The following is a 57,671-nucleotide window of genomic DNA, read 5'->3' on the forward strand; positions in this document are numbered from 1 at the left end:
CACAGCGTTTCGCCATGGAACTGCCTGGTGCCCAGGAGGCGTGTTGACGGTTGTCCCCGAAGCTGCTGTGTGCCCGAGCTATCCGCTGTCGCAGGCGCAGTGGGCCTGGTGGCTCGCTCAGAAACTGCATCCGGGAGTTCCGGTCACGGTCGCGATGTACCTGGACCTGGCCGGGCCGATCGACGTCGAACTGATCGAGAACTGCGCTACCCGCGCCGGGCAGGAGCTCGGGGCCTCGCAGCTGCGGTTCCGGCTCGTCGACGGAACGCCGCGCCAATACATCGACAGCGCCGCGCGTTTGCGTTTCGATCGCGTGGATCTGACCACGGTGCGGGACCCGGTCGCGACGGCGCTGGATCGGATGGAACGCGACTACAGCACACCACTCGATCCCCTGGCCGACGAACTGACCGTGGCCATGGTCTTCGCGGTGGCTCCGCAACGGCATCTGCTGTATCTGCGCAGCCATCACATCGTCCTCGACGGCGTCGGCGCGGCCGCCGTGCTGCGCCGGACCGCCGAGCTGTACCGAGCTCAGGTCGGCGCCGACTCGGCGGGCGAGGGCGTCCCGGCGTGCGGAGCGCTGTCGGTGGCCGAGATTCTGGAAGATGAACGGGCATACCGGGAATCGGCGCGAGCCAGGGACGACCGGGACTATTGGCGAGACCAGCTCGCCGGGTGGGGCGACTCGATCAGCCTGGCCGGGCGCGCGGCACCGCCGACGGTGCGACCGCACCAGGTGACCGCCACCTTGGACACCGCGACGGCGCGACTGCTCGCCGCGGCCAAGGCGCGGCACGGCGCGACCTTTCCGGAATTGGCGATCGCCGCCTTCGCCTGCTATCTGGCGCGCCTGACGGGCAGCCCGGAAGCAATGCTCACCCTGCCGGTTCCGGCCCGCTCCACCGCGGCGCTGCGGCGCTCCGGCGGCTCGATGTCAAATGTGGTGCCGCTGCGGATGACCGGTCTCGACGCGAGCACCGTCGGCGCTGTCATCGCGCAGGTGCGTTCGACGGTGATCGGCGCGCTACGACATCAGCGCTACCGGCACGAGGACATGCGGCGTATGCACGAGGCGGCCCTCAGCGGATTCGGGCCCGTGGTGAATCTGCTGGGTCTGGTGGAGCCGTTGCGCCTCGGTCCGATCATCGGGCACGCCCGGCTGCTCGCGCTCGGGCCGGTCGCCGATCTCCAGGTGAACGGCTACCAGGCGGGACCGGACGAGACGTCGGTCAACATCGACTTCCAGGCGAATCCGGCACGCTATCGCTACGAGACGGTGGTGTGGCGGCACCGCATGTTCCTGGACTATTTCGCCCGCTTCCTGGCTGCCGAACCGGACAGTCCGGTCATGGCGGTGGATCGCACACCGGCGGCGCCCACGATGCGGCCGCCGCTGGGACCGGTGCGGACGATGCCGGAGCTGCTGTGCGCGAGCATGATGCCCGACGCGGTCGCCGTGCGATGCGATACCCGCACCCTGACCTACCGCGAACTGGACGAGGCGTCCTCGCGCTGGGCCCGGGTTCTGCTGGCAGGCGGCGCCGGGCCCGGGAATTTCGTGGTTGTGGCGATCGCGAGGTCGTTGGAGTCCGTGCTGGCGCTGTGGGCGGTCGCGAAGACCGGCGCGTGCTTCGTTCCGCTCGACCCCGCCGATCCGCCCGCGCGGCTCACCGCTGTGTTGACCTCTTCCCCTGCGCGACAAGGGCTTACCGTCCGCTCGGTGTATGCGGAGCTGCCGGATGTCGGACGCACCGGCATCGACTGGCTGGTGCTCGACGACCCCGAAACCGACGTGGAACACTATTCCGCCGCCCCCGTCGACGACGCGGAACGACCACGGCCGCTGCGCCCGGGACACCCCGCCTATGTGATCTACACCTCCGGCACCACCGGTGTTCCGAAGGGTGTGGTGGTCAGCCATCGCGGTCTGGGATCCCTGACCGGCTACCTGATCGAACACTATGGCATCGAACGAGATTCGGTGCTGCTGCACTCCCACACCTCGACCTTCGACGCCCATCTGCTCGAACTGCTGCCCACCTTCGCGGCGGGCGCGCAGGTGGTGGTGGCGCCACCGTCGGTGATCGCCGGTGACAAGCTGGCCCGGCTCATCCTGGACAGCGGCTGCACGATTCTGCAGACCGCCCCCGCCGTGCTGTCCACGCTGTCACCCGCACAGGTTCCGGCATTGACGGTGGTGGCGATCGGTGGGGAGGCATGCCCGGCGAAACTGGTGGCGGAGTGGGCCCCGCACGTGCGGCTGTTCAACGGTTACGGCCCGACCGAGGCGACGGTGATGACCACGGAGACCGCGGCGATGTCCGCCGAGGATCCGGTGACCATCGGCGTCGCGCTGCCGGGAGCCCTTGCGGTCGTGTTGGATTCGCGATTGCGGCGCGTGCCCGACGGAGCCAGGGGCGAGCTTTATCTCGGCGGGCTCGGCCTCGCCGACTACTACCTGGGCAGTCCGGCCGCCACGGCGACTCGTTTCCTCGCCGACCCTTTCGGTTCCGGCGGGCGGCTCTACCGCACCGGCGACCAGGTGGGCGTCGGGCCCGGCGGCGCGTTCGAGTTCTACGGCCGGCTCGACGGCCAGGTCCAGTTGCACGGTCGCCGTATCGAGCCCGCCGAGATCGAGGCCGCGTTGCTGGCCGAACCCGAGATCACCTATGCCGTGGTGACGGTCGCCGACCCGGGACGGCCCGAAGCACGCCTGGTGGGTTACGTGGTCGCCGCCGCACGGATAGACACGGCGGCGACGTTGCGGCGGCTGCGCGCCGAATTGCCTTCGGCCCTGGTGCCTTCGGCGTTGGTCCAGCTCGATCGATTACCGGTGGCGGGCAATGGAAAGGTCGATCGGGCCGCCCTGACGCCGCCGGTCGTGACGCCGCGCCCCTACCGGGCTCCACAAACCGAACTGGAGCGCCTGGTCGCCGACCGCTTCGCCGCCACCTTGGCGCTGACCGCCGTCGGCCTGGACGACGACTTCTTCGAACTCGGCGGCAATTCCCTACTGGGCGTGGGTGTTTCGGCCGACCTGGAGCTTTCCGCCGGTGTGCCCGTGACGGTGCGCTGGCTCTATACCAGTCCGACGGTGCGGCTGCTGGCCGACGCGATCGCGAACTACGACGCCACCGATACCGCCGACGACGCGCTCGGCGCACTACTCGCCCTGCGCCGCGGCGGCACCCGGCCGCCGCTGTTCTGCGTGCACTCGGCCGTACCGCTGGCGTGGTGCTACGCCGGGCTGGCCCGCTACGTCACCGACCGCCCGATCTACGGGCTGCAAGCGCCGGTCCTCGCCGCCGGCGGGGACATACCCGCCACGATCGACGGACTCGTGGACAGCTACATCGAAACGATGCTCGGCGTGCAGCCGCAGGGCCCCTACCATCTACTCGGCTGGTCGCTCGGCGGCCAGATCGCGCACGCCATCGCCGTACGCCTGCGCGCTCGCGGCGCCGTGGTGGCCGTGCTGGCGATGCTGGACAGCGTCGTCATTCCCGCCGAAGCCGAGCCCCCGCCGGCCCCGCGCATGCGAGATCTGTTGACGCACCTGCTCGGTGACGAACCCGAGGACGCCGACGACGCCCCGGACATCACCGCCGCCGAAGCCGCCGCCGAACTGGCGATCGCGGGCGCGTCCTTCGGCACCGGACTGTCGGCGGGCCAGCTGGAGCGGCTGCATCGCGGGTATGTCGCGGGCGTCATGCTCGCGCACAACTACCGGCCGGACGTCTATGACGGTGACCTGCTCTACTTTTCGGCGACGCGTGGCATCACCGAGATGTTCGACGCGCGGATGTGGCGGCCGTATGTCACCGGAGAGCTGATCGAGCACCCGGTCCTCGCGACCCACGCCCAGATGACCAACTCGGAGGTGGTCGCCGTCATCGGGCCGATTCTCGACCGCCATCTGGCGCGGGTCGAAGGGCCGATGGTGGCACCCGACGGGCCGTGAGATCGACTCGTGGTTCCGCGGGTGGTGGTCGGCTAGACCCCGAGGGCGGCGGCGAACACCGGCCACGAGTCGTGCAGATCGTCCTCCCAGTACGGCCAGGCGTGGGTGCCGTGGCGGAAGGCCACCGTGGCCGGAATACCGAGTTCGGCGAGTCGATCGGTCAGCGCCGTGGCGCAATTGCGTACGAACGACTCCATACCGCCGCCCACCAGCATGCGATCGGCCAGTCGACCGGCGTCACCAGCGATGGACGGGGCGGCGAGGGTGTCGTGTTTACCCGCGGTCCCGTCGCCGGCCGAGATGTACAGCGCCACACCACGCAACTTGTCGGCGTTGAGCACCGGATCGTGCGCGGCCCAGGCCGGATGGTCCATGCCGCCCCACATATTGGCGGGATTCGCCCCCCACAGGCTCAGCTGGGAATACACATACGCGCGGCCCATCGAATCATGGGTGCGCGGGCAGCCGCTGTAGGCGCCCACCGCCTGGTATCGGCCGGGCGCCTCGATCGCGAGATTCAGTGCCGAGGTCGCCGACATCGATGTCCCGGCAACGGCATTGCGGCCCGTCATGCCGAAATGGCTCTCCAACAGCGGCGGCAACTCGTCGATCAGGAAGGTGGACCAGCGGACCCGACCCAGCGCCGGATCGTCGGCCAGCCAGTCGGTGTAGTAGGAGGCGTGACCGCCGATGGGCTGGATGACGTTGACGGGTTTGTCGGCGAAGAAGTGCGCGGCATCGGTGCGATTGGTCCACGGCCCACCGGACTCACCGCCGTCCACCGCGTTGAGCAGATACAGCGCGGGCGCCGGGCCGCCCGGGTGCGAGACCCACACGGGAATCGTCCGGCCCATCGCCGCCGAATAGACGACGACCGCGAATTGGCGGCCGCCCAACGGACGGACCTCGAGTATCCCGGACCCTGGATCAGCCGTCGCCGGCAGCGGAAACAGCACAGCGGTCGCGGCGATCAGTACAACCAGGCAACGCAGTAGCCGGCGCATCGTTGGAGTATCCCCCGGCGACCGCCGATTCCCGGTGATCAACGGACGCGCGTTTCGTCGTTCCGTGCATACTGATGTTAGGTGTACGGCATACGCCTACGGTTGAAGGGAATTCCGATAGATGTCACGCTCCGCAGGCTCGAATCATCCGGTGGCCGCGCCGGACGTGCGCATCAGAATTCTCGGGCCGCTCGCCGTCCACCGCGGCTCACAGAGCGAACCCTTGGGCGGAGCGCGATTGCGAACGCTGCTGATTCGGCTCGCACTCGACGTCGGCCGTCCAGTGTCGTCCACCTCGCTCGCCGAGACGTTGTGGCCCGGCGACGGACCGTTCGACCGCACCAACGCCCTGCACTCCGCGGTCTCTCGCCTGCGTCGATTCCTGCCGGACGCCTGCCTGCGTTCGCTACCCGGCGGCTATGTCCTCGATCTGCGACCCGAGACTGTGGACGCGTACCGGTTCGAACAAGCGGCGGCGGCGGGTCGAGCGGCCCTGAAGCACGGTGAGCATGAGCGCGCGGGCCGGGTACTGACCGAGGCGCTCGCCTGCTGGAGCGGTGAATTATCCAGTGAGGTACCCGATTTCGCACGTGACCGGCTGGAAGAGCTGCGCTTGTCCGTGCTGGAGGATCGCGCCGAAGCTGTCCTGTCCCTCGGCGTGCGCGACGGCCTCGCGGAGCAGCTCGCGTCACTCGCGAAGACGCATGTGTACCGAGAACGGTTGCAAGCCTTATACCTGCGTGCATTACATGCCGAGGGCCGACAGGCCGAAGCGCTCGGCGCCTACGAACGCATCCGTGCCCGACTCGCCGAAGAACTCGGCGCTGATCCAGGTCCGGAAATGCAGTCCGCGCACTTGACCATCCTCCGGGCTGAAACCGGCCGACGTCCACGCGGCAATCTCCCCGCACCGCACACCAGTTTCCTCGGCCGCGAGTGGGAATGCGCCCGCGTGCGCGACCTCCTTCAAGTCAACCGGCTCGTCACTGTGACCGGACCCGGCGGGGTCGGCAAGACTCGCTTGGCACTGGAGGTGGCGAGCGCGATGACCGACCGAGCGTGGATCGTCGACCTGGCCCCGGTGGCAGACCCGAATGCTGTCGTGCACGTTGCGGCCGCGATGCTCGGCAGCGGATCGGCCGGGCTGCTGGAACCACCTCGGGATGCCCTTGTGCGGATAGCCGAATCTCTTCCCTCCGCGGCGACGGTGCTGGTCCTGGACAGCTGCGAGCACGTCCTCGACGAGGTCGCCCGGCTGGCCGAAAAGTTGCTCGGTCGCTGCCCCGAACTGCGCATCATCGCCACCAGCCGTGAACCGCTGGGGCTCGCGGGTGAGCACGTGTTCGCGGTGCCTCCGCTGTCGATCGATGCGGCGGTCCGGCTGTTCATGGACCGGATGAGTGACATGCCTCCGGTGCCCCGATTCGACAGTACGTCAGCGTTTCTCGTGAAAACTGTGTGCCTGCGCCTGGATCGGTTGCCGCTGGCCATCGAGCTGGCCGCTGCCCGTGCGAGATCGATCCCCTTGGCGGAGCTGGGTATTCGTCTCGATACCGGTACGGAACCTTTGGCAGTGGCCCGGCGGGCCGCCCAGCCGCGGCACCGCACACTGCGTGCCGTCGTCGCATGGAGCTGGGATCTACTGGACCCGGACGAGCAGGCGCTGGCCCGCCGCCTGGCGGTCTTCCCGGGCCCGATCGGGATCGACAGCGCCGTGACCGTAGCCGGCGCCTCGCTGGATGGCCTCGCCGCTCTCACCGACAAGTCGCTATTGCAGTTCGACGGACACCACTACCGCATGTTGGCCACCATTCGCGACTACGCGCTCAAAAAGCTCTGGGAGACCGAGGAACTCGATACAGTCCGGGCCGAACACGCCCAGTTCTTTCGTACCTTGGCCGAACAAGCGGAACCGCGGCTGCGCGCAGCCGAGCAGGTGCGGTGGCTGACCCGGTTGGATCTCGAACGCGACAATCTGCTGGCCGCACTGCGCTACGCCCACGAGGCGGGAGACGCGAACACGGCCGTACGCCTGTGCGCCGCGCTGGGCATGTACTGGTTGCTGCGAGGCGATCGGCAGGCCATGGTCGACGGGACGCGATTGGCGCTGGCGACACCCGGGTCGGCACCGGCGGATGCCGCGGCAGCCACCTCGGCGTTGCACGTGCTTGCCACCGAGCTCTGGTCCGATCGCGAGGTCGACGCGGCCGTACTCGCCGAACTGAGTACCGCGGAACACCCGCTCGTCGTTCTGATCGAGCCGTTCGTTGCGACCGCCTGTCATGGCCCTGCGCGAGGTCTAACGGTATTGCACCGCCGGACACCACATCCGGACCCCTGGACCGCTGCGGTGCTGCAACTACTGCATGGGGTTTTGCCGGGTGCGGGCGGTGATCCCCGAACAGCCATGAGCGCGGTGGAGACCGCGATTGCCAAATTTCGGACGATAGGTGACCGCATCGGACTTTCGTGGGCGCTGACCGTACGGGCCGATTCGCACGCGACGATCGGCGAATACGCCTCTGCGATAGCGGATCTCACCGATGTCATCGGATTGGCGCGCGAACTCGATCCCAGCGACAACTGCCTGCTGCAACGCGCGCGGATAGCGGAACTGCGCGGGCAGCTAGGTGACATAGCAAAGGCCAGACAAGAAATGGAGCACGCACTCACCAGCGTGGGTGCCACCGCGGGTTATGCCGCCATCGCACAGTTGACGCTCGCTGACCTGGCGCGACGCGACGCAGATCCCGGCGAGGCCGAGCTGCGGCTGCGCCTCGCGGATGCGCACACTATCGAGTTCCCTTGCGTAGAACCGCTTTTCCGCGTGCGGCTGGCTTGCGTCCGAGCGGACCTCATGATGGATTCGGGTGACTTCACGACGGCCTTGCCCCATCTGGCTTCGGCCTGCGCTGCCGCCGCGACAGCGTCCGACCCGGCGCTGAGCGCCAGAGTCACCACTCGTCTCGCCCGCTGGCACCTGCTCGACGGCCACCCCGTCCGTGCTGTCGAACTGGTTGCCATCACCCACGCCCTGCTCGGCACACCGGAGCCCGGCGATCCCGATCTGGCCGCTGTCACAGGCGATCTGCGCACCACGCTCGGCGAACGCCGCTATCTCGAGGCCTATGCCCGGGGCTCGCGCCGCGATACCGCACTCGACAGTATCGCGGCCCGATTCGGTCTGTCGCCCGCGGGTCGGGGCGCTACCGAACGAACACCAGCATCAAACCGGCGCTCCCGGCCAGCGCTGCCAGCGTCACTGTGATTTTCGCGCCAGTCGACCACCCGGCGACCCAGTGCCGCGTCCTCGCATAGTGCCGCTCGAGCCACGCCTGCGCCGAGGTGGCCCACTCGAATTCGAGTGCGAGCAGCCGCAAACCGAGGAGCACGGCGGGGATCCCCAATTCCGGAATCAGCAGCAGTGGAATCCCGGTCGCACCCAGAACGATGCCCGCGGTGGCGACGGGCACCCGGACGAACAACGACCGCCTGCGATGGCGCTCGCGCCGTGCGATCACCCGCGGCATGGCATGGAAAGCCTTCTGCCGCTTGGTTATCGGGGCACCCGCCGTGCTCGCCGAGGGCTCCGGGGCCGTCACACTCCGGGCCAGGTTGCCGCGAACTGCCAAGCCGGGCCCCGCAGGCGAACCGCGCCATCGATTTCATACGGCAGCAATGCTTCTACCACTGCCCGCCGCGCGGCGTCGACCGCCGCAGGTTCGGTATCGCGCAGCCAGAAGCGGATCGGCCCGAAGCCGAAAATGAAGGCGGCCGCGTCCTCAGCGTCGCGTCCCATGACCGATATCGAATACACCGAACCGGGTCTGGCGGCGGCATGCGCGGGTTACGGCAGCCGGTTCAGCATCGTGCTCCGCGACGTGGAGGTATCCGCCCCGGGCGATCCGGGCTACGTCCGCAAGACTTGCTGAAACCACCGTTTCGTCACCGAGCCGCACGAGCGGTTGACCTAACGCTGGCCAGTTCGAGCAGACGCAGGAGTTCGCTACCGAAACTCTGGGCGGTCAGAAAAGTGCGCGGCCCAGTCCGACTCGTTCGATCAGGTGCGCCGCCACCAGCGTCGTGGCGAGCACGGCGGCGAAGGTCCGTCCTCGAAAACGGACGCGGCAGGTGATCAGAGTGCGGCGGGCAGGGCGGCCGGGCCAGTTGGGCGCTACCGCGATGAGCGGACCAGTGACAGTGCGCGCGCTGGGCACCATTGCCGGGTTTCGACTCGGCCACGACCGTTCCCGGTGGGAATCGCGAATCCGGCCAGTCCGATCCAGGCTCCGTCTGTGCAGCGGGCCCAGGCGTACAGCAGACCGGGAACCTTTCCTGCGGCCAAGTGCAGGCCACCGGCTTTGACCCGCATGGACACCGCGTCGCGGCGGAAGGCTCCGGCGGACGGGAGCGCGATCGTCAGGTCGACGAGTACTGGTTGCGGCGGGTCCACTACTCGCCGCAGTGGACGCGTGAAGTCGTCGCTCCAGTACTCGAACATAGGTTCGATAGTCTCATACCGCGCGGTCCGTTTGACGGAGAGACCGTTGCCCATCAGGGGACGGTGGGCTGCTTCGGTGCGGCTTTCCATCGTGTCCGTAATGGCGTGTTACCGAGTTCGCTTCTGGCCGTGAGGGTCTCGGCATAGAAGACGAGGTCAGCGGTAGCACTCGGCGATCGACATAAAGCGCAGGATTGCCAGACAAGCCACCCCGGGGAGTGGCGGCTGCGTGCAACCACCGTCGCGGTGGTTACGCAGCGTGTGACGAAGAGCGCGCCCATCGACCGGACGCGCTTCGAGCGCGCAGGGAACGCAGTCGAATAGTCAGTGTTGCCAGGCGGTTTCGCGGGCCGAGGCGGTGGCCTGGTCGATCAGGCGCGCGATGGCCGTGCGGAGGTGCTCGGCGGTGCTGGGGACAGCTTCGATGCGTTCGTTCTCGCGGATCAGGTAGCGGCCGTCGTCGCGATAATCGATGACGTAGAGCTGGGTGCCGCCCTCCTGCCAGCCGTTGAGGGAGGGACCGGCGGCTACCCGGAATTCGGCGTAGGTGCCGAAGGGGCGTTTGAGTTGGCGGACCGCGTGTTCCGAGGGCGAAAGACGGTAGGAGTTGATGCGGGTCGGGCGATGGAGTTCATCCCGATGGATGTTGATACTCGGACCCTTACCCGGGGCGGTGTCGGGGAGAACGGTGAGCAGGCGCGATACCACCGCCTGCGGGGGACGCAGATCGATGCGGATATTGCCGCCGGTGCCGAACGTCGCACCCGGTAGTTGCGCGGCGACCGCGCCGTTGCCGGATTCGATCGCGGCACAGGCGCGGACCATCCGATCGCGACCGTCGTGGCGGTAACCGAACAGCTCGACCCGGACATCGGCGTGCGCGAGAGCGTGCAGGGCGTGATAGAGCGAATCGTCGTTGCCGATAACGCGCATCAACGATTCCGCCGCCGCCTTACGCTGGATGTCGAACTCGACCTGGGTCTCCACCTCCGCGGCGAAAGTGAGCGGAAAAGGCATGCGGTCACGGCCGAGCGCTTCCCACGCAACCCAGAATTCGATCGGAGCCAACTCCCAGGTGCCGGTCACGCTTCTCCGCCGATCACCGGCGGGACGGCCTTCCGATCGGGGCCGAGGAGTTCCTCGTGCACGCCGTAGAGGTAGTCGGGGGCCTTGTGCTCGGACTCGTCATCCTGGCCGTTCTGGCCGCCGCGGCCCGGCATACCCATGCCGGGCATTCCGGAGCGAGCGGCCGAGTTCGCCTTGCCGGAGTTGGCGGCGGCGGCAGCGGCGGCCGGGTTTCCGGCACCGGTGCCGGGAACGCTGGTGCCTTTGCCCGGTGTGCCCGAGGATGGGGTGCCGGTTCCGGTGCGGGGAGTGCCCGTGCCGAGTCGGCTCGGGTTGGTGCCGACCGGGGCGGTGCCCGCGGGGTTGGTGCTCGCCGGATTGGTGCTGGCCGGGTTGGTACTCGCCGGATTCGTGCTTGCCGGGTTGGTACTCGCCGGGTTCGTGCTCGCGGGATCGGTACTCGTCGGGTTGGTGGTCGCCGGTTCTGTGCTGGCCGGATCGGTCTCCGTCGGATTCTGCGAACCCGGCGTCGACGGGTTGCCATTCCCGTTTCCGTTCCCATTGCCATTTCCATCGCCCTTTTGGGGGATGTCGGCGCCGGGCTGCGCGGCCGGAGTGGTCGGCGTCGGAATCTTCGGGACCTGCGCGTCGGCCTGCAGCGCGACCGGCTTGTACACGGTGCGCATCACCTCGTTCGCCAAGTCCTCGGCGTTCTTCTTGCGGCCCGCGTCGTTGCCGGTGATCATCCCGGAGACCTGGCCGTCGCCCAGCAAGGCGTCACCGATCGAGCCGACCACGCTGGCGAGTTTTCCGCCCTCGCGTCCTTCGGATGGTTGCGGCACCTGGTATTTCACCTGACTGAACCCAGTGAAGGCCTCCTCCATTTTATTCGCGATCAAGTTGGCTGCCTGCTCCACCTTTTGCACGTCACCCAAATAGGCCTTTACGCTGGCCAGGGCGCTCGTAGCAGCTGAACCTGACCAGCCGCTGTCCATTTTCACCTTGGTAGCGTTGTAAAAGGTGTCACCATTGGTCTTCGTCGCTGTCGCGAGGTCCTTCCAAGCTTCCACACTCTGCCACATCCGACCTAAGTCGACCCCATCAACGAATTCCATAATTCGGGAATGCGACATACCGACGAAGACTTCCATCTTCGGCGGGACTACCGTATCGGCGTACTCGCCGTTGAACCCTGTAGAAAGAGCCCGATTCTCAGCATAGATGCGATCGCGGTCGGAATTTCCCGCGGACTGCGCGTCCTCTTCCGCCTTTACCGGTGAAACGCCGTCGTTAAAGAGATCGGTGACGCGGCCAGCCACATTCGCCACAGCACCCTGGAACATATTGAAAGTCATACTCTTCCCCCCGGTGTGTTACCAGTCCAGCTTGTGGGTCTGCGCTTTGATTTTAGCCTGAGTCTCCGCATCGGCAGCCTCGAATGCGGCACCGGCCTTGGTGTACATATCCGCCAACGCCTCAAGGATCTTGATATGTTCAGTGATCGCAGCTGTATAGGAACCGGTACCACTACCGCCCGTGGCAAGCTCGCTGAACTTCTCGCCGAGAGCCCGGGATGACTCGAAGTTGCTAAAAGAATCCACGACTACGATATTTTCCGCCCGCCCCGCCAAGGTACGCAATTCAGTTATGTAATTTTTGCAATAATTGACCAGGTCCCTGGCCGCGCCTACTTCGATGTAGAAATTTCCGGCCTGCGCCTCGCCTGCCAACCGTTGAAATTCCTTGATCTGCGCCTCGGGAGTTGCCATCGCCCACCCCGCCTTTCCATATATCGTCGTCAGCGGGGGATGGAGCCAACTACCTGCTCAACCGCCGGGACCGCCAACGCACAAGGATCAGTCGATGTCTCGCTATCGACAAATTTCGCGATCTTGACCATAACGACCCCCTTGCTGGTTTCCGACGCAAGCGCACATTCTGTGGGCGGCTTACGAGTTCCGATATAGAACTGCATGGCGTCTCGATCCCCGACCTTCACGTCACTGAAATCGTGGAAGTATGTATTCTTACGGAATTCGTCCAGCGTTCTGGTGGTGGACGCAACCAGCATGAAATGGCCCCAACGTCCGTCCGTTCCGTCCGCGCGCCAGCTGCACAGTTTCCAATCGCCGCGCTCGCCGAAGGCCGGATCGGTGTCCTTGGTCGACGGGTCCGCCCCGGTAGCGGTGATCACCGAATCCGGCAGACTGCACGGATCCCACAACTGCTCTTTGCTCAACTTCGCACTACTCGGCGCCTGACTCGTCCCCGTTCCCCCCGTCCCCCCATCCGTACCCGAGCACCCCGCCCCGACAAGCACTGCGCACATCCCCGCCACAGCCGCCATTACTCGCATGCAACCCCCGGCCCTCGTATGGAATCTTCCCCGCGACCCTAGCAGGTGACCACGGCCCTGCTTCGGGAGAGATCATCTGGGTATTGACCTCGCATGGCTGTCGTGTTGAAGCGAGCGGTGACCACCCCGTTGCTGTATTTCTTCATCCTCGGGGACGTGCTCGGGGCGGGTGTGTATGTGTTGGTGGGGGCGGTGGCGGGGAAGTCGGGCGGGGCGGTTTGGCTGCCGCTGGCGCTTGCTTTGGGGTTGGCCACGCTGACGGCCGGGTCGTATGCCGAGCTGGCGACGAAGTATCCGCGGGCGGGTGGTTCGGCCCATTACGTGAACACCGCGTTCGGTCCGGCGGCCGGTTCGTTCATCGGTTTCTGCATGCTCGCCGCGGGTGTGGTGTCGGTGGGTGCGCTGGCCAGGGGTTTCGCGGGGGACTATCTGCAGGCGCTGGTTTCGTTGCCGACGTTGGCGGTCATCGTGGTCTTTCTGGTGTTGCTTGCCGCGCTCAATATTCGGGGGATCAAGGAGTCGCTCGGCGCGAATGTGGCGGCGACGCTGGTCGAACTGAGTGGGCTGCTCCTGATCATCGGTCTGGGCGCCTGGGTGATTTTGCGGGGCGACGCGGATCTGAGCCGGCTCACCCAGGTCGGCACCGCGGACCACGGGCCGTTCGGCGCGGTCCTGGCCGGTACGGTGCTGGCGTTCTATTCCTTCGTCGGGTTCGAGACGTCGGTGAATTTGGCCGAGGAGGTCAAGGATCCACGGCGGTCCTATCCCACGGCACTGTTCGGGGCGTTGCTCACCGCCGGGGTGGTGTACGTGTTGATCGGTGTGGTCGCCAGCGCTGCCGTCGCCACCGATCAGTTGACCCAGTCCAGCGGGCCGCTGCTGGAAGTGGTTCGTATCGCCGGCGGTGTGCCCGATTGGCTGTTCAGCGTGATCGCCTTGGTCGCCGTGGCGAATGGCGCGCTGCTCACCGGCATCATGTCTTCGCGGCTGGCGTACGGGATGGCCAAGGACGGCCTGCTGCCGCCGGTGCTCAGCCGTGTCCTGCCGAACCGGCGCACACCGTGGGTGGCGATTCTGGCGACCTCGGCGGTGTCGCTGATTCTCGCGCTGACCGGCGAAGTCGATTCGCTGGCAGCCACATTGGTGCTGCTGCTGTTGTTCGTTTTCAGCAGCGTCAACGCGGCGGTGCTGGTGCTGCGCCGCGAGGAGGGCGAGCCCGATCACTTCCGGATCCCGACCATCGTGCCCTGGCTGGGTTTGGCGTCTTGCCTGTTCTTGTTCACGCGGATCGAAGGTGAGGTCTGGGTGCGCGGCCTCATCCTGGTCGCCTTGGGCCTGGTGCTCGCGGTGATCAACGCGGTCCGATCGAAACGGTCCGAAATGGGTACAGCGGAGCGACAAAGGAGGATTCCCATGGCAGAGAAGAAGGACATCGACGACGAGGAGACCCGCGAGCCGAAGGGCGGTCGGCCCGGTCCCAGTGATGAGGGCCGCGACGGCGGCATGGCGACTCGCGAACTCGCCCCGGAACTGACCGAAACGGAAGGGGCGCAAGAACCGCCCGATTGATTGCTGAGATGCCCTACCCACCGGGCGGCCGGATTGTGATGTGTCCCGTATCTGCGGGCTGACTACCCGTTCTGCCACCCGCACCGCTTACCGTCGCCAAGGCACGATTGTTTGCAGGGAAGGTGGCGGCGAAAGTGGTTGGGACCCGGGCGAAGCTGGACGAGCTGGAAAAGATCCTGGCGATCGCCTCGGAACCGGCAGGTGAAGCCGGTGTCGCCAAGCGGGCGAAGAAGGGCATCCCGAGTGTCCGCGAGCGGGTGAATATGCTGCTCGATCGCGGGACTTTCCTGGAGACGGGCGCGCTGGCGCGGCAGCCCGGTCTGCCGGACGCACTCTACGGTGACGGGCTGGTCACCGGTCGCGGGTTGATCGGTGGCCGTCCGGTGGTGGTGATCGCCCATGATCAGACCGTGTACGGCGGTTCGGTCGGCATCACGTCCGCGCGCAAGTTCATGCGGGCACTACAGCTCGCGTTCGACAATGCCTGCCCGGTGGTGACGATCAACGATTCCGGCGGTGCGCGGATCCAGGACGCGGTGGGTTCGATCGCGTCGTTCGGCGATATCTCGCGGGTGCTGGAGAAGCTGTCCGGGTATGTGCCGCAGGTCTCGATCATTCTCGGAAAGTGCGCGGCCGGTTCGGTTTACGGGCCGATCAACACCGATGTGCTCATCGGCACGCCGGATTCGTACATGTTCGTCACCGGGCCGGAGGTGATCAAGGCGGTCAACGGTGAGGACATTTCGGCGGAGGCGCTCGGTGGGGCCGAGGTCCAGGCGAAGCGGGGCACGCTGCACCATGTGGCCGAGTCCGAGCAGGCGGCTTACGACTGGGCGCGGCAATATCTGAGCTACATGCCGACGAGCTGTCTCGAGCAGCCGCCGGTGGTGAATCCGGGGCTGGAGCCGGAGATCACCGCCTACGACCGCGAACTGGAAAAGATCATCCCGGATTCCGATCGCACCGGGTACGACATGCACGAGATCCTGCTGCGGATTTTCGACGACGGTGAATTCCACGAGGTCCGTGCGGCTTTCGCGCCGAACCTGATCACCGGATTCGCCCGGGTGGACGGATATCCGGTCGGCGTGATCGCGAATCAGCCGCTGGTGCTGGGCGGTTCGACCGACGCCGCCTGCTCGGACAAGTCGACCTACTTCATCCGGCTCTGCGATGCGTTCAATATTCCCCTGGTCTTCGTCGTCGACACTCCGGGCGTGCTGCCGGGTCTGGAGCAGGAGGCCAACGGCGTCATCATTCGCGGCGGCCGGGTGCCGCGCGCGATCATCGAGGCCACGGTGCCGATCATCAACCTGGTGGTGCGCAAGTCCTATGGCGGCGCCTACGGCATGATGGCGGCCCGGCAGGTCGGCGCGGATATCAGTTTCGCGTGGCCGACGGCCCGGATCGCGGTGATCGGCGCGGAAAGCGCGGTCGACCTCATCGGCAAACGACAGTTGGCGGCGGTGCCGGAGGAGCATCGGGCGGCGGCGCGCGAGTTCATGGTCAACCAGTACAACGAGACCATCGCGACACCGTGGATCGCCGCCGAACGCGGCTACATCGACGCGGTCATCGAACCGGCGCGCACCCGGCTGGAGATCCGGCACGCCTTGCGCCTGTTGCGGGACAAGCAGCCGACCAAACCGGAGTTCAACCCGCGCAAGCATCCGGTGTATCCCATGTAGGCATGGCTGCATCGTTTATGCATCAATAGGCGGGTAGGCTGGAGGCATGCCGGCCTCCATCGCGCTGTTCACCCGTGACCTGCGCCTGCGGGACAATCCCGTGCTCACCGCCGCCGCCCGCGAAGCAACCGAGGTGGTGCCCCTGTTCGTCCTCGACGAGGAAATCGTGCGACGGACACGGCACGCGCCGAATCGACTGCGGTTTCTCCTGGCGGCGCTGTCCGAACTCGACGACGAACTACGCGCCCGGGGCGGTCGGCTGGTGCTGCGCCGCGGGCGGACGGTGGATGTCGTCGCGCAGGTCGCGGCCGAGGTCGGCGCGTCCGCCGTGCACGTCGCCGAGGATGTCAGCCGGTACAGCCAGGGCCGGGAAAACGCACTGTGGGAACGTCTTTCGCCTACCGGCTGCCGGGTGCGGACGCACGCGGCGTCGATCACGGCCGTCGATCCGGCCGAGGTGAAGCCGGATACCGGCCGCGGCCACTACGCGATCTTCACCCCATACTTCCGCCGCTGGATCGAGACGCCCATGCGGCGGCCGCTGCCCGCCCCGGACCGGCTCGTCGTGCCTGCGATCGCGAGTGATCCGATCCCCGAACTCGGCGATCTCTGCGCGGACCCCGCGTCGCCGGGCCTGTCTGTCGGCGGTGAGGTCACCGGGCGAAAACTGCTGGCGCACTGGCTTTCCGGGCCCGTCTACTACTACGCCGAGCGGAAGGACGCACTCGCGTTCGAGGGCACTTCGCGGCTGTCCCCCTATCTGCATTTCGGCTGTCTGTCACCTGCCGAGGTGGTGCACCGCACCGACGCCGCGACCAGCGGCGGGCACGCCTTCGTGCGGCAGGTGGCCTGGCGGGACTTCCACCATCAGGTGCTCGCCGACCGGCCGGAGGTCGCCACGCGGGATTACCGCTCGGAGAGCCGGTCCTGGGTGCACGAACCGGACGGCTTGGCGGCCTGGCAGGCCGGGCGGACCGGATATCCGGTGGTCGACGCGGCGATGCGGCAGTTGCTGGCGCAGGGCTGGATGCCCGGCCGGGCGCGCTTGATCGCGGCCAGCTTCCTGAGCAAGACGCTGAAGGTGGACTGGCGGCTGGGCGCCGAACATTTCGAACGCTGGCTCGTCGACGCCGACCTGGCGAACAACCGGATGAACTGGCAGTGGGTCGCCGGGACCGGCACCGACACCCGATCCAGTCGCGTGCTGAACCCGCTGCGCCAGGCCGATCGTTATGACCCCGACGGCGTGTACGCGCGACGCTGGCTGCCCGAGCTCGCACACTTGCCCGGCGCGGATGTGCACCGCCCGTGGCGCGCCGGGGTGCCCGCCTCGACGTATCCGCCGCCGATCGTCGAATTCCGTGGCATGTGACGCCGTTTGCATCAAAATCGCATCGTTTGTCGGGCAGTACTCCGGGTATGTCGTCCGTCGATCGCATACAGACGTCAGGTGGAGGAACGCATGAACAGCAATCGCGCCCTGCGGGCGGCATCGGTCATGGCCGGTTTGGGCATCGCGCTCGCGACCGCCCCCGCGTCCGCCCAGGCCGAGCCGGTGACACCGATACCACGGTTGGAGGTCGAGCGGTACCTCGGCGACTGGCGGCAGCTGGCGGCGATCCCGCAGCCGTTCAACCTCGTCTGCGCGCGCGACACCCGGGCGAACTACAGCTTGACGCCGAACGGCGACATCGCCGTCCGGAACTCCTGTACCACCTGGTGGGGCGGCGGCAACGAGATCGCCGGAGTGGCGAGGGTGACCGATCCGGCGACTCAGGCGCAGTTGGCGGTCAGCTTCCGCGACGAGAGCGATCCGCGCACGAATTACGTTGTCACCGCGATTGATCCGGATTACTCGTGGGCCCTCGTGGTCAATCCGGAACGCACGGCCGGTTTCGTGCTCGCGCGCGCGGCCGCGCTCAGCGCCGGCCAGTGGACCGATGTCCGAGCGGCGATCGCGGCGGCCGGCGTGGACTCCTGCCTGTTCCTCACTTCACCCACCACCGGCGGCGCCGCGGAGATCGCGCCGTTGTGCACGCGCTGACCCGTTCAGCGCAGCCGTTCCACCGCCTCGGTGAGACTCGCGATCGGGGTGACCTCGCCGGGGAGAATCAACGTGTCCCACCCGGGACCACCCACATAGACGGTCGCGCCCACCTCGAGACAGGCGCGCAAGGCCGAGGTGAGCGCGGTTGCCTCCTGCTGCGACCACAGCAGCACCGTGGCCGGGCCCGGAAGCCGGGCCAGGGTGTCGCTCAACGCGGCGGTCGGCACATCCGGGCCGAGCATGTGCGCGCCGACCCCGCGCTCGGCGAGCGCGGCGCGCAGGACTTCCATTGGCAGCGAATGGTTTTCGCCGCTGGTGCAGGCCAGCACCAGGGGTCTGGGTGGCGTCCCGGGCGGCGGCGCGGCGCGGTGCAGTGTGGCGATGATGCACCAGGACAACAGATGTTCCACGTCGACGCAGCCCTCGCCATCGAGTTGCCGGTCCACGATGTCCGCGAATGCCGGGCGGCACAATCGATCCCAGGTCTCGATCACGCCGTAGTCACGCAGATGCGTCTCCAGCAGCGCGCAGACCGACCAGCTCTCCAGAGCGAACGCGGCAGTCAGCAGCGCGGCCTTGTCGCCGAGCGGCAGCGCGGGGCCGCGGACCGTCGCGGCGGCTCCCGCGGCGGTCGCGCCGGCCTTGATGAGATCCACCATGCGGGTCAGCACCGCGATATCGGCCTCGGTGTAGAGGCGGTGCTGCCCGGGTCGGTCCTGCTGCGGACCGATCCGGTAACGCCGGTTCCAGCTCCGCAGCGTGGCGGTCGGAATCCCGAGCCGTTCGGCCACCGCGCGTACCGAATAGCCGGCGTGCTCGGATGTGAGTTTCGGACCGTCTGGCATGTCCTGATTGTGCCTGGCGTGCCGCAGCGGCCGCCGGTATGGCTATGGTCGAGTCGCGTGCTGCTCGACCGCGCCGACGGCAACCTGCCCGCCGGCACCGAACGGGAGAGGTGATCCGCGTGCATTGTGTCGTCTTCGGCGCTACCGGGTACATCGGTGGCCGCCTGGTTCCGGAGTTGCTGAGCGCGGGCCATTCGGTCCGGGTGCTGGCTCGCGATCCGCGCAAGTTGCAAGAGGTCCCCTGGCGCGAGCAGGTCGAGGTCGTGCGCGGGGACGTCACTCGCGAAGCGGACGTTCGCGCGGCCCTGGCGGGGCAAGACGTCTTGTACTACCTGGTGCATTCGCTGACCCGGGCCGACTTCGACAGCGTGGATCGCGACGCGGCCCGGATCGTCGCCGCCGAAGCGGATCGGGCGGGACTGGCCCGACTGGTGTATCTGGGCGGAATCACGCCGGAGGGCCAGACGCTGTCCCGGCACCTGGCCTCGCGAGCGGAGGTCGGCGAGATCCTGCTCGAGGCGCGGACACCGGCCGCGGTGCTGCGGGCGGCGGTGATCATCGGATCCGGCTCGGCCAGCTTCGAAATGCTGCGCTATCTCACCGAACGACTGCCGGTCATGGTGACACCGCGCTGGGTGCGCAATCGCATCCAGCCGATCGCGGTGCGGGACGTGCTGTATTACCTGGTACGGGCGGCCGAACTCCCGGCCGAGGTCGACGGCGCGTTCGATATCGGTGGCCCCGACGTGCTGACCTACCTGAGCATGATGCGCGACTACGCCTCCGTGGCCGGACTACCGCGCCGGGTGATCGTGCCCGTTCCGGTGCTGACCCCGTGGTTGTCGGCCCAGTGGGTGAACCTGGTGACCCCGGTACCGCGGGCCATCGCGGTGCCGCTCATGGAATCGCTCGTCAACGACGTCGTCTGCGCCGACCACCGCATCGCGGACCACATTCCGGACCCGGCCGGTGGGCTCACCACCTACCGGCGGGCAGTCGAGTTGGCGCTCAACAAGATTCGCGATCTCGACATTCCCACCCGATGGTCGGACGCCGATCTCGTCGGCGCTCCGTCCGACCCGCTGCCCACCGACCCGGACTGGGCCGGCGGTTCCCTGTATTCCGATGTGCGCGAAGGCGTAACCAGCGCCGATCCCGCCACACTGTGGGCTGTTCTGGAAGCCATCGGCGGCGAGAACGGCTGGTATTCCTTCCCGCTGGCGTGGTCGCTGCGCGGATGGATCGACCGGCTGGCGGGCGGAGCCGGGCTGCGGCGCGGACGCCGCGACCCGCATCGCCTGCGCGAAGGCGAGGCGCTGGACTGGTGGCGAGTGGAACACCTCGACCGCCCGAACCTGCTGCGGCTGCGCGCCGAGATGAAGGTTCCCGGGCGGGCTTGGCTGGAGCTCTCTGTCACCACCGGCCCGGACGGCCGCACCCGCTACCACCAGCGCGCGCTCTTCGAACCCCACGGACTCGCGGGTCACCTGTACTGGAAAGCCATTTCACCGTTCCACGCCGTCATCTTCGGCGGCATGGTGCGCAACATCACCGGCGCCGCCGAGCGGGCGGTGAGCTGAGGCGTGCTCACTTCGCCGTGATGGCGGTGATCAGGGTGCGGTCGCCGACGCGGGCGGTGGTGATGGTCTGCCCATACTTCTGCGGTTCCCGGTCGCCAGGCCACTTCTCGTGCAGCTCGACGTTCCAGACATTGCCGTCTTTGTCCGCTTGCGTCAGATACACGCAGTATTGGGTTCCGTTGGGCTGCTTGTCGATGCCCTTCTGAATCGTCTCGGCGGAGGGCAGTTTGGCGTCGGGAGTGGTGTAGGAGCGGGCTTTGGCGGCGCTGCGGTCGACGTAGTACGCCCACTCGAAGCCGAAGATGACGTCGACCGGGTCCGTGGTGGAGCCGGGCTCGGCCCCGACCGCCGCGCCCGGCGTGCGGGTTTTGGTGCAGCCGGTGGTGGCGTGACCCCACGGTGACGACGGGACGGACGAGACGGGCGCTCCGGTGGTGGTGCTGACCGGGCCGGTCGCTACGGGTGGCTGCTCGGTGCGCGTGTTGGCCGTGATCACCAGCACCACCACGCCGATCACCGCCACCCACACCAGCACTCCGATCAGAATGCTGACCGCCTTCGAGGCGCCGCTGCGCGCCGACCATGCGCTGCGGTTGCGGTCGGCTGCCGCGCGCAGGATGCCGCCGCCACCGGAGCGGTCCCGAAAAGCCGCGCGGGCGGCGCTGCCGTTGTCGGAGTAGTCGGTGGTGTCGTCGTAGTCGTCGGGGATGTCCCAGTCCGGCTCGTCGGCGTCGAAATCATCGGCGGGAAGATCGATTTCGGCTGCTTCGGATTCCGGGGCCTTATGAGCGGGATCGCTCATCCAGTCTTCCCATTCACCGGCCCAGCTGGCGTCACCGTTTTCCGGCGGCAGTGGGGGCGGCGGGGTGGAGTGGTTCCATTGCTCGGCGAATTTCTCCGGGTCGAACGGCTCCTCGAATTCGCGCTCCGAGCGGCGGCGGCGCTTCGCCGCGCGCTTCAACGTTCCGGAGCCGGGCCTTTTCAGGCCCGGGAACGCGGGCAGGCCCGGCAGGACGAACGGATTGTCCGACGCCGGTGGCGTGACCGCGGGTGGAGGCTGGCGGCGGATCTTCCGGCGCCGGGAGGTTGGACGGGCCATCCTCACCTCACGACGGTTGCGGGGTGACGCCGAGCTGACCGGTGCGCGGCCTCGGCTGTTCCTGGTCCTGGCCTTGCGCGGGCGGCTTCGCGAGGGGCGGCACCACAACACCCTGTCCCGGCGCGGGATTGGCCGGGGCGGGAGCCGCCGGGGCCGGAGCCGGCTTGTCCTGGTCGGGCGCGATGACCGGGGCGTGTGTGGTCGGTCTGGGTTGCGTCGACGGGGTGGTGTCGGCGGGCTTCTGGGAGCCGTTGCTGTTGAGCGCGAACGGGCCTTGGCCGCCGTTGCCGTTGGTGCTCGGACTGGTGCTGGTAGACGGATTGGTGGTGGCCGGGTTGGCGTTGTTCGGGTTGGCGGTGTCGGGGAACATCGCTTGCTGCGCGGTGGTCGCGGCGTGGTCCATCGCCCTCTCCCCCAGGCCCGCCGCCTTGTCGATGGCCTCGGTGCCCAGTGACACCAGCGCGTCGATGATCTCGGTGCCCAGGGTGACCCCGGCGCTGATCACCTCTTTGCCCAGCGTCACGCCGGCGCTGATCAGCGCCTTCTGCAGCGCGGTCTGCGCGTCGGAGACGTCGTCCTCGTTCTGGCCGTCGTCGAAATCGTCACCGCCGATACCGCTGCGCGACAGGTAGTTCCGCAGGGTCGAGGTGTCCTGGGTGTTGTTGTTGGTGAGCGCGTTGGCCTGGCGCTGCAGCGCGGACATCTCCGCACGAGCGGTGTCGACGACGCTGATGCCGTCGGCGATGTAGTCGCGGGCCAGCCGGATGATCTTGTCGACATCGGCTTGCGACTGCGCCGATTTCGCCATCGGATTGGCCTTGGCGCGGAACGCGGCGATCAGCTCGTCCAGCTTGCTCGCCGCCGTCGCGCGGGTGTCGTAGGCCTTGGTGAGCAGCGTTCGCAGCTGCGTGGTGCTGGCGCCCAGCGTGGACACCTGCGACCCGGTCTTCTTCACCGTCGGCAGCACCACTTCGGCGCTCTCGGTCGACTCCAGCTGGTAAATGCCTGTGCGCACCGGGGATTCGGTGGACTCGGCCGCTTCGGCGGCGGCGACCAGGGCCGCGGTGGTTTCCGCGCTCGGTTCGCTACCGTCGCCCACCGCGTCCCGTAGTTGTAACAGCGGCGCGATCAAGGCCTGCACCGTGGCATGGTCGTTGCTCTTGGCCATCGCTCAGCTCTCCTGGTCGGTGAGCCGCGCCACCGCCGCGGCCGTGGCGGCATCGATACCCTGCACCCGGTCGGCGAAGGCACTGATCAGCGTGGCGTGCGCGTCGATGAGCGCCGCGGCCGTGCGCACCGTATCGGCGTGCGACTGGGCCGCACCCGTCCACGCCTGCGCGAAATCGGCGCCGAGCAGGCCGAGCCCGGACAGATCCGCACCCGCGGCGGTATCGGTATTACTGGCCGTAGTCCCCAGCAGCCCCGAAACCTCGGCGGCCGCGGCGGCATAGGTGGCAACGGCCTCAGGGTCGACATTCAACTCAGACATGAACCCCCCTGAAAGCATCAATCAACAGGACGTGAGCTACCACCTTACTGCTCCCTCCGCCGGGCGGAATCTCGGAAACCTGGCGAGCGAGATCCGGTGAGGCCCAGAATATCCTGCCCCGCCGACAACCGAGCACCGACTGCACCATGTTCCAGTGGATCAGTCCGCACTTTCCGGCGAAGCATGCCACCCTCGATCTTCGTGAACGGGGATCATGTTGCCGAGATTCGAAAGTTGGCCGGGTTGGCCACGCCGATGGCGTTGCGGGTTGCGGTGACCTTGGGACTGCCGGATCGACTGCGTGGAGAGGGCGCCGCTGTCGAGGAAGTCGCGGGGGAATTGAACGTTTCCGTGGTGGGGCTCAGGGTGCTTGTGGGACACCTCGAGACGCTGGGGATCGTTCGGCGGGAAGCCGCAAGGTATTCGACTACCGAGTTCGGCGCGGAGCTGTGTAGCGATGCCGGCAACGGGCTGGTCAACTTGTTGCACCTGGGTATGGCCGGTGGGCGTGCCGAGTTGGCGTTCGTAGAGCTACCGCACAGCGTCGGCACGGGCGAAGCGGGCTACGCACGCCGGTATGGGCAGGACTTCTGGGCGGATCTCGCTGCATTTCCCCAGCTGCGAACGTCTTTCGATCAGCAGATGCGGGATCGGCTTCGTGAGCAGGTGCCGCAGATCGTCGCGGGCTTCGATTGGGATCGCTTCGCCGGCATTGTCGATGTCGGTGGTGGTCGCGGTGATCTGCTGGCCGCGATTCTCGCCGGTCATTCGCGCGTCCGCGGGCACCTTGTCGATCTCGATCCCACGGCGACCGAGGCCCGGGCCACCCTTGCCGAGTACCGGGTCGCCGATCGAGCCGAGGTAACCGCACAGAGCTTCTTCGATCCGCTGCCGCGCGGCGCACAAGCCTATTTGCTGTGCGACATCCTGCACGACTGGGACGATGAACACGCGCATCGGATCCTCGAGCGCTGTGTGGAAGCCGCGGATCCGAGCAGCCGCATCCTGGTGATCGAACCTGTGGGTGGCCGCCGCGCCGGTACCGAATTCGATCTCGCGATGCTGGTCATCTTCGGGGGCGCGAGCGTCGGATCGACGAATTCCGCGCGCTCGCCGCAGCGCACGGCTTGGGTCTCGAATCCGTCGTCGACTTGACCGATCAGCGCTGCCTGCTGGAGTTTCGCCTGCTCGAATCGCCAGGCCGCCATCAGAGTCCAGGCTGAACCGCCGGCGACGCGCGAATACGCGGGTCGCCGGCGCACGGGGTCAGTAGTCGATGCGGTCGGTCTTGGCCAGCCAGGCGTCGAAGGGGGCGTTGCGGTTCGGGAGGTCCAGTTGCTCGACGCGGGTCGGCCAGTTCGACTTCGGCTTCAACTCGAACAGGTCGTAGAACTTGAGGTCGTCGAACCCGGCGACGGCGGCGTCGTGCCGGTCGGCGGCGTAGACGATGCGGTCGACGCGCGCCCACAGCGCCGAGGACAGGCACATCGGGCACGGCTCGCAGGAGGTGATCAGCACGCAGCCTTCGAGAGAGAAGGTGTTCAGCTCCTTGCAGGCGGCGCGCATCGCGCTGACCTCGCCGTGCGCGGTCGGGTCCAGGGTGGAGGTGACCTGATTGTGGCCGATCGCGACAACCTCGGCGCCCTTGGCGACCAGCGCGCCGAACGGGCCGCCGCCGTTGGCCACGCTGGTGGTGGCCAACCTGATCGCCTCATCCATCCAGGCGCGTTCGAGCTCCTGGATGTTCATTTCCTGCGTCGCGGTCACGGTCACTCCATTCGGATCGGTGGGGCCGTCGCGTCCAACGCTTCCGCCCGCATCCCTTGCTTGTTGCAACTGGTGTGAAGGAGTACACAGTCAAGCGAGTGAAGTCAGCTAGGGGTGGAAGACATGAAGACGTCCACGGGCGGACACCGCCTTTTCGTAGTCTTTGACAAGAGCCTATCCGCGTAGCCCGCCAGAAACATTCCCGTCATATCCATTCGTAGGAAAATCCAAGCCATTCAACCGCCGATGATCACCGCGTCGGAGTTTCCGCCAAACCTTGCGGGCATACGCACGTCGGCTTGACCTATGGCCTGCGTCACCCGTAGTTTCGAGCTGACCGACCCGTGAGCTGCCGGAAGGAGGCGTAGCCGGATGTCCACCATATCTGACCTGCGTCGCCACGCTCACCGAACCGTTTGGGTTCCGGGTCGGGTAGCACACGGCTGCTGAGCGGCCCACTTCCCGGCGTGCCCGATCGCGGCCCCGGCACTTTCCGATCTCTGTCACCGCCCCGCGGCACGTTCGCGCGCCGATTTGCGCTCCGGATTCTCGGGTTGCGTCACCGAAACAGAAAGCTCTGAAATGGCGACTAGGATTATCGTATCGACCGCGCACCGAAATGAGGTTGTGCCATGGTAGCGGCGCGGATCACGGTCAATGGGAAGGCCGAACCGATTTCCCCGGCGGCCCCCCACACAACGGTCTTGGATTTCCTGCGGGAGCGTGGCTTCACCGGGAGCAAGGAAGGCTGCGCCGAGGGCGAATGCGGCGCCTGTTCGATCATGGTGGCCCGCCCGGGTGTGGATCAGCCCACCGACTGGGTCGCGGTCAACGCTTGCCTGGTTCCGGTCGCTGCCCTCGACGGCCAGGAGATCGTCACCGCCGAAGGCCTGGGCACCATGGACGCCACCGGCACGCCGACCGAGCTGCATCCGGTGCAGCAGGAGATGGCGGTGCGCGGCGGCTCGCAATGTGGTTACTGCACACCGGGTTTCGTATGCAGTATGGCCTCCGAGTACTACCGTCCGGGCCGTTGCCCGGCCGAGCAGGCGACCGAAGCCGACGCCCATGACCACGAGCACGGCCCCAACGGTTTCGACCTGCACTCGCTGAGCGGAAACCTCTGCCGCTGCACGGGTTACCGGCCGATCCGGGACGCCGCGTACGCCCTCGGCGCGCCGAGCGCCGATGATCCGCTCGCGCTGCGACGGGAGCAGCCCGCACCCGCGCCGGTCGCCACCGAATACACCCGCGACGATCGCACGTTCCGTCGTCCGGAAACCCTGGCCGAAGCGGTCCGGCTGTTGCGTGAACGCCCGGACGCGGTGCTCGTTGCCGGCTCCACCGACTGGGGCGTGGAGGTGAACATTCGCGCCCGCCGCGCGGACTACGTGATCGGCATCGACCGTCTCCCCGAATTGCGGGAGCTGCGCGTCGAATCCGATCACATCGAAATCGGTGCGGCCGTGCCGCTCACCGAGATCGAACGTCGCCTCGACGGCAGCGTGCCGCTGCTCGCCCAGTTGTTCCCGCAGTTCGCCTCCCGGCTGATCCGCAATACCGCCACCTTCGGCGGCAACCTCGGTACCGGTTCGCCCATCGGTGACAGCCCGCCCGCGCTGCTCGCGCTGGGTGCGTCGGTGGTGCTGGCCTCCGCCGACGGTGAGCGGGTGGTCGATCTGGCCGATTACTTCACCGGTTACCGGCAGAGCGTGCGGCTACCGGATGAACTGATCCGCGCGGTGCGCATCCCGCTGCCGCTGGCGCCGGTGACCGCGTTCCACAAGATTGCCAAGCGCCGCTTCGACGACATCTCCAGCGTGGCAGTGGCTTTCGCGCTCGACATCGAGGACGGCATCGTGCGCTCGGCGCGGATCGGCCTGGGCGGCGTCGCCGCCACGCCGATTCGGGCGCGGGATACCGAGGCTGCCCTGGTGGGCAAGCCGTGGTCGCCCGAGGTCGTGGCGGAGGCCGCCCGGGTGCTGCGGTCCGAGGGCACCCCGATGAGCGATCACCGCGCCAGTTCCGAATACCGCTCGGCGATGCTGGGCCGGAGTCTCGAGAAGTTGTTCGCCGAAACCACCGAGGCGGTGCTGTCATGAGCGAGCGTGCGAGCGAATCGAATATCCAGCGTTCTCGGCTCGTGACGGAGCCGAGCGTCAGCGAGGCGGAGTCATGAGTCAACTGTCCGAACGGCCGGAGAAGCCGATAGTCGGCGTGCCGATGCCGCATGAGAGCGCGTCGCTGCACGTCACGGGGACCGCGCTCTACACCGACGACCTGGTGTATCGCACCAAGGACGTGTTGCACGCCTACCCGGTGCAGGTCATGAAGGCGCACGGCCGGATCACCGCGCTGCGCACCGAGCCCGCGCTCGCCGTGCCCGGCGTGGTGCGCGTGCTCACCATTGCCGACGTGCCCGGCGTCAATGACGCGGGCATGAAGCACGACGAGCCGCTGTTTCCGGAGGAGGTCATGTTCCATGGCCACGCGGTGGCCTGGGTGCTGGGCGAGACCTTGGAAGCGGCCCGGCAGGGCGCGGCGGCCGTCGAGGTCGACCTCGAGGAGTTGCCCTCGGTCGTGACCGTGCGGGAGGCGATCGAGAAAGAGAGCTTCCACGGCGCGCGGCCCACCATGATTCGCGGCGATGTCGCGGAGGGTTTCGCCAACTCGGCGCACGTCTTCACCGGCGAGTTCGAGTTCAAGGGCCAAGAGCACTTCTATCTGGAGACGCACTGCGCCCTGGCCATGGTCGACGAGGCCGGGCAGATGTTCATCCAGAGCAGCACCCAGCATCCGTCCGAAACCCAGGAAATCGTGGCGCACGTACTCGGGCTGCACAGCCACGAGGTGACCGTGCAGTGCCTGCGCATGGGCGGCGGTTTCGGTGGCAAGGAAATGCAGCCGCACGGATTCGCGGCCATTGCCGCGCTCGGCGCCAAGCTGACCGGTCGACCGGTTCGATTGCGGCTCAACCGGACTCAAGATCTCACCATGTCCGGCAAGCGGCACGGCTTCCACGCCGAGTGGAAGATCGGCTTCGACGCCGAAGGCCGCATCCAAGCCTTGGACGCGACGCTGACCGCGGACGGCGGCTGGAGCCTGGACCTGTCCGAGCCGGTGCTGGCCCGCGCGCTGTGCCATATCGACAACACGTACTGGATTCCCAACGCGCACGTCGCCGGCCGCATCGCGCAGTCGAACACGGTGTCCAACACCGCCTTCCGTGGTTTCGGCGGGCCGCAGGGCATGCTGGTCATCGAGGACATCCTGGGCCGGTGCGCGCCGCTGCTGGGCCTGGACCCGGCCGAGTTGCGCGAGCGCAACTTCTACCAGCCGGGTCAGTCCACGCCGTACGGCCAGCCGGTCGGCCAGACCGATCGGATCGGCCGGATCTGGCACGAGGTGCAGAACAGCGCCGATTGGGCCGAGCGGCAGCGGGAGATCGCGATGTTCAACGCCGCGCACCCGAACACCAAGCGCGCCTTGGCGATCACGGGCATCAAGTTCGGCATCTCGTTCAACCTCACCGCCTTCAACCAGGGCGGCTCGCTGGTGCTGATCTACAAGGACGGCTCGGTCCTGATCAACCACGGCGGCACCGAGATGGGCCAGGGTCTGCACACCAAGATGATGCAGGTCGCCGCGACCACGCTCGGTATCCCGCTGCACAAGGTGCGGTTGGCGCCGACGCGGACCGACAAGGTGCCCAACACCTCCGCCACCGCGGCCAGCGCCGGCGCGGATCTCAACGGCGGCGCGATCAAGAACGCCTGTGAGCAGTTGCGCGCGCGGCTGGTGGAGGTCGCCGGGTCTCAGTTGGGCGCGAACGCCTCGGATGTTCGCATCGTCGACGGGGTCGCCCGCGTCCTCGGCAGCGATAAGGAGCTGGACTGGGACTCGCTGGTACGCACCGCGTACATGCAGCGCGTTCAGCTGTCGGCCTCCGGCTTCTATCGGACCGAGGGCCTGCACTGGGACGCGAAGATCTTCCAGGGCTCGCCGTTCAAGTACTTCGCCTACGGCGCCGCCGCGACCGAGGTGGAGGTGGACGGCTTCACCGGCGCCTACCGGATCCGGCGGGTCGACATCGTGCACGATGTCGGTGACAGTCTCTCGCCGCTGATCGATATCGGTCAGGTCGAGGGTGGCTTCGTGCAGGGCGCGGGCTGGCTGACGCTGGAAGACCTGCGGTGGGATACCAGCGACGGACCCCACCGCGGCCGGTTCCTCACCCAGGCGGCCAGCACCTACAAGCTGCCGAGCTTCTCGGAAATGCCCGAGGAATTCAATGTCACGCTGCTGGAGAACGCCACCGAAGAGGGCGCGGTCTACGGGTCCAAGGCGGTCGGCGAACCGCCGTTGATGCTGGCCTTCTCGGTGCGCGAGGCGCTGCGGCAGGCCGCCGCGGCGTTCGGGCCCGCCGGAACCAGTGTGGATCTCGGGTCCCCCGCGACGCCGGAAGCGGTGTACTGGGCGATCGAAGCCGCCCGCGGCAATGCGGGCACCGGCCACGGCCTCACCGTCGGCCACGTCCTGGCGAACGGCAACGGCCACGGCGGCAACGGTCAGGCCGGCAACGGTCAGGGCAAGAGCGCCGCGATCACCGCCGACGCTTTGAGCCGTGCCTGACATGATGAGCTGGGTCGCCGCGGTCGCGCGGTTGCGAGCACGCCGGGAACCCGGCGTACTGGTGACCGTCGCGACCGTGCGCGGCCACGCGCCGCGCAAGCCGGGCGCGAAACTCGTTGTGGGACAGACCGAAGCGTGGGGTTCGGTCGGCGGCGGCAATATCGAGGCCGTCGCGATCGATCGGGCTCGCGAATTGATCGATACCCCGGTCGCGGAGCCGGAACTGATGGAGTTCGCGCTCAACGACAAGGTCACCAATCAGCACGGGGTGCAGTGCTGCGGCGGGGTGGTGACCGTGCTGCTCGAACCGCTGCCGGTGTTCCCCGCGGTGGCGATTTTCGGGGTCGGGCACGTCGGACTGGAGCTGGCTCGGATCCTGGCCCGGCACAACCTCGATCTGCACCTGATCGACACCCGTCCCGAGCAGCTCACCGACGAACGACTCGCCGTACTCGCGGATTCCGAGGCGCAGATCACCGTACACCGCACCCTGCTGTTGCCGGAGGAGGTGCTCGCGGACCTGCCGCGCGGCACGCACGTACTGATCATGACCCACGACCACGCGGAGGACGCGGCCCTGTGCGACACCGCGCTGCGGACCGACGGTCTCGGCTCGATCGGGCTGATCGGTTCCGCCGCCAAGTGGGCCCGCTTCAAGCAGCGCCTGGCCGCCGAGGGCGGTCACGACGAAGCCGCCATCAGCCGGATCAAGACTCCGATCGGCCTGGCCGACATCACCGGCAAGGAGCCCGCCACCATCGCGGTGAGCGTCGCGGCCGAGCTGCTGCTGGCCTTCCAGAAGGACGTCGACAACTGACTGGTCGATGAGTTTCGCCGGCGCCCCTCGTCTATACGGGTAGACCCGATCACCGCACGCGAGGAGCACACCATGGCCGCTCTCTACACGTTCGACGTCTTTTCCAGCCTCGACGGCTTCGGCGCCGCCGGGGGCGACTGGTCCGGCTACTGGGGCAAACAAGGTCCCGAATTGCTCGGCCATCGGCTCGAGCTGTATCGCCAGGACCAGCGAATGGTGCTCGGAGCCAACACCTATCGAGCGTTCGCGCAAATGCTGGCCGACAGCAACGAGGACTCCGACGTGCGTGACCCGTGGGTCACGCGGATGCGGAACCTGCCGACGACGGTGGTGTCGACGACGCTGGCGGAACCGCTCGACTGGCCCGACGGGACCGTCGAGCGCGGCGATGCCGTCGATGTGGTCGCCCGGCTCAAAGCCGAGTCGCCCGTACCCTTGCGCTCGCACGGCAGTTTGTCGATGAACCGGGCGCTGATGGCGACCGGACTGGTAGACCGCGTTCAAGTGACGCTGTTTCCGGTGATCACCGGCAGGAGCGGCTTGGAGCCCATCTTCGAGGGTGCGGCCGACTTCGATCTCGAGCTGATCGAGCACCGGACACTCGACGGCGACATCCAAGAATTGGTCTATCGGCCCACCCTGCACGGCTGAAGCACGTCGAATTGCGCACTGCGCGAGCCCGACCGGGGTCCGCGCCCGATCCTGCGGCGTGTTCTCGGCTGCCCTAGAGTTGGCGACGATGCAACCGGACCATGCCGCCGCGCACGCGGCAGTTCAGATCGCCGCGGTCCAACAAGAGCCGAATCGCCGGCTGACCGTGGCCGCGGATTTCTATCCGGCGCACATGCGGGACTACCGGCGCGCCGAGCTGTATTTCCTGCGGTGGGAACTGGCGCGCGGGGTGTTGCATCCGGAGTCCGGCAGCGGCTGGTGGCGCGCGATCAATGATCGGCTACTGCGGGACAAGCTGGCCGCGCGCGTGCTGTGGGATGCGGGCAGCGCGGACGCGGAGTCGCCGGGTGTGCGGCTGTGGCTGGAGTTCCTCGCCGGCCCCTCCCCCGCATCCTGGTATCGGGCACACAATCGGAGCATCGTCAGCGGATATCTGGACCATGTGCCGCTGGCGGAAACCGAGCTTGCGCCAGAGCGATTCATGATGAACGTGACGCTTTCGCGCGTGCTGTTCACCCACGCCCTCATCGAACGTCCCACGCTGGCGCTGGGCCGATGGGGCGCGCTCGGGCGGCGGATCGGAGATCCACGCGGGCACGCGGTGCGCGTCTTCCTGGACCTGCGCAACGTCTTCCCGGAGCTGTATCCCCTGCACGGGGTGACGGTCGAGCAGATTCTGGCCGAGGAGGGCCGTGCCGCCCGGATCATCGACTACGGATTGATTCTGCCCAGATTGCCTGAGCTCTACGCCTTCGCCGCGGACAGCCTGGACGAACCTCGACTACCCGCGCTGCTCGATGACGGCATGTTCAGCTACGGCGACCACAGCGTCGGGCGGGACGCGTTGCGACCGGATGTGCTGAGCCGGATCGCGACCGCCATCACCCGGACGCGCTGAGACCCCGGCGCCGTCGATCAGCTGTGCGCGCCGTCGAAGCCCACCAGGAACCGTTTGAGCACCTTCCCGGTCTCCCCGCGCGGCAGGTGACTGAGGAACGCCACGTCCCGCGGCACCGATACCCGGCCGAGCCGGTTGCGGATGTAGTTACGCACCATCTCCGGATCCAGGCCCACCCCTTCGCGTTTCACCACAAACGCGGCGAGCCGCTGCCCGAAGTCGCGATCCGGGACACCGACCACCGCGACTTCACTGACCTGCGGTAGCAGGGCCAGCGCCTCCTCGACCGGGCGCGGGAAGACGTTCTCGCCACCGGAGATGATCATTTCGTCGTCGCGCCCCGCGATGTAGAGCCGGCCCGCGGCGTCCAGGTAGCCGACGTCGCCGGTGTCGAGCAGCCCCTTGACCTCCTCCGGCGGCGCGGCGCTGACGTAGCCGTCGAACAGCATGTGGTTGCCGACGAAGATCCGGCCCACCGCGCCGATCGGCACCGGCCGTCGATCCTCGCCCAGCACAGCGACTTTCGTGCCCAGCGGCGGGCGGCCCGCCGTCATCGGCGACAGGCGCATATCCGCGGGCGTGGCGATGGTCGCCCACGACACCTCGGTGGAACCGTAGACGTTGTACAGCAGGTCGCCGAAGGTATCGAAGAAGCGCAGCACGGTCGCGGCCGCCAGCGGCGCACCACAGCTCGCGACTACCCGCAGGCTCGACACGTCGTAGCGGGCGCGCACCGCGGGCGGTAGGTCGAGGATGCGTTCCACCATGGTCGGCACCACCAGCAGGCTGGTGACCTGGTGCTCGGCGATCAGGCGCAGCGTGTCCTCGGCGTCGAACTGTTCCGGCAGCACCGTGGTGGCCCGCAACGCCGTACTGATCTGCAAACCGGCCAGCCCCCAGGTGTGGAACAGCGGGGCCGGGATCAGCATGATCTCGTGCATGCGCAACGGGATTCGCGACAGCAGTGCGGCGATGGTGCCGAAACCGCGCGGGTGCGGACGGCGCGCACCCTTCGGGGTGCCGCTGGTTCCGGAGGTCAGCACCACCAGCCGGCCCGGCTGGGACGGCATCCGGAACTTCTTTTCCCCCTGCGCGATCAGGTCGTCCACCGTGGTGCGCCCGGTGTCCGGCGGCGGCTCGTCGGTATTGATCCGGGGAATGTCCACCCGTAGGTACTTGACGAGTTCCTCGAGCTCGCTGTCGACGAACAGCGCCATCAGCCGGTCGCGCTGCACGATCTCCTCGAGCGTCCGCCCGGACAGCCCCGCGTTCATCAGCACCACGTCGACGCCGAGTTTGCCTGCGGCGACCATGGTTTCGACCATGCCGCGGTGGTTGCGGGCCAGCAGTCCGATCGCGTCGCCGGAGCCGAGCCCGAGGGTGGCCATGGCGCCCGCCAACGCGGTGGTGCGCGCGTCCATCTCGGCGAAGGTCCGGCTGCCCCGCTCATCGATCACCGCGACGCGATCCGGTGAATGCGCGGCGCCCGCCGCGTAACCGCCGGCGAGGTTGAATCCCCAGCGCGCCAGTCCGCGCATCTGCTTGACGCCGATATCGGGACGGCTGGTCACCACTCCGCTGGCCACCATCTGCCGGGCCACGCCCGCGCGGCGCCGCACCGGGGAATCCTCGGCATTCACCACGACGGAGGTGGGCTTGCCCCGCACCATGTCTACGGCGCGATCCAGGCCGTCCTGAACCCACTGCGAGAGCTGGGCTTTCGTCACTTCGGCGAGCGCCGGATGCACCCGCCCCACGGCGAAGAAGGTGATGATCACCCGGGTCCGCTCATCCTCACCACGCAGCCGGATCGACGCGAAACTGCCCTCGGCCGCGCAGTGCAGCTCCAGCCGCTCGTACCAGCGCACCACACTCGGCCGCACGTCGATGGTCCGGATTCCGGCCTCGACGGACCCGATCCGGAACCGCACCCGCGGCTGACCGTCTATCGGCTCGAGTGGTTCACAGGCACCGACTCCCAACAGGATCCGCGGGTAATTGTGCGGATCTACCAACAGTTCATAGAGCGCGCGCCGGGAGACCGGGACCTCCGCGACCACTTCGACAACATCGGTAATCAAGCTACGTTCATCTTCTCTGACGACCGGCGCCCACAGCGGACCCGGCTGTCAGGATAACCCTCAGCAAACTCCAGCTAGAGCGCATTGGCCGCACTACGGGACAGTTCACAATGACCTCGGGAGTAGACCTGTGATGAGAGCGAAAATCCGCTGGCTGGTCCCGGCCCGCTGTTAGCGTCTGGAGGTGGCTATGTCCCAGGAGTGCGATTTCGACGTCATCGTCGTGGGTTCCGGCTTCGGCGGTAGCGTGACAGCGCTGCGGCTCACCGAAAAGGGTTATCGAGTAGGAGTTCTCGAAGCGGGCCGGCACTTCGCCGACAGCGATTTCGCGAAAACCAACTGGGATCTGCGCCGGTATCTGTGGGCGCCGCGGCTGGGTTGCTATGGCATACAGCGGATTCACCGGCTGCGCGACTGCTTCATCCTGGCCGGGGCCGGTGTCGGCGGCGGTTCGCTGAACTACGCCAACACGCTGTACAAGCCAGGGCCCGCCTTCTTCGGCGATCCGCAGTGGGCGGGCATCACCGACTGGGACGCCGAGCTCAGTCCGTATTACGAGCAGGCGCGAAAGATGCTGGGCGTGGTCCAGAATCCGCATATGACACCCGCCGACGAGATCATCGCGGCGGTAGCCGAGGACATGGGCGTCGGTGACACCTTCGTGCCGACCCCGGTCGGGGTGTACTTCGGTACACCCGGAAAGACCGTGGCCGACCCCTATTTCGGCGGGGTCGGACCGGAGCGGACCGGGTGTATCGAGTGCGGCGAATGCATGACCGGGTGCCGCCACGGCGCCAAGAACACGCTCGTGAAGAACTACCTCGGGCTGGCACAGGCCGGCGGCGCGCAGGTGCGGGCGATGACCACGGTGACGGCCGTCCGGCCCCGCCCGGACGGCGACTGGGATGTCGAGACCCGGCGCACCGATGCTCGAATCCGGCGGCGGCGCACCACTTTGCGGGCCGGGCACGTCGTGCTGGCCGCGGGCACCTGGGGCACCCAGCACCTGCTGTTCGACATGCGCGACAAAGGCGTCCTGCCCGACCTCTCGCCCCGGCTCGGCGTCCTGACCCGCACCAACTCCGAAGCGATCCTCGGTGTGGGCCGCACCGCCATCGACCCGGCCCTGGACATCACCAAGGGCGTCGCCATCACCTCGTCGTTCCATCCCGCACCCGACACCCATGTCGAGCCGGTCCGCTACGGCAAGGGCTCCAATGCCATGGGCCTGCTGCAAACCTATCTGATCGACGGCGGCCACCGGATCCCGCAGTGGCTCAGGGTTTTTCCGCTGGCCCTGGCGCATCCGATCCGCACCGTCCGGCTGTTGCGTACCAAGCAGTGGAGCGAACGCACGCTGATCCTGCTGGTCATGCAGAGCCTGGACAACTCGATCACCACCTACACCCGCCGCGGCCTGTTCGGGCGGCGCTTCACCAGCAAACAGGGCTACGGCCAACCCAATCCGACCTGGATACCCACCGGGCACGAAGCCACCCGCCGCGTCGCCGAGAAGATCGACGCGACACCGGGCAGCACCTGGCCCGATTTGTTCAATGTCCCAATGACCGCCCATTTCATCGGCGGGTGTGTTATCGCCGATGATCCGTCCCAGGGCGTCATCGACCCGTACCACCGCGTGCACGGCTATCCGTCGTTGAGTGTCGTCGACGGTTCCGCGATCTCGGCCAACCTCGGGGTCAACCCCTCGCTGACCATCACCGCCCAGGCCGAGCGCGCCGCCGCGCTGTGGCCGAACAAAGGCAGCGCCGACCCGCGACCCGCTATGGGCAGTCCCTACCGGCCGGTCGCGCCGGTCCCGCCGGAGCATCCGGTGGTCCCGGCCCACGCCCCGATCGCGCTGGGACTGCCGATTGTCCTGGGGGACAACGCCGAACGGACCGCGGACGTGGAGGCGGTGTAACCGGTCCCAGGGCCGGTGCGCACGGTCGCGCACCGGCCCGGCACCGCTCAGGACAGGGTGACGACTGTCAGTTCACCCTCGGCGTGCTGCGCCCGCAGCCGCTTCTTGTCGTATTTGCCCACGCTGGTCTTGGGCACCTCGGACACAAAGGTCCAGTACTCCGGCAGCTGCCATTTGGCGAACTTGCCTGCGAGGAAGTCGCGCAATTCCTCGGGTTCGGCCTTCTGCCCTTCCGCGAGCACCACCGCTACCAGCGGCCGCTCGTCCCACTTGGCGTCGGGGATGCCGATGACGGCCGCCTCGGCGACGGCCGGGTGACCGATCACCGCGTTCTCCAGGTCGACCGAGGAGATCCATTCACCGCCGGACTTGATGACGTCCTTGGAGCGGTCGACCAGCGTCAGGAAGCCGTTGGGGCTGATCTTGCCGACATCGCCGGTGCGCAGCCAGCCGTCGTCGAACTTGTCGGGTTCGATCTCGGCGCCGTTCGGCGAATAGTAGGAGCCGGTGATCCACGCGCCGCGAACCTGCAACTCCCCCAGTGACTTTCCATCATTGGCGACGACATTGCCCGCGTCGTCGACCAGGCGGGCGCGCACCCCGGCCGGGAATCGGCCCTGGGTGTAGCGGTAGGCCCATTGCTCGTCCCCCTCGACGCCGACCGGCGCGTGCGCCACCGAACCGAGCGGCGAGGTTTCGGTCATGCCCCAGGCATGCAGCAGCTTGACGCCGAACTTCTCCTCGAACGCGTGCATCATCGCCGGCGGCAGCGCGGAGCCGCCCACCAGGCAGGTGCGCAGGTGCGAGATGTCCTGCGGCGCGGCCTGTAGCCCGGCCAGGACGCCGCCCCAGATGGTCGGGACCGCGGCGGCGAAGGTCGGCTTCTCGGCCGCCATCATCTCCAGCAACGGCTGGGGCTGGAGGAATCGGTCCGGCATCAGGACATTCGCGCCCGACATGAGCGCCGCGTACGGCAGGCCCCAGGCGTTGGCGTGGAAGAGCGGCACGATGGCGAGCACCGTGTCGGCGGCGGAGAAGCCCATACCGTTGGGCGCGCACACCTGGGTAGCGTGCAGCCAGTTCGAGCGGTGCGAGTAGACGACGCCCTTCGGGTCGCCGGTGGTGCCGGAGGTGTAGCACATACCGGCCGCCGAGCGTTCGTCGATGATCGGGAAGTCGAGCTGACCGATTGCGCGGCAAGCAGTTCGGTGTAGGAGTGCACCTGAACGCCTTCGGGCGCGGACAGGGCGGAGGCGTCGCCGTTGGCGACGATGACGTGGCGGACCGTCTTCAGGTTCGGCAGGTACTGGGCGAACATCGGCACCAGCGTGCCGTCCACGATGACGACCTGGTCTTCGGCGTGATTCGCCACGTAGACCAGCTGCTCCGGGAAGAATCGGATATTGAGCGCGTGCAGCACCGCGCCCATGGCCGGCACCGCCACATACGCCACCATGTGCTCGTTGTTGTTCCACATGAAGGTGCCGACCCGATCACCGACGCCGATGCCGAGCCCGCGCAGGGCATGGGCCAAACGCGCTGCCTCCGCACCCAATTCGCGGTAGGTCATGGTCCGCAAACCAGCTCCGGTCCAGGTGGATACCGTGCTGTCGCCCTGGAAGGTGGACGCGTAGTGCAACAGTGTCGCCAGCGACAGCTGCTCGTCCTGCATGGTGCTCAACATCGGAACTGTTTTCCTCTCAAAACTAACGGTGGATCAGCCGTGCCGCAGCACGGTCAGGGTGGCGAGCAGCTTGTCGACCTTCGGGGTGCGGGCGAAGGTGGTCAAGGCCATCAGCGCCGGAAGACGGCGGCGTGCGATGGATTTCGCGTAGGTGAATTCCTTGAGACCGTCCGGGCCGTGAATGCGGCCGAAACCGGAGTCGCCGACGCCGCCGAACGGCAGCTCCGGCAGGGCCGCGAACAGGTAGACCAGGTTGACGCCGGTCATCCCGGAACGGATGCGGCGCGCCAGTTCCACACCGCGCCGCTTGGCGAACACCGCCGAGCCGAGGCCGTAGCGGGAGTTGTTGGCGCGTTCGACCGCCTCGTCCATATCGCGGACCTTGTTGACCGCCAACGTGGGACCGAAGGTTTCCTCGGTCATGGCGATCGAATCCTCCGGCACGTCGACGAGGACAGTCGGCTGCACCAGCCGGGCTCCCACGGCATCGGGGCCGCCGACCACCGCGCGCGCACCCTTGTCCAGCGCGTCGGCGATGTGGCGGGCCACCACACCCGGCTGCGACGGCATCGTCATCGGTCCGAGCTGGGCGGCCGGATCATCGCCCGCCCGAATGGGTTTCGCCAACGCGACGAGCTTCGCGAGGAAGGCGTCGTACACCTGTTCATGCACGTAGACGCGCTCGGTACCGATGCAGGCCTGCCCGGCGTTGGACAGCCCGCCCCAGACCGCCGCCTCGGCGGCCGCGTCCAGGTCGGCGTCGGCGTCCACCAGCAGCACATCCTTACCGCCCGCCTCGATCAGCACCGGGGTAAGGGTGTCGGCGCAGGCGCGCATGACCTTCTTGCCGGTCTCCGTCGAGCCGGTGAACGCGACCTTGTCCACACCCGAACGGCACAGGGCCGCACCGGTTTCGCCGAGGCCGGTCACCACTTGCAATACCGGATGCTCGGGCACCACCTGGGCGAACGCGTCGACCAGCCACTTGCCGACGCCGGGGGTGAATTCGCTGGGCTTGAACACCACCGCGTTGCCCGCGGCGAGCGCGTAGGCGATCGAGCCCATGGGAGTGAACACCGGGAAGTTCCACGGCCCGATCACACCGATCACGCCGAGCGGCAGGTACTCCACCGAGGCGCCGAGGTCAGCGGCCAGCAGACTCGGGGTGATGCTCTTGCGGCCCAGCACCTTTCGCGCGTTACCGGCGGCCCACGACAGGTGGTCGAGCATCATCATGATCTCGAGCTGGGCGTCACCGGTGGGCTTCCCGGTTTCGGCATGCGAAAGCTCCGCCAGCTGCGCCATCCGGCGGGCGATGACGCCGCGCCATTTCTTCAACCGCTCCGCACGCTCGTCGAAGCTCAACTGCGCCCACCACTGCGCGGCTTCCCGTGCGCGAGCGACTGTTTCGTTCACCTGCGCGGCGTCGAAGATGGGGTGGGTGCCGACCACATCGCCGGTCGCGGGGTCGAGCGAATCGAAGGTCGCCAGGGCTGTCGCAGTCACGGTCACTTCCTGAATGTCCTCGGTACCGGTCGGCGTCGTCATGCGCGCGCCTCGCGAATCAGATCGGATGCCTTCTCGCCCACCATGATCGACGGGGCATTGGTGTTGCCGCGCGGCACGACCGGCATCACCGACGCGTCGGCGACCCGCAGGCCCTCGACGCCGCGCACCCGCAGTCGCGGGTCGACGACCGCGTCCTCGCCGGTGCCCATCGCGCAGGTGCCCACCGGGTGATAGAGCGTCTGGGTCCAGGCGCGGATGTGATCGGCCAGCTCGTCGTCGGTGCTGCCGGCCATCGACTGCGGCAGGAACGGCCGGGACAGGAAGCGAGCGAAGGGCTTTTCCCGCACGATCTCGAGGAGGCGGCGCGCACCGGCGACAGCGGCGGCCAGATCGACGGGATCGCTGAAGTAGGCCGGGTCCATTTCCGGCTTCCACGCCGGGTCCGCCGACCGCAACCGCAGTCGGCCACGACTGGCCACGTTCACCAAAGTGACGCCGGCGGTGACCATCTGGGCGGTGGGCTCCTGGAATCCGTTGTCGTAGAAGCCGGTCGGCGCGGTGATGATCTGAATATCGGGTCCGGCCAGGCCGTCCCGCGAGGCGTAGAACGCCCCGCCCTCGCCCACGTTCGACGACAGCGGACCGCGGCCGGACACCTTCCACTGCATGAGCCGGGCCGGGTTGGAGAAGTCGGTGAGATCGGAGGTGTCCCTGCTGTACCAGAGGAACGGTGTGACCGGATGGTCGTGCAGGTTCTCGCCCACCCCGGGCAGGTCGACCACCGGTTCGATACCGTGCTCGCGCAGCTGCGCGGCGGGACCAATTCCCGAGAGCATCAGCAGCTGCGGCGAATTGATGGCGCCACCGGACAGCACCACCTCGCCGTCGGCATAGGCGATGTGCTCGGCGCCGTGCCGGCGGTAGGCGACGCCCACGGCGCGGGTGCCCGCCAGCACCACCCGGGTGGCGAACGCGTGGGTGCGGACGGTCAGGTTGGGTCGGCGCAGCGCCGGACGCAGGTAGCCATCCGCGGTGGACCAGCGCCGGCCGTCCTTGCAGGTCACCTGGTAGCGTCCCGCGCCTTCCTGGTCGGCGCCGTTGAAGTCGTCGTTGCGCTTCAGTCCGTGGGCGACCGCCGCCTCGACCCAGGCGTCGGTGGTCTCGTGGGTGAAGCGGCGATCCTCCACGCGCTGCGGACCGGCCGTGCCGTGGAAGGCATCGCTGAATCGCGAATTGTCCTCGGCCCGTTTGAAATACGGGAGAACATCGGCGTAACCCCAGCCCTCGGCGCCGAAATCGTCGCGCCAACTGTCGTAGTCGGCCTGGTTGCCACGGATGTAGATCATGGCGTTCATCGACGAACAGCCGCCGAGACCCTTCATCCGCGGCCAGAACGCCCGGCGGCCCGCCATGTGCTTCTGCTCGGTGGTCTGGTAATTCCAGTCCCACTTGGTCTTGAAGAGATTCGGGAAGGCGGCCGGAATGTGGATCTCGTCGGCGTCGTCCTCGCCGCCCGCCTCCAGCAGCAGCACCGACACCGCGGGGTTCTCCGACAAGCGCGCGGCCACTACCGCTCCCGCGCTGCCCGCCCCCACGATCACATAGTCGAAGCGGTCCTTTTCGCTCAAAACTCTCCTCGTTGCTCGCCCGGCCACCACGTGACCGAGGTCACGAAGCGCTCTCCCGAAGGTTAAGGCCGGTCAACTGGGGATTCATAGATCCGCCCAGGCCGCTTTTTTGATATTTTTGGCCAATGGGACCGACAGCGGATGCCGCAGCGAGCGGGCGCGGGAACGCGCTGATCGGCATGCGCGCACCCACCAGCGCCCTGCTGGTCACCCGGCTGGCCGCCGAGCACGGGCTGGCCGAATCGGATTGTCTGCACGGCACCGGTCTGCTCGGCGCGGATCTGCGTAAGCCGGGCACGCTGGTGACCGGTGCGCAGGAGATCACGATCATCACCAATGTGCTGCGCGCGCTGCCGGACAGCCCCGGCCTCGGCTTGGCCGCCGGTCTGCGCTACCACGCGACCGTGCACGGCATGTGGGGCTATGCGCTGATCGCCAGCCAATCCATTCGCGACGCGATCGATATCGGGCTGCGCTTCCTGGATCTGTCGTATTCGTTCTGCGAAATCACCGCCGAGGAGAGCGCCGACGAGATCGCGCTGGTGATCCGACCCGTGGTGCCCGATCCGCTGGTAGCCCGTTTCGTGGCCGAACGCGATATCAACGTCATCGCGACCCTGCTCCGCGATATCGCCGGACCGGCCCAGCGGTTGAGCGCGGTCCGGCTGCCGTATCCGCGGCCCGGACCGGAAGCGGTCCGGCGCATCGAGGATGCACTGTCCTTCGCGCCGCAATACGACTGCGATCACTACGCCACCGTCTTCGACAAGAGCGTCATCGATGACCCGCTGCCCCAGGCCGACCCGTACACCGCCGAGCTGGCCACCCAGCAGTGCCGCGAACTCGCGGCCCAGCGGCGCGCCCTCACCGGCACCGCGGGCCGAGTCCGCGACCTGCTCTTCGGCCATGCGCGCGGACCGTTGACCGAAGCAGAAGTCGCTGCGGCGCTCCACCTTTCGGGTCGAACGCTGCGCCGCCAGCTGGCCGCAGAGGGTCACTCCTACCGTTCGCTGCTCGACGAAGTGCGCCATACCCTGGCCTGCGAATTACTCACCGGCACCGACCTGCCGACAGCGGCGATCGCGGACCGCCTCGGCTACGGCGAAGCCGCCAGCTTCACCCGCGCTTTTCAACGCTGGTCCGGCACCACACCCTTGCGCTGGCGTAGAGCTCAGTAGCCCGGACCTCGCAGTCCTCTGCCGCCCAACCGGCGTCCTGCAACATTGCCATACTGTTTGTTGCTCTGTACATTCGCCCTATGGGTGAGACTTCCGGCGCGACGAGGCGCCCCTACCGCGACGAAGCGCACGCGATCCAGGCTCGTGACGTCCACTTCGACTTCGATTCGGTCCCGATGCACTACATTCCGGGCGAGGTGCTGGCCACGCACATCGTCAACGTGATGCATCTGGTCCTGCCCGAAGGCGAGCGCGCCATGGCCGAATGCCTAGCCGAAGCGCTGCCCCTGATCGACGACGAACGGCTGCGCGAAGAGGTCCAAGGATTCATCGGCCAGGAATCCATGCACGCCGCCAGCCATGAGGGCGCCCGCGCGCACCTGACCTCGATCGGCCTGGACGTCGATTCGTATGTTTCGACCATCGCCTGGCTGGTCGACCGGCTCCTCGGCGACCACGGGCTGACCGGCCGAGCCCGCGAGGAGTGGCTGAAGGAAAGGCTCGGCTTGTTCGCCGGAATGGAACACTTCACGGCGGTGATCGGCGAATGGCTGCTCAACGCCGACATCCTGGAAGAACGCGGCATGCATCCGGCGATGCTGGATCTGGTGCGCTGGCACGGCGCGGAGGAGGTCGAGCATCGCAGCGTGGTGTTCGACGCGTACATGCACGTGGACGGCGGCTACGCGCGCCGCGCACGCACCGCCGTGCTGGCGACCGCGACGCTCCTGCCGCTGTTCATCGTGTCGACGGCGTACCTCTACCGCAACGACCCGTCGCCGGACAAGGGGCGCGCGTGGGCGCTCCAATTCATCAGCGCCACGCGGCGTGGGGTGATTCCGAGCTGGACAACGTTTTTCACCGAGATGCCCCGATACCTGCGACGTGGTTTCCACCCGTCCCAGCTCGGTCCGATGGACAAGGCGCTGCGCTACCTCGCGCACTCCCCCGCCGCCAGGAGCGCTGGGCACTGATGAAGACTCCCACGGTGACAAAGCCATTCGCACCCTCCCCGGGCCTGCGGATGCTGGCAACGGTGATGGATGCCTACAAGCAGGTCTTCGTCGCCGGTGCCGGCGCGCCACTTCTGTCCCCGCCCAACCCGGTGCGCCGCAGCGGATTCGACCTGAACCTGGTGGTCGACGCGATCGCCGCCGAAGCGGTCGACGTGCTGTCGTTCACCCTGCGTGCCGCCGACGACGCGGCGCTGCCCGCCTGGCGGCCGGGCGCGCATCTGGATGTGTTCCTGCCCTCGGGCGAACAGCGCCAGTACTCCCTGTGCGGCGACCCGGCCGACCTGTCCAGCTATCGAATCGCGGTGCGCCGCATCGCGAACGGTGACGGCGGATCGATCGAGATGCATCGCCTGCGTCCCGGTGACCCGCTGCGGGCCCGCGGTCCCCGCAACGCCTTCACCTTCATCGAAGCGCCATCCTACCTGTTCCTCGCGGGCGGTATCGGCATCACCCCGATCCTGCCGATGGTCAAAGCCGCCGGGGCACGGGGTCGTCTGATCTACCTCGGCAGGTCGCGAGCGACCATGCCGTTCCTCGACGAACTGCCCGAGGCGGAGATCCGCCCGGACGACGAAGCCGGGGTCCCGGACATCGCCGAGTTGATCGGCCGCGCCGAACCTGGTGCGGCCGTGTATGTCTGCGGACCGCCGCCGGTCCTGGCGGCGGCACAGCGGACGATGTTCGCCGTCAATCCGACGGGTTCGCTGCACACCGAACGCTTCTCCGCGCTGCCGGTGAGCGGTGGCCGGGAGTTCGACCTCCGGCTGGCCCGCACCGGCCGCACGATCCGGGTCGGCGCGGACCAGACCGCGCTGGCGGCGATCAGGAACGTCATCCCCGACGTCGTGTACTCCTGCCGCCAGGGCTTCTGCGGTACCTGCAAAACCCGCGTCCTGGCCGGAGCCGTCGACCACCGCGACCGGACCCTGCCCGAGAGCGAACGCGACGGCCACATGCTCACCTGTGTCTCCCGGGCCGCGGACGACGCACTGGTCCTGGACCTGTAGCACCATCGAAAGGGACGAAAACGTCCATGGCGCAACGCTATGCATCCACCCCCACTTCCCCGCGGCCACCGCGCATCGTGATCGTAGGAGCCGGCTTCGGCGGCATCGGTCTGGCGATCAAGCTGCGGCAGGCGGGCTTCGACGATCTGGTCATCCTGGAGCGGGCCGGTGACCTCGGCGGCACCTGGCAGGCCAACACCTACCCGGGCTGCGCCTGTGATGTGCCCTCTCAGCTCTACAGCTATTCCTTCGCACCGAACCCGAACTGGTCGCGCAAGTACGGCAGGCAAGCCGAAATCCTCGAATATCTCCGCACGGTGGCGACGGAACACGATGTGCTGCGCCATATCCGGTTCGACACCGAACTGCTCGAGGCTAGGTGGGACGAGGCCGGGCACTGGCGGGTCGCGACCTCGCGCGGCGAGCTCACCGCGGATTTCCTGATCTCGGCGACCGGTCTGTTCGCGGAGGCCAAGTATCCGTCTTTGCCCGGACTGGACACCTTCGCGGGCAAGACCTTCCACTCCCTGCACTGGGATCACGAGTACGACCTCACCGGCAAACGGGTCGCGGTCATCGGCACCGGAGCCTCGGCGGTGCAGTTCGTGCCCGAAATCCAGCCCAGGGTGGCCGAACTCGTCCTCTTCCAGCGGTCCGCGCCGTGGATCGTGCCCCGACTGGATCGGCGCACCTCCGGTCCCGAGCGTCTGCTGCTGCGCCAGATCCCGATGGTCGGCAAGGCGATTCGGGGCGGCTGGTTCACCGCCATCGAGGGTTTCGGCCTGGTCGGGTTCGTGGACAAGCGTTTCCGGCACCCCTATGAACTGCTCGGCCGGCTACAGCTGCGGCGGCAAGTGCGAAACCCACGACTACGCCGCGTCCTCACACCCGATTACATGATCGGTTGTAAACGCGCCATCTTCTCCGATTCCTATCTGCCCGCGCTCGACCAACCCAATGTCGAGGTGGTGACCGACGGCATCGCCGAGGTGCGCCCGCACTCGATCGTGCTGCGGGACGGCACCGAGCGTGCGGTCGACGCCATCATCTTCGGCACCGGGTTCACCTCTACCCCAAGCGCTTTCGAGCGCTTCATCGGCCGGGACGGCGTGTCGATGGCCGAGCTCTATCGCACCCGGCCGCAGAGCTACCTCGGCGCCACCCTCGCCGGGTTTCCCAATTTCTTCTGCACGCTCGGACCATTCGGCGCCGCGGGCAATCAGTCCGCCATCTTCATGATCGAATCGCAGATCGCCTACATCGTGGACGCGCTGTCCACCGTGCGGTCGCGAGGGCTGCGCCGGGTCGAAGTGAAACCGCGCGTCCAGCAGGAGTTCCTGAACGAGATGGAACGGCGCAGCGCGTCCACGGTGTGGGTGACGGGCGGCTGCACCGGCTACTACCAGACGCCGGACGGCCGCAATGCCGGGCTATATCCCAACTGGAGCTTCCAGTATCGGCAGCGCACCAGCCGATTCGATATCGACTCCTACGAGGTGAACGCATGATCGACATCGGACTGCACCGGATCACCGGACCCCGCTACGAGGTCCGCGGCAAGACCGTGCTGATCACCGGGGCCGGGCAGGGCATCGGCCGGGAACTCGCCCGCGTTCTGCACGATCGCGGCGCGACGCTCGCACTCGTCGATCTCGACGAAACCCGCGCTCGCGCAGTCGCATCCACCCTCGGGACGCGCGCGTTGGCGATCGGCGCGGACGTCACCGATCGTGACGCGATGGCCGCTGCCATCGCACACACGACCTCCCGCTTCGGCCGCCTCGATGTCGTGGTCGCCAACGCCGGGATCGTGCCGAAACCCGCCACGCTGCGCACCATGGACGCCCGTAGCTTCGACCAGGTGCTCGACGTCAATCTCACCGGCGTCTTCAACACCGTCCACCCCGCGCTGGATCACATCGTCGACGCACGTGGTCATGTCGTGGTCGTCTCCTCCTGCGCCGCCTTCGCCCCCGGCATGGGCGGGTCCCCCTACATGATCAGCAAAGCCGGGGTCGAGCAGCTCGGCCGCGCCCTGCGCGTGGAACTCGCACCGCACGGGGCGACCGCGGGCATCTCCTACTTCGGCATCGTCGACACCGAAATGACACACGCGACCCTCGATCGCGACGATCTGGGTCGCGCCATCGACAACCTCCTGCCCTGGCCCCTGAGCGTCCGGATCAGCGCGGCCGAGGCCGCCCGGGTCATCGCCGACGGCATCGGCCGCCGCGCCGCCCGCACCATCGCACCCGCGGGCTGGCAGCCTTACGCCCTGCTGCGCGGCATCGTCAATATCGCGCTGGATCATCGCCTGACCCGGGACCCGCGGGTGGCCCGGCTCATTCAGGTGCTGGAGAGCGCGGCTGTCAAGCGGTGAGGATCGGCAACAGGTAGCCGCGCGCGAAATCGGCCATCTCCGCCTCGGATTCGAATCGCACGGTGATGTCCGGCAACAGGATGAACGAGTGCACCACGCGACAGGCGATCTCCATGCGCGTCATGACATCCGGCACCTCGGGCAGCAGCCCGCGCGCGATGGCCTGCTCCATCGCCGCCGCCGAGGCCGCGACCGACATGGTGAACGCCGTCGAGCCCCCAGTGGTGAGGCTCGCGATCACGCGCTCGGGCTCCAGGGTCAGCATGCGCTGAGCGAGCGCGTGCGTGCGCCAGCGCGTGAGCACGGTGACGAACATCTCCGCGACCAGATCACCGGCGTCGTCGTGGCGGGCGGGAAGCTGCGCCAGCTCGGCCAGGACCCGGCCGACCTCGCGACTCACCACGGCCTGCACGAGATCGTCGCGGGAACCGACCCGGCGATAGACCGTGACGCGATCCACCCCGGCCCGGCGCGCGACGTCCTCGACGGTCGTCTTCTTGAAGCCCACCAGCTCGAATTGGGTCAGCGCCGCGTCCAGGATGCGCGATTCGATGGTGTCATCGACGTTCTTCGGGGTCACAGGGGGTTTCGACGCGGCGGGCACCTGGCCGACAGTAGCAAACAAAAGGGCGGCTGCAACAGCAGCCACCCTTTTGTTGCCCGATGCTCGACCCGCCCCAAGTGCGGGGTCGAGCCTGAGTGCTAGCCCGGCAGACCCGCTTCGATCGCCTCGATGATGCGCGGGCGGAGTTCGTCGGCCCGGATGACAGCGTCGACCGAACCGACCTCGACCGCGCGCCGAATATCGTGCACCCGATCGAATTCCGCGGCCACGGCCGAGATCTTCTCCGCGCGCACCGAGGACCGGAGCTCACCGAGTTCGGCCGTCAGCGCCGCCCGCTCGGTGCCCGACGCGTTCGCCGCGCGGGCCTCCAGCTCGCGCACCCGCGGATCGGACGCCGTGCGGGTATTGACCTCACCGGAGAACACCACTGCGGCCGCCGGCGCGCCACCGAGAACCGAGGCGAAGGAGCCGTCCACGGCGAGCACGGTCATATTCGGGTTCAGCTTGTTGGAGAACACTACGAACGCACCGCCGTGGTACCGCGAGATCACGCAGAACACGATGGGTCCCTGGAAGTTCACCACCGCGCGGCCGATCTCGGCGCCGTATTCCAGCTGCAGCTTCTTCAGCGACTCGGGCGAGCCGTCGAAGCCGGACAGGTTCGCCAGCACGACCAGCGGGCGATTTCCGCTGGCGGCGTTGATGGCTCGCGCCGTCTTCTTCGACGACCGCGGGAACAGGGTGCCCGCGGTGTAGGTGTCCGGACCGTCGGTGGACGGGAAACCGCGCCGCGGAATTCCGCGGGACTCGATGCCCACCAGGCAGACCGGGATACCGCCGAGATGCGCGTCCAGCACCACCGAGGTCTCGGCGTCGGCCATCCCCGCCCAGCGTTCCAGCACCGGGTGGTCCTGGTCGGAGACCGCGCGCATCACCGTGCGGATGTCGAAGGCCTTCTTCCGATCGGGATTGGCCGTGGCGGAGAAGATCTCGCCGACGGTGCTGAAGTCGCTGCCCGCCAGCTCGTGCGGGAAGCTGGACACATCGCGGTCCACCGGATCGCTGGTCACGGCTCGACGCGGACCGGACTCGCCGGGTGCGATATAGGTGTGGTCGTAGTGCGCCATCAGCACGTCGCGTGCGGCGGGCAGGTTCGGCGCCCAGTACTGCGCCTCGCCGTTCGGCCCCATCACCCGGTCGTAGCCGCCGATGCCGAAGTTGTCCTCCGCCGACACGCCGCCGGAGAAGTCCAGCGCCTGCTTGCCGGTGAGCACCATCGCGGAATCCGGCGTCATCACCAGGATGCCCTTGGTGTGCATGAGCATCGTGGCCTCGGCGTTCCAGTACGGCTGCGCGCCGACATTGATGCCCGCGACCACGATATTGATCTCGCCGCCCGCCTGGGTGAACTCGACGATCCGCTTGAGCGCGGCCGCCACCCAGTCCATGTTCTCGGTACCCGACTCCATGGAGATCCGCGCGCCCGAAGACAGCGCGTACCACTCCACCGGCACCTGCATCCGCTCGGCCAGATCCAGCGCCGCGATCACGCGACGGCACTCCGGTTCCGACAGCGCGCCGAGCGATTTCGTCGGATCGCCGAGCAGGGCCACCCGGGTGATGCCCTCGGGGTACCGCGCTGTCTTCGTCGAGACCACACCGGTGACGATCGCCGCGGTATTGCGGCCCTTCGGCCGGTCCACCGGCACCAGCGTGTGGTCCGAATCGAGGTCGTACTCGGCGAATTCGCCCAGCAGACCGGTCAATTCGTAGGGGTAGACGGTGTTGCGGCTGCTGGCGCGGAGCACCTTCTGCCGGTATTCGTCGATCGGCTCGACGACGTCGTCGGTCGGCTCGCCGACGGTCACCTCGGTGCCGCCGTGCGAGTCGAAGGAGATGCGCAGCGCGACCTTGGTCAGCTCGCCCGTCTCCTGATCGCGCTCGCGTGCGATGAGCAGGATCTCCTCCAGCCCGGCACCCGCGGTCGTCGGCAGCACGTGCCCGCCGATGATCGACTGCAACTCCGCGCGGGTGACATCGACCGGCGGCCAGATGTACATCACGATCCGGTTGGTGTTGAACCGCTTGGCCGACGGCCGCCGCGACTGCGCCCGGCGGATGGAATCCAGGCAGGTGGCGATGGTGATCTCGGCGGTCGGCAGCGCGCGCAGATTGCCGTCCTGGTCCCGTAGTGTGGCCAGGTCGCGAACCTGGGCGAAGGCGATCAGGCGGTCGTCGCCCGGGTTCTCCTTCGCGACACAGCGGTAGAGGTACACCTCTTCGTCGTCGGAAGACGGCAGTCGGGTGAGGTCGAACTTGCGCAACCGCTCCATCTGCATCCGCTGCGCGATGTAGGGGTGCAGACCGCGGATCAACCGCTCCTCGGCCATACCGGTGGCCGACGGGCGGAAGGTGAAGTGGTGGTGCATGACCGCGCCGCCGCTGCCCGCGACCGTGGCGGTGATCCGGTGCACCTGGTTCGGCACCTGATGCGCGGCGATGGCCTCCTGCAGGGCCGCCGCCATCGCGTCGAAGTCGGCGGGCTGGTCTTCCCAGCTCAGGTAGATGTCGACGTCGACAGAGGCCGCGCCGCTCGCCAATTCGGTGAGCCCGCGCAGGGTGGCGGTGAGGGCGTCGTAGCGCACCGCGGCCGAGATAAGGCTCAGGCCGTCGCGTTCGGCGATCACGAAGGCGCAACCGTCGGCCTGCTCGGTGCGCACGCCGGTGAGGCCCTTGTTGCCGTAGTAGCGGCGGGTCAGCACCTCGAGCATCACCGTGTTGTCCCGGCTGCCCCGTTCCAGGCGCTGGCCCAGCAGCCGCACCAGTGGTTCGGTGCTGCGGACCATCTCGGCGATCCGGTCGGCGCGGTCGGGCGCGTCCGGGTGCGCGTCCAGGTAGGTCATGTTCTTGCGGACATTGGTGTAGACCCGGGCGCGGTTGCGCCGCAGCAGCGGCCGGCCGTACCAGGCGTAGACGACGCCGCGCGCGAGATCGGCGATCACCGGGAAGCGCACCTGGGTCGCGGCCAGCAACCGCTCCAGCGCCAGACCCACCGGATCGCGCAGCACCTGGTCCGGCACCGGTTCCTGCAACCACTCGCGCAACAGTGTGGTGATCACCGGCACGGTGTCCGAAAGTCGTTGCTGGGCAAGGAATACCCGGAATACCGCAGCTTCCAGTTCGGGCGAGCGATCCAGCTCGGTGACACCGTAGTGGCCCAGTGCCTTGGCGAGCTTGTCCTGGAAGGACTCCGACAGACCGGCCCGCTCGACGTCCAGGCTCTGCAGGTAGGTGTGGAAGAACTCGCGGGCACTGTGCACGTGGCCCTGGCTGTCCTCACCGGCCGCCCGGCTGTGGCTCAGGTCGGCGAGGTCGGCGAACAGGTCGATGAGTTCGAGTTCCTCGGCCAGCGGGCGGCGGCCGTCCTGGACGGCGACCCGGCGCGCGGCCAGGTAATCGTCGAGTACCCGGCTTTCGTCGTGCGGATCGACATCGAAGCCCAGCAGCAGGCTGCGCAGGTTCTCCTGGCCCCGGGTGGTGCGCTCGTGCTCGATCTGCTCGGGCCCGTCCGGCAGGTCCAGTTCGACCGAGCCGACGGCGGTTTCGTCCTCGGCCTCGTCGTCGTCGGCGATCGGCTCCAGCCGCAGCAGCGGCGCGCCGGTCTCGACCTGCGTACCGACGGAGACCACGCATTCCTTCAGCCGGGCCTTGAACGGCGCGCGCAGCACCGTTTCCATCTTCATGCTCTCCAGCACCAGGACCGGCGCGCCCGCCTCGACCTCGTCGCCGACCTCCAGCGGTGTGGCGACGACCAGCGCGGGCGCGGGCGAGCGGAGCACGCCGCCCTCGTCCCGGCTGACCCGATGCGTCACGCCGTCGACGTCGACGAGGTGAATCGTGCCGTGCGTGCCGGTGAGCAAGCGGTACCGGATGCCGTTGACCACGATCTGACCGGTGTACTTGTCGGTCCGCTCCAGATCCACGTCGGCCGTGCGGATTTCGCCGCCCGCCTCGATGCCGATGCGGAACCGGTGCGCACCGATGCGGGCGACCCGCACCCGGTAGGTCACGCCGCGCAGCTTCAGATCCAGCGGCCGGCCGCTGTCGTGCTGCACCTGGGGACGGCCACCGGACGCGGTGGAGAGCAACCGCTGCTGCTCGATCCGTTCGTCTTCCTCGTAGGCCTCGATGGCGGCGGCGGCCAGCGCGACGGCGGAATGCCGATGCGAGACCAACCGGCCCTCGCCGCGTACTCGGTCGATCCAGCCGGTGTCGGCGCTGCCGTCGATCACCTCGGGCTGGTTCAGCAGGTCGAGCACGAAGCTCTTGTTCGTCGCGCCGCCCTCGATGATCACGCGGGTCTCCGCCATCGCGCGGCGGAGCCGGCCCAGGGCCTGGTCGCGATCGCGGCCGTAGGCGATGATCTTGGCGATCATCGAGTCGAAATCGGCGGGGATGGTGTCACCCTCGCTGACGCCGGTGTCTACCCGGATGCCCGGTCCGGCGGGCAGGTCCAGCCGCTCGATGCGGCCCGGCGCGGGAGCGAAGTCGCGGTCGGGGTCCTCGGCGTTCAGCCGCGCCTCGATGGCGTGCCCGCGCTCGGCCGGCGGCTCGCCCTCGAGCCGGCCACCGGCGGCCACGTGCAACTGCGCGCGGACGAGATCGAAATCGGTGGTGCACTCGGTAATCGGGTGCTCGACTTGCAAACGGGTATTGACCTCGAGGAAGGCGAACAGCTTGTCCCCGGGGTGGTAGAGGAATTCGACGGTGGCCGCGCCGCGGTAGCCGACGGCGATGGCCAGCCGCTCGGCCGACGTCTTGAGCTCGGCCACCTGCTCGGGGCCGAGGACCGGCGAGGACGACTCCTCGATGACCTTCTGGTTGCGCCGCTGCACCGAGCAGTCGCGGACGCCGAGCGCCCACGCGGTGCCCTGGCCGTCCGCGATCACCTGCACCTCGACGTGCCGGGCGCCGGTGACCAGCCGTTCCAGGAACACCACGCCGCTGCCGAACGCGCGCACGGCTTCCTGCCGGGTGCGTTCATAGGCCTCGACAAGTTCGGCTTCGTTCGTGATGACCCGGATGCCGCGACCACCGCCACCGGCGGTCGCTTTCAGCATCAACGGGTAGCCGATGTCGGAGGCGGCGGCGATGGCGGCCTCGACCGTCTCGACCGCGCCGCGGCTCCACGGCGCGACCGGGACGCCGACCTCCTCGGCGATCAGTTTCGCGCCGATTTTGTCGCCGAGTTTGCGCATCGCGTCCGGGCTGGGACCGATGAAGGTGACCCCGATCTGGTCGCACAATTCGGCGAACGCCGGGTCCTCCGCGACGAAACCCCAACCCACCCATGCGGCTTCGGCACCCGTCGCGACCAGCGCTTTCTCCAGCGCTTTCAGGTCCAGGTACGGGCGGGCCGAGGCCGGCCCGAGATCGTAGGCGCGGTCGGCCTCGCGCACGAATGTCGCGTTCCGATCGACATCGGTGTACAGGGCGATGGTTTCGATCGACCGCCCAGTCTCCGCGGCGAGATCCCGCACGGCGTGGATGAGGCGCATAGCGGCCTCGCCCCGGTTGACGATGGCGATGCGGTTGAACACTCGCCGGCTCCTTCCGTCCGTTGGCTCTAGATTGCCCTTAGGTAAGCACGTTCACTGCATGATCTGCGAGTTACTCGTCGGTCACTTTGAGCACTTCGCGGCCGATTTCGCCGGCCATCACCTCGGTCGAGTACGCCATCAGCTGCCCGGCTTCCGCGTCGCGCAGGTGACGCTGGATCGGAGATTGCTTCAAATAGCCCGACGCTCCACCCACTCGGACGCCCAATTGCGCGACCTCGACGGCGACCTTGTTGGCCAAATACTTCGCACGCATCAGCGTAGGGAAGAAGCTGGGCAGCCCGTGATCCGCCTCCAGGAGACCGCGGTCGTAGAGCGCATGCGCTGCCGCCGAACGGGATTCGACATCGGCCACTTCGAACTGTACCCACTGCTGGTGTGCCAGCGGTTTGCCCAGGATCACTCGCGACCGCGCGTGCGCGACCAGTGCGTCCAGGGCCGCATCAGCGATGCCGAGCGAAATCGCGGGCAGGCCGGCCGGAATCGTGGCGAAGTCGGTATAGCCCGGTGCGCGGCCGCGGTACTCGGAGCGCAGCACGGTGTGGTCGAAAGCCAGCAGTTGGCTTCGGGTGGCGCGCAGGCCGAGGGTGTCCCAGATCGGGATGACCGAGACCGAGGGGTCGGGCAGCGGGACGCCGAAGAACGTCGGCACATCGTCTACCCGGGCATTGACGATCAGGTAGTCGGCGATCTCCGCGCCGGACACGAAGCGTTTGGCGCCGGTGAGCGACCACCCGCCCGCCGCGGCGACGGCATCCTGTTGCGGGTTGAGAAAGCGGTTGCCGCTGGCCGGTTCGGACAGCGCGTTCGCGAACCGCTTGCCCGCCAGGAATTCCTCGGCGAAGAACGAGCCGCTGGTCTCGGTCAATTCGGCGAGGCCGACGCCCGCCCCGGCATGCATCAACCAAATCGTCGCGGTGGACGGATCGGCTTTGGCGAGGATGCGCAGCAACCGCCCGAAGGCCCGGTAGCTCAAACCTTGCCCGCCGACCCGCTCCGGCAGCACGGCGGCGTCGGCGCCGGCGGCGTGCAGCGCCTCGAGGTGGCCGACCGCGATCTCGGCTCGGTCGTCGTATTCGGCCGCGACGGCGGCGAATCCGGCCGCGAGTTCGCCGACTCGGTCGAGCAACAGATTCTCGGTTTCGGGCAATGACATCGAATTCTCGGTACTGGTCACGAATTGCATTCTGGTCGAAGGGAATCGACAGAAGACCCGTTCGGCGTTACCATTTCGGCCATGATCATTGGAAAGGACAACGTCACCGCCGTCCGGTGAACGTTCTCGCGCAGCGGCACGCTGCATCAATCCGGGAAAAATGGCTGGGCACGGCGATGTCCACGACGCCCGCCGATCGTCCCGCCGCGGAAGCGGCCATCTCCGATCTGTACCGCCTGCTGGGTCGGCGACCACCACGTTTCCGGTGGGTTGCCTCGCCGCTGGCGGCATTACACACCGGACCACCGGGCCAACCGGCTCGACAATCCGAATCCTCGGTAGCCCGAGAACTTTCGTCACTTCGCGCCGAGTTGCACATGCATATCGACGGGCAGCAGAGCCGCCTCGGACCCACAGTCCACTCGGCGATACGGGAGCATTTGCTCGGATCGCTGACGCGCTCCGTCGACGGAATCCGATCGCTGATCGTAGCCGAGGCGAACGGCACCTCGTTCACCAGCGGCAGCGGCTGGCATCGCACACTGTCGGTGGCCTGGCTCGCCCAGGCCGACGCGGTACGGCAGCTGAGCGGCGGCTATGCCGATGAACGAATTACTTTGTGGCACAGAGTCGCTCAGTCCTGCGGCTGGTGGTGGCCGCAAGAGGACGGGTGCGTCCTCGCGGAACGACCGATCCTCGCGCACACCGAGATCTGGGGTGAGCACGGCGCACTGCGGTTGCACTGCGCGGAAGGACCGGCCCTGCGCTACAGCGACGGGTGGACCGTGCACGCCTGGCACGGCACCCGGGTACCCGAGTGGGTGCTCACCGATCCGACCGTCGATCGGATCGACGCCGAGGTCAATGTCGAGGTAAGGCGTTGTGCCATCGAACGATTCGGCTGGCCCGCCTACATCGAAGAGGCGGGCATGCGCTTGATCGCCACCGCACCCGACCCCGGTAACACCGGTTTCGAGCTGCGCCTCTACGACATGCGGAAATCCTTCAATGTGCTCGTCGCCGTGAACGGCTCGGTCGAACGCGACGGCACCCGGCGCCGCTACGGGCTCACCGTGCCGAGCGGCTTCACCGACCCGCTCGCCGCGGCCGGCTGGACCTACGGCCTGACCGGTGACCAATATGCCCTGCTCCAACGCCGCACCTGAGGTGAAACCATGACTCGCACTTACGAATCCACGACCGAAGCCCTGCGTATCCCGGTGATCGACGGCCTCCAGGCCCAGGGTGACCTCCTGGTCGTACCGCTGGAGTTCGTCTCCGGCGCGATCTCCTGGCATGCCGACCCCGTCTGGACCTATCCCACCGAGATCGAATTGCTGCGCGGCGCGGCGGGCGGCAATCCGCACGTGCTCGTCGCCGAGCCCGGAACCTGCCGCTGGACCACCGATTTCTTCGACTCCGAGCGCTTGGCCATCGGCATTTTCCAGGCCATCGCCGTCGCCTACCTCATGCATCCCGAGCACGGCGCCTCCGGCTGCGCGCCCGGAACCTACCTGGTGCGCCGGCAGCGCGAATTCGAAGGCTTCCGAACCCGCCTGGTCGCCGACTGACGAGCAAGTCCGCTGTCCGGTGGTGTCAGCACCACCGGACATTCGGGCGGTAGCAGGCTGATCGCTGAGCCGCACCTTCCGTAGCTTGGTGCCGTGAAGCTGAAACTTGCGGTGCTGGTGACTGGGCTACTGACGGCGGTGTCCTGTGGTGCGGACGATTCGATCCAAGCACCGGAAGCGGGGCGCGAGCAGATCGCCGCCGCGTTGAAAGACGCTGTGCGGCTGGGTTATCCGGGGGCACAGGCGGTGATCGGGGACGGCGGTCATACCTGGCGGGTCAGCGCCGGTGCCGGCGATGAGTCGACCGGGGCGCCGTTCGCCGAGGACGCACGCGTCCGGATCGGCAGCAACACGAAGACCTTCGTGGCCACCGTGCTGCTACAGCTGGTGGCCGAAGGCAGGATGGAGCTGGACGCGCCCGTCGAGCGGTATCTGCCCGGCATGGTGCACGGTCCCGGGATCGACGGGAATCGGATCACGATTCGAAACCTGTTGCAGCACACCAGCGGACTGCCCGAATACGTGGCGGAGTTCGGGGCGACGCCCAAGCCCTGGCAGCTCGACTTCGTCAGCGAGCAGGTGCGGTGGCAGACCACGGATCTGGTCGCGGTCCTGCGCACCACCCTGACCGCGCCCGCGGTGTTCGAACCGGGCACGAAATGGGAGTACTCCAACACCAATTACGCCCTCGCGGGCCTGGCGATCGAGCGGGTCACCGGTTATTCGATCGCGGTGGAAATCACCCGGCGCATCCTCGAACCTCTCGACCTGCACGACACCTACTACCCCGCTCCGGACGAAACCGAGATGCGCGGCCCGCATCCCGTCGGCTACAGCGAGGTTCACGGCCGGCGGATCGACTACACCAGCCAGAACGTCTCGGCCGCCGGCCCGGCGGGAGCCATGGTCGCCACCGGCGCGGACCTCAATCGCTTCTTCACCGCGCTCCTGGACGGAAAGCTGCTGCCGCCGGCCCAGCTGGCGGAGATGAAGAATGTCCGGGCCGTCGGCGAAAACGGGGACATGGCATATGGTCTCGGCTTGATGCGCCTGGCGCTGCCGTGCGGATCGGAATTCTGGGGCCACAACGGCGGCATACCCGGATCGATCACCTACGCCGGGGTGGTGCCGGCCACCGGCCGAGCCGTAACCATCGCGCTGAACCAGGATTTCACCGACAAGGAGCGCTTTCCCGCCGGAAGCCGCGCGCTCACCGCCGCGGCCTGCCCGGCGCCCTGAAAACTCAGACGGGCAGCACGTACTGGATGAAGCCCCGATTCTCGGCGACCTTGTCATACAGCAGCCGGGCGGCGTGATTGTCCTGCTTGGTGTGCCAGTACACCTGGGCGCAGTCCTGTTCGGCGGCCCAGGATCGGACCGCGGCGATCAGTTGCCGGGCAACGCCTTTGCCGCGGGCCGCCGGTGCGGTGAACAAATCCTGCAGGTAGCAGACGTCCGCCGAAGTGGTGCTCGGGTGAGCGAAGAAGTGCGCGAGGCCGACGAGTTCACCTTCGAGCTTCGCGCCCAGCGCGTGCATTCGGGCCCCGGATCGGAACTCGGTCCAGACCCGGTCGTAGAAGCCGTCCGGCATGGTCTCGCGGCCGTAGAAGGCGTTGTAGCCCTGGAAAAGCCGCTCCCACGCCGGACGATCAGCCGGTTGCGGCGGCCCGATAGCGATCATTGCGCCACGATAGCGGCAGTGCGCCGAAGCGGCCAGGAGGCTCGTATACGGTGACCTATGACTGGGGAAAGCGGTGAGAGGAGCCACCTTTGGGCGTCGCGCGCACGCCGCGTCAGGCATGGATCGAGCAGGGTTTCCAGATTCTGGCGGCCAGTGGCGTGGACGCGGTCCGCGTCGAGGTACTGGCCAAGGCGCTCGGTGTGACCAAGGGCGGGTTCTACGGCTACTTCGCCGACCGCAACGCCCTCCTCGAGGCCATGCTCGAGCAGTGGGAACGCGAGTGCACCGTCGACGTGCTCGCGCGGGTCGCCGACATCGACGACCCGCGCGCCAAGGTCGTGCTGGCCGGCCGGTTGACCCTGTCCGGTGATCGACTGCTCGGCATCGACCTGGCGATCCGCGATTGGGCCCGCCGCGACCCCGCGGTCACCGAGAGATTGCGCCGGGTCGACGACGTCCGCATGGACCTGCTGCGCGACATGATCGGCACCTTCTGCTCCGACCCCGACGAGGTGGAGGCCCGCAGCCTGCTCGCCTTCTGCCTGGCCATCGGCAATCAGTTCCTCGCGGCCGGCCATCCCGGTCGCACCCGCGAGGAGGTCCGCGCCCGCGCGTCGGCCATCATCCTCGACCGGCCCGCGACCGAGGACGTCAACCGCCGTTGATTTCGGCCGGGTTTG

44 protein-coding genes and 1 pseudogene are annotated in these 57,671 nt (G+C 67.8%); 24 read left to right on the forward strand and 21 right to left on the reverse strand.

From position 1 onward, the window contains the following. The first annotated feature begins 40 nt into the window (after positions 1 to 40). On the forward strand, positions 41 to 3,964 hold the full coding sequence (locus BJ987_RS30955; protein ID WP_307869808.1) for a non-ribosomal peptide synthetase: 3,924 nt from the start codon (positions 41 to 43) through the stop codon (positions 3,962 to 3,964). Positions 3,965 to 3,996: 32 nt separating this feature from the next. Here BJ987_RS30955 and BJ987_RS30960 read toward each other — a convergent pair whose 3' ends face one another. Further along, positions 3,997 to 4,968 (reverse strand): alpha/beta hydrolase, encoded by a 972-nt coding sequence (locus BJ987_RS30960; RefSeq protein WP_209896614.1) that lies wholly within the window; start codon positions 4,966 to 4,968, stop codon positions 3,997 to 3,999. A 121-nt stretch (positions 4,969 to 5,089) separates the two neighbouring features. On the opposite strand from BJ987_RS30960, the gene BJ987_RS30965 reads away from it, so the two are divergent. Further along, positions 5,090 to 8,236: an AfsR/SARP family transcriptional regulator gene (locus tag BJ987_RS30965; RefSeq protein ID WP_209896615.1), complete on the forward strand. Its 3,147-nt coding sequence runs from the start codon at positions 5,090 to 5,092 to the stop codon at positions 8,234 to 8,236. Here BJ987_RS30965 and BJ987_RS30970 read toward each other — a convergent pair. Beyond that, on the reverse strand, positions 8,175 to 8,570 hold the full coding sequence (locus BJ987_RS30970) for a PGPGW domain-containing protein (RefSeq protein ID WP_209896616.1): 396 nt from the start codon (positions 8,568 to 8,570) through the stop codon (positions 8,175 to 8,177). The genes BJ987_RS30965 and BJ987_RS30970 overlap by 62 nt on opposite strands. Beyond that, positions 8,567 to 8,767 carry a hypothetical protein gene (locus BJ987_RS30975; RefSeq protein ID WP_209896617.1) on the reverse strand — a complete coding sequence of 67 codons (201 nt, stop codon included), beginning with the start codon at positions 8,765 to 8,767 and terminating at the stop codon, positions 8,567 to 8,569. The genes BJ987_RS30970 and BJ987_RS30975 overlap by 4 nt, the downstream gene beginning before the upstream one ends. Between BJ987_RS30975 and BJ987_RS37910 the strand changes: the two genes are divergently transcribed. Further along, positions 8,766 to 8,900 carry a hypothetical protein gene (locus tag BJ987_RS37910; RefSeq protein ID WP_281070401.1) on the forward strand — a complete coding sequence of 45 codons (135 nt, stop codon included), beginning with the start codon at positions 8,766 to 8,768 and terminating at the stop codon, positions 8,898 to 8,900. The genes BJ987_RS30975 and BJ987_RS37910 overlap by 2 nt on opposite strands. 242 nt (positions 8,901 to 9,142) lie before the next feature. Here the strand turns inward: BJ987_RS37910 and BJ987_RS37545 are convergent, their stop codons facing one another. The 5 genes from BJ987_RS37545 to BJ987_RS31000 form a co-directional block, all read right to left on the reverse strand. Further along, positions 9,143 to 9,469: a hypothetical protein gene (locus tag BJ987_RS37545; protein WP_245366207.1), complete on the reverse strand. Its 327-nt coding sequence runs from the start codon at positions 9,467 to 9,469 to the stop codon at positions 9,143 to 9,145. A gap of 324 nt (positions 9,470 to 9,793) precedes the next feature. Further along, positions 9,794 to 10,555: an ESX secretion-associated protein EspG gene (locus BJ987_RS30985; RefSeq protein ID WP_209896618.1), complete on the reverse strand. Its 762-nt coding sequence runs from the start codon at positions 10,553 to 10,555 to the stop codon at positions 9,794 to 9,796. Further along, entirely contained in the window at positions 10,552 to 11,889 is a 1,338-nt protein-coding gene (locus BJ987_RS30990; RefSeq protein ID WP_209896619.1) for a PPE domain-containing protein, read from the reverse strand. Before BJ987_RS30990 ends, BJ987_RS30985 begins: the two co-directional genes overlap by 4 nt. An 18-nt stretch (positions 11,890 to 11,907) precedes the next feature. Next, positions 11,908 to 12,303, reverse strand: a complete 396-nt coding sequence (locus BJ987_RS30995) for a hypothetical protein (RefSeq protein ID WP_209896620.1) — start codon at positions 12,301 to 12,303, stop codon at positions 11,908 to 11,910. A 29-nt stretch (positions 12,304 to 12,332) separates the two neighbouring features. Next, entirely contained in the window at positions 12,333 to 12,890 is a 558-nt protein-coding gene (locus BJ987_RS31000) for a DUF3558 domain-containing protein (protein ID WP_307869809.1), read from the reverse strand. A 93-nt stretch (positions 12,891 to 12,983) separates the two neighbouring features. Between BJ987_RS31000 and BJ987_RS31005 the strand changes: the two genes are divergently transcribed. From BJ987_RS31005 to BJ987_RS31020, 4 genes are all read left to right on the forward strand, one after another. Then, complete coding sequence (locus BJ987_RS31005; RefSeq protein WP_245366208.1) at positions 12,984 to 14,459, forward strand: APC family permease; 1,476 nt, start codon at positions 12,984 to 12,986, stop codon at positions 14,457 to 14,459. 134 nt (positions 14,460 to 14,593) lie between these two features. Then, positions 14,594 to 16,147: an acyl-CoA carboxylase subunit beta gene (locus BJ987_RS31010; protein WP_209896622.1), complete on the forward strand. Its 1,554-nt coding sequence runs from the start codon at positions 14,594 to 14,596 to the stop codon at positions 16,145 to 16,147. Positions 16,148 to 16,193: 46 nt separating this feature from the next. After that, positions 16,194 to 17,519 carry a cryptochrome/photolyase family protein gene (locus BJ987_RS31015; RefSeq protein WP_209896623.1) on the forward strand — a complete coding sequence of 442 codons (1,326 nt, stop codon included), beginning with the start codon at positions 16,194 to 16,196 and terminating at the stop codon, positions 17,517 to 17,519. Positions 17,520 to 17,609: 90 nt separating this feature from the next. Next, complete coding sequence (locus BJ987_RS31020; protein WP_209896624.1) at positions 17,610 to 18,191, forward strand: lipocalin family protein; 582 nt, start codon at positions 17,610 to 17,612, stop codon at positions 18,189 to 18,191. A 5-nt stretch (positions 18,192 to 18,196) separates the two neighbouring features. Here BJ987_RS31020 and BJ987_RS31025 read toward each other — a convergent pair whose 3' ends face one another. Then, on the reverse strand, positions 18,197 to 19,039 hold the full coding sequence (locus BJ987_RS31025) for a MerR family transcriptional regulator (protein ID WP_209896625.1): 843 nt from the start codon (positions 19,037 to 19,039) through the stop codon (positions 18,197 to 18,199). A gap of 110 nt (positions 19,040 to 19,149) precedes the next feature. Here BJ987_RS31025 and BJ987_RS31030 point away from each other — a divergent pair, with 110 nt between their 5' ends. After that, positions 19,150 to 20,619, forward strand: a complete 1,470-nt coding sequence (locus BJ987_RS31030) for an SDR family oxidoreductase (protein ID WP_307869810.1) — start codon at positions 19,150 to 19,152, stop codon at positions 20,617 to 20,619. A gap of 7 nt (positions 20,620 to 20,626) precedes the next feature. Here the strand turns inward: BJ987_RS31030 and BJ987_RS31035 are convergent, their stop codons facing one another. Genes BJ987_RS31035 through BJ987_RS31045 form a run of 3 tightly spaced genes read right to left on the reverse strand, consistent with a single transcriptional unit; the run spans position 20,627 to position 23,207 of the window. Continuing rightward, positions 20,627 to 21,718, reverse strand: coding sequence for a DUF8176 domain-containing protein (locus BJ987_RS31035; RefSeq protein WP_209896627.1), 1,092 nt, complete (start codon positions 21,716 to 21,718; stop codon positions 20,627 to 20,629). Positions 21,719 to 21,725: 7 nt separating this feature from the next. After that, the gene (locus tag BJ987_RS31040; RefSeq protein WP_209896628.1) at positions 21,726 to 22,886 is read right to left on the reverse strand and encodes a hypothetical protein; all 1,161 of its coding nucleotides are present in this window, start codon (positions 22,884 to 22,886) and stop codon (positions 21,726 to 21,728) included. A gap of 3 nt (positions 22,887 to 22,889) precedes the next feature. Beyond that, complete coding sequence (locus BJ987_RS31045) at positions 22,890 to 23,207, reverse strand: hypothetical protein (protein ID WP_209896629.1); 318 nt, start codon at positions 23,205 to 23,207, stop codon at positions 22,890 to 22,892. 201 nt (positions 23,208 to 23,408) lie between these two features. Between BJ987_RS31045 and BJ987_RS31050 the strand changes: the two genes are divergently transcribed. Next, on the forward strand, positions 23,409 to 24,362 hold the full coding sequence (locus BJ987_RS31050) for a methyltransferase (RefSeq protein ID WP_209896630.1): 954 nt from the start codon (positions 23,409 to 23,411) through the stop codon (positions 24,360 to 24,362). 111 nt (positions 24,363 to 24,473) lie between these two features. Here BJ987_RS31050 and BJ987_RS31055 read toward each other — a convergent pair whose 3' ends face one another. Next, positions 24,474 to 24,974, reverse strand: coding sequence for a nucleoside deaminase (locus BJ987_RS31055; RefSeq protein WP_307869811.1), 501 nt, complete (start codon positions 24,972 to 24,974; stop codon positions 24,474 to 24,476). Between the two features lie 632 nt (positions 24,975 to 25,606). Between BJ987_RS31055 and BJ987_RS31060 the strand changes: the two genes are divergently transcribed. The 5 genes from BJ987_RS31060 (at position 25,607) to BJ987_RS31080 (ending at position 31,993) form a co-directional block, all read left to right on the forward strand. Further along, positions 25,607 to 27,076 carry a xanthine dehydrogenase small subunit gene (locus BJ987_RS31060; protein ID WP_209896631.1) on the forward strand — a complete coding sequence of 490 codons (1,470 nt, stop codon included), beginning with the start codon at positions 25,607 to 25,609 and terminating at the stop codon, positions 27,074 to 27,076. Positions 27,077 to 27,149: 73 nt separating this feature from the next. Beyond that, positions 27,150 to 29,606 carry a xanthine dehydrogenase molybdopterin binding subunit gene (xdhB, locus tag BJ987_RS31065; protein ID WP_209896632.1) on the forward strand — a complete coding sequence of 819 codons (2,457 nt, stop codon included), beginning with the start codon at positions 27,150 to 27,152 and terminating at the stop codon, positions 29,604 to 29,606. A 1-nt stretch (position 29,607) separates the two neighbouring features. Then, on the forward strand, positions 29,608 to 30,423 hold the full coding sequence (xdhC, locus tag BJ987_RS31070) for a xanthine dehydrogenase accessory protein XdhC (protein WP_245367650.1): 816 nt from the start codon (positions 29,608 to 29,610) through the stop codon (positions 30,421 to 30,423). A gap of 72 nt (positions 30,424 to 30,495) precedes the next feature. Continuing rightward, positions 30,496 to 31,074, forward strand: a complete 579-nt coding sequence (locus BJ987_RS31075; protein WP_209896633.1) for a dihydrofolate reductase family protein — start codon at positions 30,496 to 30,498, stop codon at positions 31,072 to 31,074. 88 nt (positions 31,075 to 31,162) lie between these two features. After that, positions 31,163 to 31,993, forward strand: a complete 831-nt coding sequence (locus BJ987_RS31080; protein WP_209896634.1) for a hypothetical protein — start codon at positions 31,163 to 31,165, stop codon at positions 31,991 to 31,993. Positions 31,994 to 32,010: 17 nt separating this feature from the next. On the opposite strand, the gene BJ987_RS31085 is transcribed toward BJ987_RS31080, so the two are convergent. After that, positions 32,011 to 34,074: an AMP-binding protein gene (locus tag BJ987_RS31085; protein WP_209896635.1), complete on the reverse strand. Its 2,064-nt coding sequence runs from the start codon at positions 34,072 to 34,074 to the stop codon at positions 32,011 to 32,013. A gap of 190 nt (positions 34,075 to 34,264) precedes the next feature. Here BJ987_RS31085 and BJ987_RS31090 point away from each other — a divergent pair, with 190 nt between their 5' ends. Then, complete coding sequence (locus BJ987_RS31090; RefSeq protein ID WP_209899378.1) at positions 34,265 to 35,998, forward strand: GMC oxidoreductase; 1,734 nt, start codon at positions 34,265 to 34,267, stop codon at positions 35,996 to 35,998. Between the two features lie 47 nt (positions 35,999 to 36,045). On the opposite strand, the pseudogene BJ987_RS31095 reads toward BJ987_RS31090, so the two are convergent. From BJ987_RS31095 to BJ987_RS31105, 3 genes and pseudogenes are all read right to left on the reverse strand, one after another. After that, positions 36,046 to 37,682: pseudogene (locus tag BJ987_RS31095) on the reverse strand (long-chain fatty acid--CoA ligase). Positions 37,683 to 37,715: 33 nt separating this feature from the next. Further along, positions 37,716 to 39,230 carry an aldehyde dehydrogenase family protein gene (locus BJ987_RS31100; RefSeq protein WP_209896636.1) on the reverse strand — a complete coding sequence of 505 codons (1,515 nt, stop codon included), beginning with the start codon at positions 39,228 to 39,230 and terminating at the stop codon, positions 37,716 to 37,718. Beyond that, positions 39,227 to 40,819: a GMC family oxidoreductase gene (locus tag BJ987_RS31105; protein ID WP_209896637.1), complete on the reverse strand. Its 1,593-nt coding sequence runs from the start codon at positions 40,817 to 40,819 to the stop codon at positions 39,227 to 39,229. Before BJ987_RS31105 ends, BJ987_RS31100 begins: the two co-directional genes overlap by 4 nt. Before the next feature lie 125 nt (positions 40,820 to 40,944). Here BJ987_RS31105 and BJ987_RS31110 point away from each other — a divergent pair, with 125 nt between their 5' ends. The 5 genes from BJ987_RS31110 (at position 40,945) to BJ987_RS31130 (ending at position 46,400) form a co-directional block, all read left to right on the forward strand. Next, positions 40,945 to 41,997, forward strand: a complete 1,053-nt coding sequence (locus BJ987_RS31110) for an AraC family transcriptional regulator (protein WP_209896638.1) — start codon at positions 40,945 to 40,947, stop codon at positions 41,995 to 41,997. Positions 41,998 to 42,077: 80 nt separating this feature from the next. Further along, positions 42,078 to 42,971 (forward strand): metal-dependent hydrolase, encoded by an 894-nt coding sequence (locus tag BJ987_RS31115; RefSeq protein WP_209896639.1) that lies wholly within the window; start codon positions 42,078 to 42,080, stop codon positions 42,969 to 42,971. Further along, on the forward strand, positions 42,971 to 44,020 hold the full coding sequence (locus BJ987_RS31120; protein ID WP_209896640.1) for a PDR/VanB family oxidoreductase: 1,050 nt from the start codon (positions 42,971 to 42,973) through the stop codon (positions 44,018 to 44,020). The genes BJ987_RS31115 and BJ987_RS31120 overlap by 1 nt, the downstream gene beginning before the upstream one ends. 77 nt (positions 44,021 to 44,097) lie before the next feature. Continuing rightward, a complete protein-coding gene (locus tag BJ987_RS31125; RefSeq protein WP_307869812.1) occupies positions 44,098 to 45,528 on the forward strand; it encodes a flavin-containing monooxygenase in 1,431 nt (476 codons plus the stop codon). After that, a complete protein-coding gene (locus tag BJ987_RS31130; protein WP_209896642.1) occupies positions 45,525 to 46,400 on the forward strand; it encodes an SDR family oxidoreductase in 876 nt (291 codons plus the stop codon). The genes BJ987_RS31125 and BJ987_RS31130 overlap by 4 nt, the downstream gene beginning before the upstream one ends. Here BJ987_RS31130 and BJ987_RS31135 read toward each other — a convergent pair. The 3 genes from BJ987_RS31135 to BJ987_RS31145 form a co-directional block, all read right to left on the reverse strand. Beyond that, positions 46,390 to 47,004 carry a TetR/AcrR family transcriptional regulator gene (locus tag BJ987_RS31135; protein WP_307869813.1) on the reverse strand — a complete coding sequence of 205 codons (615 nt, stop codon included), beginning with the start codon at positions 47,002 to 47,004 and terminating at the stop codon, positions 46,390 to 46,392. The two genes, BJ987_RS31130 and BJ987_RS31135, sit on opposite strands and share 11 nt — an antisense overlap. 98 nt (positions 47,005 to 47,102) lie before the next feature. After that, entirely contained in the window at positions 47,103 to 52,565 is a 5,463-nt protein-coding gene (locus BJ987_RS31140) for an ATP-binding protein (RefSeq protein ID WP_209896643.1), read from the reverse strand. A gap of 70 nt (positions 52,566 to 52,635) precedes the next feature. Next, positions 52,636 to 53,760, reverse strand: a complete 1,125-nt coding sequence (locus BJ987_RS31145) for an acyl-CoA dehydrogenase family protein (protein ID WP_307869814.1) — start codon at positions 53,758 to 53,760, stop codon at positions 52,636 to 52,638. 155 nt (positions 53,761 to 53,915) lie between these two features. Here BJ987_RS31145 and BJ987_RS31150 point away from each other — a divergent pair, with 155 nt between their 5' ends. The 3 genes from BJ987_RS31150 (at position 53,916) to BJ987_RS31160 (ending at position 56,549) form a co-directional block, all read left to right on the forward strand. Next, entirely contained in the window at positions 53,916 to 54,905 is a 990-nt protein-coding gene (locus BJ987_RS31150) for a DUF6745 domain-containing protein (protein ID WP_209896645.1), read from the forward strand. A 9-nt stretch (positions 54,906 to 54,914) separates the two neighbouring features. Then, positions 54,915 to 55,310, forward strand: a complete 396-nt coding sequence (locus BJ987_RS31155) for a DUF8820 family protein (RefSeq protein ID WP_209896646.1) — start codon at positions 54,915 to 54,917, stop codon at positions 55,308 to 55,310. Between the two features lie 93 nt (positions 55,311 to 55,403). Further along, positions 55,404 to 56,549 carry a serine hydrolase domain-containing protein gene (locus tag BJ987_RS31160; RefSeq protein WP_209896647.1) on the forward strand — a complete coding sequence of 382 codons (1,146 nt, stop codon included), beginning with the start codon at positions 55,404 to 55,406 and terminating at the stop codon, positions 56,547 to 56,549. 4 nt (positions 56,550 to 56,553) lie between these two features. Here the strand turns inward: BJ987_RS31160 and BJ987_RS31165 are convergent, their stop codons facing one another. Further along, positions 56,554 to 56,991: a GNAT family N-acetyltransferase gene (locus BJ987_RS31165; RefSeq protein WP_209896648.1), complete on the reverse strand. Its 438-nt coding sequence runs from the start codon at positions 56,989 to 56,991 to the stop codon at positions 56,554 to 56,556. Positions 56,992 to 57,080: 89 nt separating this feature from the next. On the opposite strand from BJ987_RS31165, the gene BJ987_RS31170 reads away from it, so the two are divergent. After that, positions 57,081 to 57,656 (forward strand): TetR/AcrR family transcriptional regulator, encoded by a 576-nt coding sequence (locus BJ987_RS31170; RefSeq protein WP_209896649.1) that lies wholly within the window; start codon positions 57,081 to 57,083, stop codon positions 57,654 to 57,656. Positions 57,657 to 57,671: the final 15 nt, after the last annotated feature.

Origin of the sequence: Nocardia goodfellowii (assembly GCF_017875645.1) — a bacterium.
GTDB classification, from domain to species: domain Bacteria; phylum Actinomycetota; class Actinomycetes; order Mycobacteriales; family Mycobacteriaceae; genus Nocardia; species Nocardia goodfellowii.

Excerpts from the sequence above, each read along its gene's own strand:
- BJ987_RS30960 (WP_209896614.1), bottom strand. The coding sequence starts at position 4,968 with ATGCGCCGGCTACTGCGTTGCCTGGTTGTACTGATCGCCGCGACCGCT.
- BJ987_RS30965 (WP_209896615.1), top strand. The coding sequence starts at position 5,090 with ATGTCACGCTCCGCAGGCTCGAATCATCCGGTGGCCGCGCCGGACGTG.
- BJ987_RS37910 (WP_281070401.1), top strand. The coding sequence starts at position 8,766 with ATGACCGATATCGAATACACCGAACCGGGTCTGGCGGCGGCATGCGCG.
- BJ987_RS30975 (WP_209896617.1), bottom strand. The coding sequence starts at position 8,767 with ATGGGACGCGACGCTGAGGACGCGGCCGCCTTCATTTTCGGCTTCGGG.
- BJ987_RS37545 (WP_245366207.1), bottom strand. The coding sequence starts at position 9,469 with ATGTTCGAGTACTGGAGCGACGACTTCACGCGTCCACTGCGGCGAGTA.
- BJ987_RS30990 (WP_209896619.1), bottom strand. The coding sequence starts at position 11,889 with ATGACTTTCAATATGTTCCAGGGTGCTGTGGCGAATGTGGCTGGCCGC.
- BJ987_RS30995 (WP_209896620.1), bottom strand. The coding sequence starts at position 12,303 with ATGGCAACTCCCGAGGCGCAGATCAAGGAATTTCAACGGTTGGCAGGC.
- BJ987_RS31000 (WP_307869809.1), bottom strand. The coding sequence starts at position 12,890 with ATGCGAGTAATGGCGGCTGTGGCGGGGATGTGCGCAGTGCTTGTCGGG.
- BJ987_RS31005 (WP_245366208.1), top strand. The coding sequence starts at position 12,984 with ATGGCTGTCGTGTTGAAGCGAGCGGTGACCACCCCGTTGCTGTATTTC.
- BJ987_RS31015 (WP_209896623.1), top strand. The coding sequence starts at position 16,194 with ATGCCGGCCTCCATCGCGCTGTTCACCCGTGACCTGCGCCTGCGGGAC.
- BJ987_RS31020 (WP_209896624.1), top strand. The coding sequence starts at position 17,610 with ATGAACAGCAATCGCGCCCTGCGGGCGGCATCGGTCATGGCCGGTTTG.
- BJ987_RS31025 (WP_209896625.1), bottom strand. The coding sequence starts at position 19,039 with ATGCCAGACGGTCCGAAACTCACATCCGAGCACGCCGGCTATTCGGTA.
- BJ987_RS31035 (WP_209896627.1), bottom strand. The coding sequence starts at position 21,718 with ATGGCCCGTCCAACCTCCCGGCGCCGGAAGATCCGCCGCCAGCCTCCA.
- BJ987_RS31040 (WP_209896628.1), bottom strand. The coding sequence starts at position 22,886 with ATGGCCAAGAGCAACGACCATGCCACGGTGCAGGCCTTGATCGCGCCG.
- BJ987_RS31045 (WP_209896629.1), bottom strand. The coding sequence starts at position 23,207 with ATGTCTGAGTTGAATGTCGACCCTGAGGCCGTTGCCACCTATGCCGCC.
- BJ987_RS31060 (WP_209896631.1), top strand. The coding sequence starts at position 25,607 with ATGGTAGCGGCGCGGATCACGGTCAATGGGAAGGCCGAACCGATTTCC.
- xdhB (WP_209896632.1), top strand. The coding sequence starts at position 27,150 with ATGAGTCAACTGTCCGAACGGCCGGAGAAGCCGATAGTCGGCGTGCCG.
- xdhC (WP_245367650.1), top strand. The coding sequence starts at position 29,608 with ATGATGAGCTGGGTCGCCGCGGTCGCGCGGTTGCGAGCACGCCGGGAA.
- BJ987_RS31075 (WP_209896633.1), top strand. The coding sequence starts at position 30,496 with ATGGCCGCTCTCTACACGTTCGACGTCTTTTCCAGCCTCGACGGCTTC.
- BJ987_RS31080 (WP_209896634.1), top strand. The coding sequence starts at position 31,163 with ATGCAACCGGACCATGCCGCCGCGCACGCGGCAGTTCAGATCGCCGCG.
- BJ987_RS31090 (WP_209899378.1), top strand. The coding sequence starts at position 34,265 with ATGTCCCAGGAGTGCGATTTCGACGTCATCGTCGTGGGTTCCGGCTTC.
- BJ987_RS31100 (WP_209896636.1), bottom strand. The coding sequence starts at position 39,230 with ATGACGACGCCGACCGGTACCGAGGACATTCAGGAAGTGACCGTGACT.
- BJ987_RS31110 (WP_209896638.1), top strand. The coding sequence starts at position 40,945 with ATGGGACCGACAGCGGATGCCGCAGCGAGCGGGCGCGGGAACGCGCTG.
- BJ987_RS31115 (WP_209896639.1), top strand. The coding sequence starts at position 42,078 with ATGGGTGAGACTTCCGGCGCGACGAGGCGCCCCTACCGCGACGAAGCG.
- BJ987_RS31120 (WP_209896640.1), top strand. The coding sequence starts at position 42,971 with ATGAAGACTCCCACGGTGACAAAGCCATTCGCACCCTCCCCGGGCCTG.
- BJ987_RS31130 (WP_209896642.1), top strand. The coding sequence starts at position 45,525 with ATGATCGACATCGGACTGCACCGGATCACCGGACCCCGCTACGAGGTC.
- BJ987_RS31150 (WP_209896645.1), top strand. The coding sequence starts at position 53,916 with ATGTCCACGACGCCCGCCGATCGTCCCGCCGCGGAAGCGGCCATCTCC.
- BJ987_RS31155 (WP_209896646.1), top strand. The coding sequence starts at position 54,915 with ATGACTCGCACTTACGAATCCACGACCGAAGCCCTGCGTATCCCGGTG.
- BJ987_RS31165 (WP_209896648.1), bottom strand. The coding sequence starts at position 56,991 with ATGATCGCTATCGGGCCGCCGCAACCGGCTGATCGTCCGGCGTGGGAG.